Source organism: Methylomicrobium sp. Wu6, from assembly GCF_035916875.1.
Classification (GTDB): domain Bacteria; phylum Pseudomonadota; class Gammaproteobacteria; order Methylococcales; family Methylomonadaceae; genus Methylomicrobium.
Genome location: NZ_JAXUHN010000076.1, coordinates 1 through 57671 on the forward strand (window position 1 = coordinate 1; position 57671 = coordinate 57671).

The 57671-nt window shown below is 52.6% G+C and carries 53 protein-coding genes and 3 pseudogenes (1 of these 56 running past the window's edge); 30 read left to right on the forward strand and 26 right to left on the reverse strand.

Going from position 1 to position 57671, the window contains the following annotated elements:
- Window positions 1–211 precede the first annotated feature (211 nt).
- The gene (locus U2W12_RS10420) at window positions 212–361 is read right to left on the reverse strand and encodes a hypothetical protein (protein WP_326500620.1); all 150 of its coding nucleotides are present in this window, start codon (window positions 359–361) and stop codon (window positions 212–214) included.
- A 244-nt stretch (window positions 362–605) separates the two neighbouring features.
- Here U2W12_RS10420 and U2W12_RS10425 point away from each other — a divergent pair, with 244 nt between their 5' ends.
- Both U2W12_RS10425 and U2W12_RS10430 read left to right on the forward strand, forming a co-directional pair.
- Entirely contained in the window at window positions 606–1526 is a 921-nt protein-coding gene (locus tag U2W12_RS10425; protein WP_326500621.1) for a hypothetical protein, read from the forward strand.
- A gap of 353 nt (window positions 1527–1879) precedes the next feature.
- Complete coding sequence (locus tag U2W12_RS10430; protein ID WP_326500622.1) at window positions 1880–2608, forward strand: helix-turn-helix domain-containing protein; 729 nt, start codon at window positions 1880–1882, stop codon at window positions 2606–2608.
- Between the two features lie 79 nt (window positions 2609–2687).
- On the opposite strand, the gene U2W12_RS10435 is transcribed toward U2W12_RS10430, so the two are convergent.
- Both U2W12_RS10435 and U2W12_RS10440 read right to left on the reverse strand, forming a co-directional pair.
- Window positions 2688–2813 carry a hypothetical protein gene (locus tag U2W12_RS10435; RefSeq protein ID WP_326500623.1) on the reverse strand — a complete coding sequence of 42 codons (126 nt, stop codon included), beginning with the start codon at window positions 2811–2813 and terminating at the stop codon, window positions 2688–2690.
- A 503-nt stretch (window positions 2814–3316) separates the two neighbouring features.
- A complete protein-coding gene (locus U2W12_RS10440; RefSeq protein WP_326500624.1) occupies window positions 3317–3826 on the reverse strand; it encodes a hypothetical protein in 510 nt (169 codons plus the stop codon).
- Window positions 3827–4227: 401 nt separating this feature from the next.
- On the opposite strand from U2W12_RS10440, the gene U2W12_RS10445 reads away from it, so the two are divergent.
- The 4 genes from U2W12_RS10445 (at window position 4228) to U2W12_RS10460 (ending at window position 7369) form a co-directional block, all read left to right on the forward strand.
- Window positions 4228–4545 (forward strand): hypothetical protein, encoded by a 318-nt coding sequence (locus U2W12_RS10445; protein WP_326500625.1) that lies wholly within the window; start codon window positions 4228–4230, stop codon window positions 4543–4545.
- A gap of 44 nt (window positions 4546–4589) precedes the next feature.
- Entirely contained in the window at window positions 4590–5684 is a 1095-nt protein-coding gene (locus U2W12_RS10450) for a hypothetical protein (RefSeq protein ID WP_326500626.1), read from the forward strand.
- A 236-nt stretch (window positions 5685–5920) separates the two neighbouring features.
- Window positions 5921–6496 carry a DUF2780 domain-containing protein gene (locus tag U2W12_RS10455; RefSeq protein ID WP_326500627.1) on the forward strand — a complete coding sequence of 192 codons (576 nt, stop codon included), beginning with the start codon at window positions 5921–5923 and terminating at the stop codon, window positions 6494–6496.
- 441 nt (window positions 6497–6937) lie between these two features.
- Entirely contained in the window at window positions 6938–7369 is a 432-nt protein-coding gene (locus U2W12_RS10460) for a DUF4157 domain-containing protein (RefSeq protein ID WP_326500628.1), read from the forward strand.
- 14 nt (window positions 7370–7383) lie between these two features.
- On the opposite strand, the gene U2W12_RS10465 is transcribed toward U2W12_RS10460, so the two are convergent.
- Window positions 7384–8469 (reverse strand): hypothetical protein, encoded by a 1086-nt coding sequence (locus tag U2W12_RS10465; protein ID WP_326500629.1) that lies wholly within the window; start codon window positions 8467–8469, stop codon window positions 7384–7386.
- 750 nt (window positions 8470–9219) lie between these two features.
- Between U2W12_RS10465 and U2W12_RS10470 the strand changes: the two genes are divergently transcribed.
- From U2W12_RS10470 to U2W12_RS10485, 4 genes and pseudogenes are all read left to right on the forward strand, one after another.
- On the forward strand, window positions 9220–9444 hold the full coding sequence (locus U2W12_RS10470) for a hypothetical protein (RefSeq protein ID WP_326500630.1): 225 nt from the start codon (window positions 9220–9222) through the stop codon (window positions 9442–9444).
- 25 nt (window positions 9445–9469) lie between these two features.
- A complete protein-coding gene (locus U2W12_RS10475; protein WP_326500631.1) occupies window positions 9470–10522 on the forward strand; it encodes a hypothetical protein in 1053 nt (350 codons plus the stop codon).
- A gap of 184 nt (window positions 10523–10706) precedes the next feature.
- A complete protein-coding gene (locus U2W12_RS10480) occupies window positions 10707–11378 on the forward strand; it encodes a hypothetical protein (protein ID WP_326500632.1) in 672 nt (223 codons plus the stop codon).
- Between the two features lie 117 nt (window positions 11379–11495).
- Window positions 11496–11603: pseudogene (locus tag U2W12_RS10485) on the forward strand (IS5/IS1182 family transposase); the annotation flags it as partial.
- A 211-nt stretch (window positions 11604–11814) separates the two neighbouring features.
- On the opposite strand, the gene U2W12_RS10490 reads toward U2W12_RS10485, so the two are convergent.
- The 3 genes from U2W12_RS10490 to U2W12_RS10500 form a co-directional block, all read right to left on the reverse strand.
- The gene (locus U2W12_RS10490) at window positions 11815–13821 is read right to left on the reverse strand and encodes a CHAT domain-containing protein (RefSeq protein WP_326500633.1); all 2007 of its coding nucleotides are present in this window, start codon (window positions 13819–13821) and stop codon (window positions 11815–11817) included.
- 4 nt (window positions 13822–13825) lie between these two features.
- Window positions 13826–15319, reverse strand: coding sequence for a metallophosphoesterase (locus U2W12_RS10495; RefSeq protein ID WP_326500634.1), 1494 nt, complete (start codon window positions 15317–15319; stop codon window positions 13826–13828).
- Between the two features lie 320 nt (window positions 15320–15639).
- Window positions 15640–17271 (reverse strand): ABC-F family ATPase, encoded by a 1632-nt coding sequence (locus U2W12_RS10500; RefSeq protein WP_348529889.1) that lies wholly within the window; start codon window positions 17269–17271, stop codon window positions 15640–15642.
- Between the two features lie 827 nt (window positions 17272–18098).
- Here U2W12_RS10500 and U2W12_RS10505 point away from each other — a divergent pair.
- Entirely contained in the window at window positions 18099–18836 is a 738-nt protein-coding gene (locus tag U2W12_RS10505; protein ID WP_326500636.1) for a class I SAM-dependent methyltransferase, read from the forward strand.
- A 1-nt stretch (window position 18837) separates the two neighbouring features.
- On the opposite strand, the gene U2W12_RS10510 is transcribed toward U2W12_RS10505, so the two are convergent.
- A complete protein-coding gene (locus U2W12_RS10510) occupies window positions 18838–19476 on the reverse strand; it encodes a hypothetical protein (protein WP_326500637.1) in 639 nt (212 codons plus the stop codon).
- A 119-nt stretch (window positions 19477–19595) separates the two neighbouring features.
- Here U2W12_RS10510 and U2W12_RS10515 point away from each other — a divergent pair, with 119 nt between their 5' ends.
- Window positions 19596–20774, forward strand: coding sequence for a heparan-alpha-glucosaminide N-acetyltransferase domain-containing protein (locus tag U2W12_RS10515; RefSeq protein ID WP_326500638.1), 1179 nt, complete (start codon window positions 19596–19598; stop codon window positions 20772–20774).
- A 186-nt stretch (window positions 20775–20960) separates the two neighbouring features.
- On the opposite strand, the gene U2W12_RS10520 is transcribed toward U2W12_RS10515, so the two are convergent.
- Window positions 20961–21218, reverse strand: coding sequence for a hypothetical protein (locus U2W12_RS10520; RefSeq protein ID WP_326500639.1), 258 nt, complete (start codon window positions 21216–21218; stop codon window positions 20961–20963).
- Between the two features lie 913 nt (window positions 21219–22131).
- Here U2W12_RS10520 and U2W12_RS10525 point away from each other — a divergent pair.
- The 7 genes from U2W12_RS10525 to U2W12_RS10555 all read left to right on the forward strand — a co-directional run bounded on the left by U2W12_RS10525 (window position 22132) and on the right by U2W12_RS10555 (window position 30029).
- On the forward strand, window positions 22132–23478 hold the full coding sequence (locus tag U2W12_RS10525; RefSeq protein WP_326500640.1) for a cytochrome C: 1347 nt from the start codon (window positions 22132–22134) through the stop codon (window positions 23476–23478).
- A gap of 182 nt (window positions 23479–23660) precedes the next feature.
- Window positions 23661–24428, forward strand: coding sequence for a hypothetical protein (locus U2W12_RS10530; RefSeq protein ID WP_326500641.1), 768 nt, complete (start codon window positions 23661–23663; stop codon window positions 24426–24428).
- A gap of 258 nt (window positions 24429–24686) precedes the next feature.
- Window positions 24687–25664: a cytochrome c oxidase subunit II gene (coxB, locus tag U2W12_RS10535; protein WP_326500642.1), complete on the forward strand. Its 978-nt coding sequence runs from the start codon at window positions 24687–24689 to the stop codon at window positions 25662–25664.
- Between the two features lie 11 nt (window positions 25665–25675).
- Complete coding sequence (gene ctaD, locus U2W12_RS10540) at window positions 25676–27670, forward strand: cytochrome c oxidase subunit I (RefSeq protein WP_326500643.1); 1995 nt, start codon at window positions 25676–25678, stop codon at window positions 27668–27670.
- The gene (locus tag U2W12_RS10545) at window positions 27663–28259 is read left to right on the forward strand and encodes a cytochrome c oxidase subunit 3 (RefSeq protein ID WP_326500644.1); all 597 of its coding nucleotides are present in this window, start codon (window positions 27663–27665) and stop codon (window positions 28257–28259) included. Before ctaD ends, U2W12_RS10545 begins: the two co-directional genes overlap by 8 nt.
- A gap of 8 nt (window positions 28260–28267) precedes the next feature.
- Window positions 28268–28720 (forward strand): hypothetical protein, encoded by a 453-nt coding sequence (locus U2W12_RS10550; protein WP_326500645.1) that lies wholly within the window; start codon window positions 28268–28270, stop codon window positions 28718–28720.
- A 4-nt stretch (window positions 28721–28724) separates the two neighbouring features.
- The gene (locus tag U2W12_RS10555; RefSeq protein ID WP_326500646.1) at window positions 28725–30029 is read left to right on the forward strand and encodes a cytochrome c; all 1305 of its coding nucleotides are present in this window, start codon (window positions 28725–28727) and stop codon (window positions 30027–30029) included.
- Between the two features lie 15 nt (window positions 30030–30044).
- Here U2W12_RS10555 and U2W12_RS10560 read toward each other — a convergent pair whose 3' ends face one another.
- The 3 genes from U2W12_RS10560 to U2W12_RS10570 are packed head-to-tail and all read right to left on the reverse strand — an operon-like array spanning window position 30045 to window position 32413.
- A complete protein-coding gene (locus tag U2W12_RS10560) occupies window positions 30045–30875 on the reverse strand; it encodes a cytochrome c oxidase assembly protein (protein ID WP_326500647.1) in 831 nt (276 codons plus the stop codon).
- 55 nt (window positions 30876–30930) lie between these two features.
- Complete coding sequence (locus U2W12_RS10565; RefSeq protein ID WP_326500648.1) at window positions 30931–31545, reverse strand: SCO family protein; 615 nt, start codon at window positions 31543–31545, stop codon at window positions 30931–30933.
- 22 nt (window positions 31546–31567) lie between these two features.
- Window positions 31568–32413 (reverse strand): pirin family protein, encoded by an 846-nt coding sequence (locus tag U2W12_RS10570; RefSeq protein WP_326500649.1) that lies wholly within the window; start codon window positions 32411–32413, stop codon window positions 31568–31570.
- A 228-nt stretch (window positions 32414–32641) separates the two neighbouring features.
- On the opposite strand from U2W12_RS10570, the gene U2W12_RS10575 reads away from it, so the two are divergent.
- The 3 genes from U2W12_RS10575 to U2W12_RS10585 are packed head-to-tail and all read left to right on the forward strand — an operon-like array spanning window position 32642 to window position 33815.
- Window positions 32642–33004: a hypothetical protein gene (locus tag U2W12_RS10575; protein WP_326500650.1), complete on the forward strand. Its 363-nt coding sequence runs from the start codon at window positions 32642–32644 to the stop codon at window positions 33002–33004.
- Window positions 32977–33384 (forward strand): hypothetical protein, encoded by a 408-nt coding sequence (locus tag U2W12_RS10580; protein ID WP_326500651.1) that lies wholly within the window; start codon window positions 32977–32979, stop codon window positions 33382–33384. Before U2W12_RS10575 ends, U2W12_RS10580 begins: the two co-directional genes overlap by 28 nt.
- 50 nt (window positions 33385–33434) lie before the next feature.
- Entirely contained in the window at window positions 33435–33815 is a 381-nt protein-coding gene (locus tag U2W12_RS10585; RefSeq protein ID WP_326500690.1) for a hypothetical protein, read from the forward strand.
- A gap of 274 nt (window positions 33816–34089) precedes the next feature.
- Here U2W12_RS10585 and U2W12_RS10590 read toward each other — a convergent pair whose 3' ends face one another.
- Window positions 34090–34422, reverse strand: a complete 333-nt coding sequence (locus tag U2W12_RS10590; RefSeq protein WP_326500652.1) for a hypothetical protein — start codon at window positions 34420–34422, stop codon at window positions 34090–34092.
- 144 nt (window positions 34423–34566) lie between these two features.
- Here U2W12_RS10590 and U2W12_RS10595 point away from each other — a divergent pair, with 144 nt between their 5' ends.
- Window positions 34567–35505, forward strand: coding sequence for a 1-phosphofructokinase family hexose kinase (locus U2W12_RS10595; protein ID WP_326500653.1), 939 nt, complete (start codon window positions 34567–34569; stop codon window positions 35503–35505).
- 11 nt (window positions 35506–35516) lie between these two features.
- Here the strand turns inward: U2W12_RS10595 and U2W12_RS10600 are convergent, their stop codons facing one another.
- Complete coding sequence (locus U2W12_RS10600; RefSeq protein WP_326500654.1) at window positions 35517–36347, reverse strand: ion transporter; 831 nt, start codon at window positions 36345–36347, stop codon at window positions 35517–35519.
- Window positions 36348–36931: 584 nt separating this feature from the next.
- Here U2W12_RS10600 and U2W12_RS10605 point away from each other — a divergent pair.
- Window positions 36932–37108, forward strand: coding sequence for a CsbD family protein (locus tag U2W12_RS10605; protein ID WP_326500655.1), 177 nt, complete (start codon window positions 36932–36934; stop codon window positions 37106–37108).
- A 96-nt stretch (window positions 37109–37204) separates the two neighbouring features.
- Window positions 37205–37483 carry a CsbD family protein gene (locus U2W12_RS10610; protein WP_326500656.1) on the forward strand — a complete coding sequence of 93 codons (279 nt, stop codon included), beginning with the start codon at window positions 37205–37207 and terminating at the stop codon, window positions 37481–37483.
- On the opposite strand, the gene U2W12_RS10615 is transcribed toward U2W12_RS10610, so the two are convergent.
- On the reverse strand, window positions 37467–37652 hold the full coding sequence (locus tag U2W12_RS10615) for a hypothetical protein (RefSeq protein WP_326500657.1): 186 nt from the start codon (window positions 37650–37652) through the stop codon (window positions 37467–37469). The genes U2W12_RS10610 and U2W12_RS10615 overlap by 17 nt on opposite strands.
- Here U2W12_RS10615 and U2W12_RS10620 point away from each other — a divergent pair.
- Complete coding sequence (locus U2W12_RS10620; protein WP_326500691.1) at window positions 37617–37712, forward strand: hypothetical protein; 96 nt, start codon at window positions 37617–37619, stop codon at window positions 37710–37712. The two genes, U2W12_RS10615 and U2W12_RS10620, sit on opposite strands and share 36 nt — an antisense overlap.
- 173 nt (window positions 37713–37885) lie before the next feature.
- Here U2W12_RS10620 and U2W12_RS10625 read toward each other — a convergent pair whose 3' ends face one another.
- From U2W12_RS10625 to U2W12_RS10645, 5 genes are all read right to left on the reverse strand, one after another.
- Complete coding sequence (locus tag U2W12_RS10625; protein WP_326500658.1) at window positions 37886–38215, reverse strand: hypothetical protein; 330 nt, start codon at window positions 38213–38215, stop codon at window positions 37886–37888.
- Between the two features lie 301 nt (window positions 38216–38516).
- Window positions 38517–38969, reverse strand: a complete 453-nt coding sequence (locus U2W12_RS10630; RefSeq protein WP_326500659.1) for a hypothetical protein — start codon at window positions 38967–38969, stop codon at window positions 38517–38519.
- Window positions 38970–39117: 148 nt separating this feature from the next.
- Entirely contained in the window at window positions 39118–39543 is a 426-nt protein-coding gene (locus U2W12_RS10635; RefSeq protein ID WP_326500660.1) for a PRC-barrel domain-containing protein, read from the reverse strand.
- A gap of 151 nt (window positions 39544–39694) precedes the next feature.
- On the reverse strand, window positions 39695–41020 hold the full coding sequence (locus U2W12_RS10640) for a sorbosone dehydrogenase family protein (protein WP_326500692.1): 1326 nt from the start codon (window positions 41018–41020) through the stop codon (window positions 39695–39697).
- 85 nt (window positions 41021–41105) lie between these two features.
- Window positions 41106–41462 (reverse strand): four-helix bundle copper-binding protein, encoded by a 357-nt coding sequence (locus U2W12_RS10645; RefSeq protein WP_326500661.1) that lies wholly within the window; start codon window positions 41460–41462, stop codon window positions 41106–41108.
- Window positions 41463–41654: 192 nt separating this feature from the next.
- Here U2W12_RS10645 and U2W12_RS10650 point away from each other — a divergent pair.
- Window positions 41655–41978: pseudogene (locus U2W12_RS10650) on the forward strand (CheR family methyltransferase); the annotation flags it as partial.
- Between the two features lie 19 nt (window positions 41979–41997).
- On the opposite strand, the gene U2W12_RS10655 reads toward U2W12_RS10650, so the two are convergent.
- The 5 genes from U2W12_RS10655 to U2W12_RS10675 all read right to left on the reverse strand — a co-directional run bounded on the left by U2W12_RS10655 (window position 41998) and on the right by U2W12_RS10675 (window position 52482).
- Window positions 41998–42204 carry a DUF2934 domain-containing protein gene (locus tag U2W12_RS10655; RefSeq protein ID WP_326500662.1) on the reverse strand — a complete coding sequence of 69 codons (207 nt, stop codon included), beginning with the start codon at window positions 42202–42204 and terminating at the stop codon, window positions 41998–42000.
- 385 nt (window positions 42205–42589) lie between these two features.
- Window positions 42590–43126 carry a Thivi_2564 family membrane protein gene (locus U2W12_RS10660; protein ID WP_326500663.1) on the reverse strand — a complete coding sequence of 179 codons (537 nt, stop codon included), beginning with the start codon at window positions 43124–43126 and terminating at the stop codon, window positions 42590–42592.
- A gap of 114 nt (window positions 43127–43240) precedes the next feature.
- Window positions 43241–51964, reverse strand: a complete 8724-nt coding sequence (locus U2W12_RS10665; RefSeq protein WP_326500664.1) for a glucoamylase family protein — start codon at window positions 51962–51964, stop codon at window positions 43241–43243.
- A 136-nt stretch (window positions 51965–52100) separates the two neighbouring features.
- Window positions 52101–52253, reverse strand: coding sequence for a DUF3309 family protein (locus tag U2W12_RS10670; RefSeq protein WP_326500693.1), 153 nt, complete (start codon window positions 52251–52253; stop codon window positions 52101–52103).
- Between the two features lie 88 nt (window positions 52254–52341).
- Window positions 52342–52482, reverse strand: a complete 141-nt coding sequence (locus U2W12_RS10675; RefSeq protein WP_326500665.1) for a DUF3096 domain-containing protein — start codon at window positions 52480–52482, stop codon at window positions 52342–52344.
- A gap of 371 nt (window positions 52483–52853) precedes the next feature.
- Here U2W12_RS10675 and U2W12_RS10680 point away from each other — a divergent pair, with 371 nt between their 5' ends.
- The 3 genes from U2W12_RS10680 (at window position 52854) to U2W12_RS10690 (ending at window position 55539) form a co-directional block, all read left to right on the forward strand.
- Window positions 52854–53633 carry a methyltransferase domain-containing protein gene (locus U2W12_RS10680; RefSeq protein ID WP_326500666.1) on the forward strand — a complete coding sequence of 260 codons (780 nt, stop codon included), beginning with the start codon at window positions 52854–52856 and terminating at the stop codon, window positions 53631–53633.
- Window positions 53634–53996: 363 nt separating this feature from the next.
- Complete coding sequence (locus U2W12_RS10685; protein ID WP_326500667.1) at window positions 53997–54653, forward strand: hemolysin III family protein; 657 nt, start codon at window positions 53997–53999, stop codon at window positions 54651–54653.
- Window positions 54654–54927: 274 nt separating this feature from the next.
- Window positions 54928–55539 (forward strand): OmpA family protein, encoded by a 612-nt coding sequence (locus U2W12_RS10690; RefSeq protein WP_326500668.1) that lies wholly within the window; start codon window positions 54928–54930, stop codon window positions 55537–55539.
- 490 nt (window positions 55540–56029) lie between these two features.
- On the opposite strand, the pseudogene shc reads toward U2W12_RS10690, so the two are convergent.
- A pseudogene (gene shc / locus U2W12_RS10695) lies at window positions 56030–57671 on the reverse strand (squalene--hopene cyclase) (it continues 384 nt past the right edge of the window).

A 57671-nucleotide genomic window follows, 5' to 3' on the forward strand; every position in this document is an offset into this window, starting at 1 on the left:
GCAAGCCGTAGTTGCCGACTTTAAGTGAATAGCAACAAGTTCATTGGCATTTCTTGAGCTCTCTAAGTCATTGATTTGCTATTCACAGGTTGCAAACGAACTTCTCGCGAAGCACTTAATCGAGTCCAAGCCATTGGACAAATTAACTCCAAAAACCAATAATATAACCAGCATCGGGAGAATCAGGCACTATGAAAAATGCAATGATTGTTTATGTATTTTTGTGCTGCCGGCTTCTGTCGGCTTCGTTCGATGCCAATGGAAATCCTGTTGTTGCGAACAACGAGCCGGCCTCCAGCAAAGCCTCCGTGGCGGCTTTATTGCGCGTCACCGGCATCCGCAATTGGTATCTGATAGGCAATGCCCTGACGCCTGGCAATGATGCCGTGCACCTGTGCGTTGCTCCGGATGATCGTATCCGGTCAGTGGAAGTCCGCCTCGATGATCAGCCCAAAGGAAGCCTGTCCCGGACGTCCGATGGCTACACGGGCGCAATCGATATCGCGGGATTGGCGCCAGGCGAACATTCTATACAATTAATTGTCGAAGGCAGTTCAAAGTTTACCCGGAAATATTTTTTTCGGCGAAGCTACCCCTTATATGTCTTGTTGACTACCGACTGGGACACGTCCGACAGTCGGGATTCGGTGCTTAAACTGCATGAAAAACTGCACCTGCAGCATCCCTCCCTTAAAATCACGCATTTCCTTGGCCCTTACACGTTTACCGATCGAAAGCTCTCGCCGGCGCGTCAATCGTATCTGGCCGACTGGATGATCCTGCTTAGGAGATCTTTTCAAGACGAAATCGGCTTGCACATCCACCCTTACTGTAATTTCGTCAATACGGTGCGTGGCGTGCATTGCCGGTTTAAACCTTCCGACACCTTCCGAAGAGGAGATTCCTCCGGATATACCGTATTAAGCAGCGCCTACAGCGAAACCGAGTTTTTGCATTTATTAAAAGCCGCGGACGCTTTGTTTGTTGCCCATGGCCTCGGCAAACCGACTTCGTTTCGCACCGGTTCGTGGGCGGCCGGGCCACAAACATTAAAGGCGCTTGCCGCCGATGGTTTCGTCGCCGACAGCAGTGCCAACAATTGGGAGAGAATCAGGGAAGAATCAAAAAATGACGGCAACGGCGTACTTTATACGTGGAATCGTCAACATTGGAATGCCATCAACGATCGTTCGCAACCTTACTTTCCGGGTGAGCTGGAGCCGATGTCCGATGGTGTTCCCGCTATCCCCATACTTGAAGTGCCCGACAACGGCAGTTTGGTGGATTATGTAACAAGCGACGAGATGATCTCCATTTTCAGGTCCAATTGGCAGGGCCAGCCCCTGGCAAAACCGGTTACCTATGTTTTTGGCTTTCACCCCGTCAGCTACAACAAGACGTTCCATAAGCGGATCGAAAAGACATTGAACTATATTGACCGATTTCTTGCTGTAAACGGCGACGGCCCTGTCGTATACGAAACCCTAAGCAACATTGCCCATGTGTTCCAAGCGCCGTCGCATTAAATACACACGGAAAAAGAAATGCGATACGATCAGACTCATCTCGGCAAGCAATCGAAATGATGGGGTCGAGTCCTGAGGTATCACCACGAATTTACCCTGCCTCCAATCTTTAGGGGGAGCACAGCGCACCAAACAATCTGCTCAGGAATGATCCGTTTTGCACGCTTCTGATCGCGCGAATCGAATCGCGGTTGGGGGAGGGCGTAGAAATGAAAAGCTTGGCAGAGCACGCGCCGCATAGCCCGCTTGTCATCGGAAATTTAAACCAAATGACAATAAATCAGTCTGATTTTGAAACTGTAATTTTGCTACACTGAGCCACCGGGTGACAAAAACCCAACAGGAATACGGCTATGCAACCAAGCTCTCAGAGGAACTCTTGCCAGGAATGCCCGGTATTCGGATTATGTCTCCCTTATGGTCTGCAAAAGCATGAAGTCAGCAAGCTTTCCGCCATCGTTAAAAACAGGCGTCCGCTGCATATTGATGAATTCCTGTATGTTCAGGGCGATTCATGTCAAAGCCTGTATGCGGTAAAGTCGGGTTCATTTCGAAGTTTTATAGGGAATTCGGAAGGGGATGAGCAAACCATCGGGTTTTATTTACCGGGTGAATTCATGGGGTTGGATTCATTGCAGTACGGTCGCTTTACTTGCACCCTGATCGCGTTGGAAACCTGCTCGGTTTGTGAATTGCCTTTACCCCGACTCAATGAACTCTGTTCTGAGATTCCCGGCTTACAGTTTCAAATGATGAGGACTCTGGGTAAGGAAATTGCATCCGATCACGCTAAAATTTTAGCGCTCGGTCACCGCTCGGCGAAGTGCAGGATTGCCGGTTTTTTGTTGACGCTATCGCGTCGATACGGCGCCCTGGGGTTTTCCGGCACCGAATTTAATTTGAGTATGCGCCGATACGACATCGCCAACTTTTTAGGTCTGACAATAGAGACCGTCAGTCGCCAACTGGCGGATTTAAACAAATGCGGGATCATCACCGTTAAGCAGCGAGGCGTTCAGATCAACGATCTGGATTTGCTGAAATCGCTAGCGGAGCCGAATCCTCTTGCCTTGGCTGGATAAGCCATGCCGCCGGCTTTGGTTTGATATTACCGCTTCTGAGCTCATTCCGCGGTAACATCGGGCCCTCTCGGTTGTGATTTTAATTTTGCAATGCCGGGGTGGTATTCGAACTGGCCGGCTTTTCTGGGCCTTTGCCCATGTCGCCGCAAGCAACCAGGGTAACGACGGCAAAAACGACCAAAAACATTTGGCTTATAATTTTCATAATTTTTCTCCTTGTTAGAATAATGTCATTCTTCAAAAGGGCCGTGACCGCTCGGAAGAAAGCTCGATAACCCTGAACGGGCGTAGCCATTATTGCATCTCCCTATACCCGGAAATTGATCTGGATCAATAAAACCTTAAAAATACTGTTTTTTAATCTTGACCGAAATAAGCGACTGAAAAGGGAGCGGAACTGATCCCGATAATCGGGATGGGCTGATTCAACGCGTCATGTCCAAACCTTGCAGTCGTTTTGAGCCGACTATGTGCAATGCTGCGGCATCGACCCACCCGAATACAGGGACTCGGCAATCAGTCATGACGTGATAGTCGATTATGAAATTTACAGTAAGATAGATGGGCTAAGGCGCGAAGTCGATCAATCGCGAACGATGGGCTTCCTTTGTCGGCCCATCCTATAGTTTTGATGGCTCTGGGGGGGGTAACCCGCCCCCGAACCGCAGTAGTTCGTGGCAGGTAATAGGTTTCTCTGTCGGGCGAGTGTCAGGCCTGGAGTGAGCCGGCGCCCACAGCCTCGGACAATTCGGCCAGCAAGGTCCGCTCGTGTTCGCTGATCCGCTCGCCGCCGAAGCCCAGGAATGCGCCTTCTTTCGCCGCATTGGCGACCTTGTCGCCGAGCGTGATCAGGAATTTCCTATACGCAGCTATATCTTCAGTCGATCCTTTTTGCCGCAAAAGATCGAGTGCAGACCGTGATTTGTCGATGGCTTCCTTGCGTAAGGCAGCTTGGATTCCGGAAAAATCGCCGCTAGCTCTTGCCAGTCGTTTTATCGATGCGGTCGATGACTTCATTTCTTCCTTTTCACAAACCTCACGTAATAACTGATTGCTGCCTTTCAAGGCTTCATGAATAGGTCCGGCCGGCGCCATCCCCTCGGCGATAGTCCCGAAAATTCCGCTGGCGTCAGCAAGGATTACCGCAAGAATCACAAGATTAGGCGCGTCCCGCAGAACTTCCCATTCAGCAGAAGAAAAATCAGTTTTTGTTGCCATGTTGGTTCTCCATGGATTGAAGAGTAAAGACGGAAATCGGATCTTGCATTATTTCATAGAGTTTTGTATCTATGATTATTTCTGGCGACCACTTTTCTAATCATGCTATTTTGCAAGACCTGGCGTCAATTCTCCTAATATTTTATTAAACAGCATCTTTTGCAAAGAAGGAGCTGTTTTTCGCTCTTTCTGACAAGTTTTAAATAAAAGACGCTAGAGACTATCCCTTGCATTTTTGTGTTGTGGAGTGTGTAATGATATTCATATGACTTGCAGGGTATGTCTATTTGATCCGACGTTGCCGTTAATCTCATGAACAATCCGGCCGACTCGCACCGGCACCGCGGCACTTTCGGGCTGCGCCGATTCCTGGAAATTAACTCCATTCTATGGAGACAACAATGCAGATTTATTTAATTCCAAAAAGAGTGACTCGCCGCCGCATGTCAATATCGATTACCGCTGCGTTGGCGCTGATTATTGGGCTTGCGCCAATGCTGGCAAGCGGGGCCGAAATTTATGGCAACATATCTCGGGATGGAGTTGCGGTTTCTAATAAGCCAATTTATGTGGACGGCAAGGAAGTGGGGCAAACCGATGCGGCTGGGGATTACTCGCTACTTCTTCCACCAGGTCAATACAAGCTGACGATAGAAGGCAAAGAAGTTCCCTTAGTCGTTCCGCCGCAGGACTTCAAACAAGACATTCAACTGCATTAGCGCAATGCCGCCTTCTGTTTGATTCCTCTTTAGGAGTAGCTTTCATGTCCGATAATCCATCAAAATCAAAAGACAATTGGGACAAATGGGACATTGTCGCGAAGATGATCATCGGGCTAAGCATCCCGTTATTAGGCCTTTTGGTAAATTACAGGCTGGGGGTCGAGAGCCAGCACAACCGGGATGCAGAGTTCCAATTGAATCTGATTCAGGCAAGAGAAACCGCGGATACGGATATTCGGGCGAAAATGTTCGATTTTTTGCTGACCCGCTATTTTACCGTTCAGAGCGGCCCGATTCTCACAATAGAGGATTTTCAGACCAGGCGTATGGTTCTACGTTTGTTGTTGGAGAACTTTCAGGAACACTTCAGTACCAAGTCGTTATACGCGCACCTTTATCAGCAAGCCCAAAATGCCGAAGATAAGGAGCACAGCAATGCTAAAAAGCAACAGTGGCAAAGACTTGAGGAAGATCTCATTCAAGTAGGGCGCAATGCCACATCCGAGCAGATCATCTCGTTGGCACCGGTCGCACTGCAGACTGCCGATATTTTAGTGCCCTTGACCAAAGAAATACCGATTGCTCCTTCTTCGGCTCAACAACAGCCCATTGAAACAAAGGTCTTGCGTATTGCCCTCTATTCCAGAAAAGATCTCAGCGGAGGCGAGTTTGCTGGACAGACGACTTCCTTGCCGCAGGGTAATGAGCAAATGGACAGTGTAAAACTCCGCTATTCCGTCAAGTTGTCGGTAAAACAAATTAAAGAAGATGCCGCAACAGTCAACGTTTTAATATATGAGGACAAGTACCGTGACCAGAGATTCGATGCGGAAGAATCGCGGGAGTTGAGTCGTTTTCAGTTCGACGCCTCCTATTTTTCCACCCCGTATACAGACAATATGCTGTTGCCCAATGGTATCCGGTTTGCGGTAATATACAAAGGGTGCGTGGATTCTGACGCAGAGGATAAAACTTGTCGTTTTGATAAAAGCAATCACCGCCTCTCGGCGCAATTTCAGGTGGTCACTTTCACGGGCAACTTCATCCCACAAAAGGAAAGACCGGACATCGATCAAATGCTCGAGGCGATGCGGAAGAAAAACCAGGAGGGTGATTTTTTCAAATCATTGTTTTAATTGTAACTTTTCTAGTCGCGTCATTTTGCATGACCTGGCCGCATCTTCCGTAGGTACGATGATGGATTTAGATTCCCTCTTTTGAGGCTATAAAAATCGGGAGTCTGATTTATACCGGATGCTGTGATTTAATAGCTTAAATTCGACCGGTATTTGACGGCTCAGAACGTTTTTGAGCTGGCGAGTAGATAAAGATTGTCCGATTAAGTCAAATCCAACTTTAAGGAGTTATCGTCATGAAAAGTTTAAAGCGTATGAAAATCGCCCCATTGTTGATTTCGATTGTTTTCGCCGGCTGCGCCGGGTCCAGCGGCCAGAACGTTATCGGTACTGTCGATAGCGGTTTGGCTACCGTAGGGCGAACCGCGCAAACAGGAAGAGCTGTCATTGAGGCAGGTAAGGCCGCCGCGGCCGGAGTACCGGTAACCCAAACCGGTTTGACCAATGCTCTGGTTAATCAACTTGGCGTGTCTCCGCAACAAGCGCTCGGCGGCGCAGGTGCAATTTTTCAGGCCGCCAAAGTGAAAATGGCGCCGGAAGCCTTCTCCAGCTTGTCTCAAACCGTCCCCGGCGTGTCCGACATGCTGGCCGCGGCTCCGCAAGTCAGCCAACCTTTATCCGGAGCGACGTCGGTGCTGGGAGGGGTAGGGAGTACTGTCAACACGATGACGTCGCTGGCCGCTTCGTTCCAGCGGTTGAATCTGTCGCCGAGCATGGTTAACCAGTTTATTCCGGTGGTCGTCGATTACGTGAGAAATACCGGCGGACCGATGTCGGCGACTCTGTTTCAATCGGCGTTGACGGCGCCTTGAGCGTCGAGTTTGTAGTTTTTGCTAATGCATCTAAACCGAAAGTAAAAGTATAAGATCGGAGGCCGACGGGGTGGGGTGCTGCATTCTTTGCGCAGCCCAGCATAATCAGAAATAGGTAGGATCGGCGTAAACGTATATCATTATTTCCTATGCAAATGGCAGGCTTATGCCGTTAACAATCCAGTCGGCAAAGGGGCTTATGAACGCAGTCCATTTATTTTTTTCTAAGAAAATGACGCTAACAGTGGAGGGCACATGGCGTCGAAAGTAACTGATAGACTCAAACCCTCTGTGGACGGCCAGCGGAGGGCGCGGCCATCCGTGCTCTGGCGGTTCGGAGAGCGCTCGTACCAATCCCGGTCGGCCAACCGCGTTGAGGAAAATGGGCTGCGTCTGACGGCCATACCGGGATCTGCCTTGGCGCCGCCGGTTGTGGGCGCGGTGCTGAGGAATAGCGGTTCGCCTCTGCCGGATGCCATTCGCAGCGACATGGAACCTGGATTCGGTCAAAGTTTTGCGGATGTGCGCGTCCACAACGGCATAAAGGCCGGCGAGTCCGCCCGAGCCGTGCAGGCGCAAGCCTACACCGTCGGGCGCGCGATCGTGTTCGGACCAGGCCGTTTCGACTCGGGCAGTCAGGAAGGCCGCAATCTTATCGCCCACGAACTCGCCCATGTTGCCGAGCATCCGCGCGGCACGGCCCTCCCCAGCGGTGCGTTACGTATCGGCACTCCCCACGATGGTGGCGAGATCCGGGCCGAACAAGCCTCCGCCGCCGCTCTGAACGGGAGGCGTGGCACATCTGATCTGCTGTCGTCCGGATCTCCGCACTGGATGCGCCATAGGAAACTAATGATTAATTTACGCAATTAATCACTACAATCCTTTTACAAAGCGGCGATGGCGAGTAGCTTTTTCATCAGCGCACCCTGATTATGCACATCAAGTTTGTGCATGATGCTTTTGATGTGGTTCCTAACCGTTTCTGTAGACCGATGTGTACCGGAGGCGATGTCGGGTATCGAAGGCGTAGCGATAAATTGCAGCGCGCATAAAGCCTCGCCTTTGGTCAGACTGTAAATCACCATTAGCCGCACCAGCGTAGGATTGTTTTCATGGCAGCTGGTAAAAGTCAGCGCCACGCCTTTTTTATAAAACTCCCACGCATACAAATTATCCAGAGCGCGACCCGGAATCACCGTAATATCTAAGGAAGCGCACGGGTTATGCATTGTCACGGTGTCGTAATCGATCCCCGCCATTAGCGCCAAAATACGCTGTTCGGCGGTTTTATTTAAAAAGGCCAGGCACTTGTCCCGAATCTCGACGCAATCCATGTCCTCTATGATGCGGTTGAACACCGGATCGAAAAATAGCACGTTCAGCGCGCGATCGACAATGATGTAAGCGGCAACGTGCTTGCCGGTCAGCAGGGTAATCTGATGGTAAAGACTGATCCATTGCTCCTTCCGCAAGGCGTTTTGCAAAGACGGCACCAACGCTTGCAGTCGATTTACATGATCTTCCAATTCCAATTCCGATTCTGAAACGGGACGGCTGCCATTTAGATACACGAAATAGGCGAAGCGGCTATTTAACGGGAACGAGACTCCGAACCGGCAATGTGCCCCAATCGTGTTGGGCTCGGTGCCGTCGCCATCACCCTCGGTGCGAAGGGTCCCATTCATTGTGTTGGAGCTGAAAACTTTATATGGATGTTTCGCGACCTTGGCGTCGAAACTGCCGGCTTTGCGAAGGTTCCGTTCGAAATAGCATTGCTGCTTGGGTGTAGTGTTGTAATCGTACAAATGATGGACCCCGCCGCCGTGGCCAAGATCGACGATCGACAGGAAACCGCTGTCGCATTCCATGCTGCCAGTCAGTTCCGACAGAAATAAATGCCACAACACCGGATTGCCTGGTGCTTTCGACAAAATCTCCTTGATGATATGCGGTGCTTGGAGGGTATGCATGGCGTCTCGGTGTTCTTGTGCTCATTTTGACCCGTTTGGGTTATGAATTTAACACAAGAAGTCAGTATTTTATATGCCGTATTTTTTACCAGAGATTTATGCTGTGCAAGCGGGAGCACAACTTGCAGGAAAGACGGAGGCTGGTCTTGCGCCATTAAATAGCCGTTTTGGATAATCGAAATGAGTCTATGGTGAAAAGGCAAGTGTTAGACTGCAAGGGGCTTCACTAACCGAGCAATCGGTAGTGAGGCCGAGGTAAACAATAAAAGAATAAGGAAGCGTGTTATGGCAATCACAAAAATCGACGAGTATGAAGTTATGTATTCTGCAAATACATTCGCGCCGCGTATTTGGCTGAAGAGTGCCGGCAAGTTTATCGGACAGCTAATATTCAAGCCCAGCCCTTGGCGGCAAACCCGGCTCCGCGCCAGGTTTTGTGGCGCGTGATGGTGCTTGGCGTCTTGGCGCGATTGCTTTTATTTTGACCCATTTGGGTCATGACTTTAATACAAGGATTCAGTATGCTTCCTTATGTATTGCCGGAACTCGAGGAGATTTAATTGAGCTCGAAACTTGCGCAAAAAGACGATACCAAGTCAAAATCTGCATTATCACAAACCATTTTGTGTTGCGGATGATTTCCGATCAAAACTTTTTAACGATGCTGTTTTTCAAAATCTGAGCGCATGAGTTTCGAGACGGAATAGCGAATAATCCTTTGTCTGTCTCCTACCGCCAATGAGGTGAAAGGTGAAAATTCAATCAGTGTTACAAAAGCACGAAGATAAAATCATGCAGATCCCTAACGTCGTCGGAATAGGAATAGGTAAAAAAGGAGATGCTGAAGTTATCAAGGTTTTCGTGACCCATAAAGTCCCGGAATCGGCATTGAAAGCGAATCAAATTATCCCGAAAGGGCTTGAGGGGTATGAAACCGATGTCGAAGAAATCGGTCTCGTTACATCCCAAATCTGATAACAACCCGAGAAAGGAGAATATCATGGCTACGGTAAAACAATTCGAAACCAGGTTGGTGCTATCGGAAAAAGCGAGGGAGGAAACCTGTAAGGCGCATAGCGCTGTCGTTGAAAGTTTCCTGGAAAAACCTCCTGCCAATGTCATCGGTTTGGCTGAGGGAATTAAATGGAAGAATGGACAGCCCACAGGCGAGCCGGCTTTGCTGGTGCTGGTCACCCACAAGCAGGAGAAGGACCAGATTGCTCCAGCAAATATGGTGCCGGCAAAGCTCGGCGAGATGCAGACCGATGTTCTTGCCGTAGGACATGTATTTGCCGGTGGCTGCGAATCGTCCGGCGCGGGCATCCAGACCCTCGGCAAACGTATCCGTCCGGCGCAGGGCGGATACAGCGTGGGGCATAAAGATATCACGGCAGGAACAATCGCGACTTGCGTTTACGACATATTGCCCGGTGGCTCCACTAATCCGCCCAGCCACGGTGTCGGCATTCCGCCGAAATTCTATATCCTCAGCAATAACCATGTTCTTGCCAACAGCAATGCAGGCTCGATTGGCGATGCCGTTCTTCAGCCGGGCCCCTACGATGGCGGCGTCGATCCCGCAGATCGCATTGCCACCCTGAGCCGCTATGTTCCGATCACCTTTAATCCGCCCTCGCCGCTGGCAAGCCAAAATAATCTTGTGGATTGCGCCATTGCCGAAGGCCAGTTCCACGATCTGAACCGGGAAATTTATTGGAGCGGTTATGTGCGGGGTTGGCGCCGTAAGGCAAGCGTCACTGTCGGAACCGTGGTGAAAAAGACCGGGCGTACCACCAACTTTACAAGCGGAAGAATCACGGCCGTTAACGCGACGATCGATGTCGGCTACGGTGGAGGCAGATTGGCGCGCTTTAAAGACCAAATCGTCACCACTAATATGTCCGCGGGAGGCGATTCGGGTTCACTGGTTATGACGTTAGATAACGTTGCAGTGGGTCTGTTATTTGCCGGCTCTTCTACTTCTATGATTGCAAACCAAATTGAAAATGTACGCTCGCTACTTCGGGTAGAGGTTGCCGAGCTAATTCTCTAAAGCGAAGCTTTCAATCAGTCGTTACACCATAACGATTGCCGATTCACTGACGCTCAGGCTTAGCGCCTGCTGGCAGCCGAAAGAAGGAAAGGGGCAGGTCTTGCATTAATACGCGCGCCCTGTCGAACCATGTTTCCAATTGAGGTGAATTTAGTTCTTTTCAAACACAATGAAGGATACAGAAATGAAGACGATTCGACTATTTCTACTCGCAACCCTGGTTTTGGCTTCCAACCTTGCTACAGCCGACTGGACCACGCAAGACGAACAGGCCTGCGATGATAATACCGCCGGCCAGTTCAAATACTATGTGTTGAGTTTGTCGTGGTCACCGGAGTTCTGCCGTTCTCATCCCGGCGAGAAGAACGAACCACAATGCAAACAGCATCGCGAATTCATCGTACACGGCTTGTGGCCAGAATGCGGAAGCGGCGGGCCACAAAGCTGTAAAAACGGCGGCCAAGCCGATGAGATCGATAAACAGAAAATCTACGCGTTCATGCCATCGGATTTTCTGATCCAGCATGAGTGGGACAAGCATGGCACATGCAGTGGTCTTGCCCGGAGCGCCTATTTCGACTTGGCCGGAGATATTTTCGGCAAGCTGAAATTTCCGCACCTTTCCGGTGCGCCTAAGGCTGACAAGATCGAAGCACTGTTCATAGAGAACAACCCGGGGCTCGACGCTGATGAAATCTATTTATCCTGCACCGAGAGCGGACCGAAACGCAGCAGCAAAACGCTGGACGAAGTGCGGATTTGCGTAGACAAGAACACGCACGAGTTCACCCGTTGCGAAGATTCCAAGGATACTTGCCGGAACCTCAAAAAAGTCACTATTTCGCCGGCGAAATAAGAGTCGAACAGGGTTCCTCTGTTCAGGCGTCTCCCGTGGGGAGTCAATGAGGTCAACCAATTAAATCAATAGGTCTGCCCTATTTTCGAAGATGTACGGAATCATATAACTGTTAGGTGGATGAATCGGTTCAGTCGGATTCTGGTCCGCTGGGAAAAACGGGCCGAGTCTTATCTGGCTATGCTCCGCCTAGCCTGCGGCATCATCACCTGGCGAGCTACGGGCGCTGGGATAGGCTCTAAGTGGATGGATCAGCAATTGGTGAGCCCAAATGGGCTTGGACGGCTATGCCGGGTAGGTTGGTGCTATTCGTACCCAATCCATCGAACTGAGTTCATGAAGGAAGCAGAGGTCTTGAAAATCACATAACCGTGATTTTCAAGACCTGAAATACTCCGTGAGTTTGTGCTTTTTCTTCTAACGATTTAGCTGCTTTTTACTTCTCTTCCATCGAGTTATTACCCAATGCCTGTAATGCCGCCTGAGGAATTTCGTTCCACTGATCTCGTGGCCAATGCCTAATGTAGCGCCTGAATTGTCTTCGTGTCGAAAAGATTGGAAACGCATCGGGGCCCATCAGCGCGCGCATCTCTTTACAATATCGTGTTATTTCCTCTTTGGCTTGTTTCTGGCTGTATCCTGCTCCGCCGTAAGCAATCCCGAGCAATGCCAGTTCGGCGAGCGTTGCCAACGACCACGCCCTGCTTTCTCCGGTTGATTGGCGCATCTGCCACTCCGTAATTTGCCGGGCGGCGCCCCACCACAATCCGTAATTTTTTGATAACGCTTTAAATGCCGGTTCGTCGGCTAAAGCCGGCGTCGCTGTAATCGAAAGATATTGGGTTATAACCCAATAGTTGTGTGGCTCGGTTTCCAGAGCTTCACGATAGAACTCACGAGACGCTTCATAGGCTTTCTTGCTCTCCTCCCTGTTTTTATTTTTACTGGAGTCGTCGGATTGACTATCGGCAAACAGGGAGTATGCGATACCGATACGTTTTTCGCTGGCGGCGCTCATGCCGAGACGCTCGGATTTGATCTTGGAAGAGACGACGGCTTCCGGTTCTTCGCGCCATGCTTTTAGATCGGCCCGAATCGATTTGCACAGCGATTGGACTTCACCGCCGCAAGCGATCGGGGCTAGAGCAGTCGTTTCGATATCCTCATTGGCACCGACAAGTTCGTCGATGCGATCGAATTTGATTTCAAATTTTGCGCGTATCTGTTTGTCCCGGAATGCATCGACTTGTTGTTCAAAGTCGGCTGGAACGGTTGCGTAGGCGACAATACTGGCCCAGTCGTGGGTACCGAATGATTCGGTTCGCAAGCGCTGGCGCAGTTCATAGATGACCCAGCGCGGATCGGCGCCATTCAACAGGCGATGGTAAAGCACTTCGGCGGCAATGGCCGAAGCGCGCATCCACAGAGGAAATTGAGACGCAATGACCCAGGGAATTCCTGCCGCATGCAGTTCATGGGCAATGCTGCCGCCGGGTGTCAGCACCGATTCGATATTGCCTGAATCGCAGGTAGCCAGCGTTACCATCGTTGGGCAAAATTTCATCTTTCCCGAAGCGTCGCGCGCCGTTAAGGCAATAGCAAGACGTTCGCCGTCAACGATGTCTTTGCTGCCATCGAGTTCATTACATAATGCGACACCATAGCGTTTATCGCCGGAATTTTCCAAGGGAGCGCCATGCGCCAAAATGTGAACGTGCGTGTATTCGGTCGAAGCACAGGCCTCGCGAATTTGTTTCAAGCTGGCGTTCGGCAGAACGGTCAGTATTTTTTTCACGTCCTGGACGCGTTCTTTGCTCTGGCCTGGATTTCTAACTTTGACCCAGGGCTCAATGGCCATTCGCAGCGCATTCAAGTGTGCCTGGGCCGGTACATTTAGCCCCTCCGGTTCGGCGAACGCAAAAAGGATGCGCACTGGGCGGTCCCATTTGATGGGCAAAGGAGAGCCTCGGCGAACTTCACGGGTGATGGTGATGGGCATACGCGTTTGCAAAAAGAGCGGAGAGCCGGAACCCGGAAAACCATCCATGCCGACGGCAAGCTCGAACGGAATCAGGCCCAATTCAAAGGCCGATAGGGAAAGGGATAAGTGCACAAGCTTGCCGGCTTCCCCAAAGACGCTGCCCAACTCCGATAGTAGTGCCGGAACCTGGCTGAAGACCCTCCCGATCGCTTCGCCCATATCGCGGACTTCGGCCTGGCGCTGTTCGTCCTGCGCCGGGTTTTTATCGGAGTCGTAGCGTAATCTGCGCAGACGCATCAGTAATTGACGGTGTTCAAAAGGCATCTGGACCGTCACCGGCCCATCCTCGCCGCATAAGGCTATGTAAGGCGTAAGCGGCGATAGCAATTGGTTGTGCGGCGGTCCTGGCCTTAGAAATTCAAGTTTGACTTTCTGGATTGCCTTGCTGGGGTTAGCATTCATAACACTACTCCGGGAATTTTTTTATTTCAAAGGGTTCTCCAGAACCGTCTCCGACCACGTGGGTTAGCCGGCCTACCACTTTGCCGCCTTCTTCCTTGATTGAAACGGCGCTGGTCTGATCCATGACGAACGGTTTGCCCTTAAATTCGGCATTATCGATGGTTTCCATTTTGCCATTGATGAGCACATCGTAAATCGGCTTAAACGACGCCGTATCTTTAAGCATATCCTGGGTAAACTGCAACAGGCGAATCCAGGTGCCGCAGTTAAAATAGTAACGTCCGGCGCCTATTTGTACGGCGCGTTCAAGATGGGTGTGTCCGGTGATGATGAAGTCGATGGAGGGCCCGACGGCGGCGGTGACCTGCTTAAAGGTGTCATCTTGGTCGTTAATATCGAAGGTTTTATCCTTCGCCAGCCAATCCAGCATTGCGCGTCGGAGCGCTTCGTCCTTGCCGACGCCGGTAATCCAGCCGGTCAAGCGGTCCCAAATTAATTGCGGCGTCCCTAAGGTGCTGTCCGCCTCAGCGGCAAATGCCTCTTTACTGTTAAAGTGTTCTTCCGCATTCAGTAACATATCGTCGGCGCTGCGTCCGCCAGTTACATCGACGCCTAGCACGCCGTCTTTAAGATTCGTTCCCAATAAACGCTCGACGTTAAACGGTACGGCAACATTCTGTTCCGGAGGCTGAAAACCTTCTGCCGACAGGCGTTGATCAGCCTGTTTCTGGCCTTGCACCTTTTCGCCGACAATCGATAGCAGATGGCCTATTTTTTTCACTTGCGAAGGATCCAGCACCAACAAAGCGCCGATTGCGGCTGAAGTTTCCGGTTTCAGAAGATCGATCCAGGCAAATTTGCGCTTCACATCGTTCATGACTTCCTTGACCATGCGCGTCCCGGCATTCGGAAACCATTCGCTGGGTTCGAGCGAGCGGCCTGCATTTAATCGTCGTCCGACCTTCGCCAGATCTTCGTAACGGTTGTAATTCCAGGCATCCACCTCGTTGCCGTGGGTACAATAAACGCACGAGTTGCCGACGAAACAAGTAAAGCCTGCTCCGGTCGTGGAAAATTCGATACGCGCACGGGCCTTCAGATCGTTCCCTGCCAAGCGCAAAACCATCAATCGCTGGACAGTCGGAAACGAAATCTCGATATCGTGATTACCGATTACAATGACCAGCGCGCGGCCTTCCAATTTGACAAAATCCGCGAGCGATTTCCAAATGGTAGAAAACGACGGGTCGTCCATGATGCGTTGCACCGTGGCAACGGCCTCATCGACGGCGACGTAGCCGTGAATGTCTTCGGCGAGCGTGTCGAAAACATCGCCGTTCAAAACCAGCGCTATACGACCGTCCGGTCTTTGGCGGCTGACCCAGTCGATGAAGTTGGCAAGACGCTGGGTCTCCCGCAGAATCTGAAAACCCGGCTTGCCACCCATATGAATATCCGAAATGACATGAACTTCGTCGAATTCGGGAAAATTGCTCATAGACTCCCCCTTATATAAAAACAGGCCGATGTTAAACGCCGCAAAGGCACTGATAATTGTTTTTTGGAAATTATAATCCCGGATGTCGGAATTTTAGAAAATGGGGTAGGATTTCGGGATATCCAGCGAATTTACCGAGCTTCAAATGAACCAAAACAGCCTACCTACCAAAAGAGCGAGCGCCTGCTCCAGCATAGAAGCCGACAATTCAAAAGCGGCATAACGGCAGGAACGGCAGGCAGATCGGGTGGATAAAGCTGACGTTCACGGATATGCCGACATTGCTCAACTGAATGTCGGCTCCCATTCAACTCAGGATACTACGCCAGATTTTGGCTGGCTAGATAGTCTTCATAATTGCCATTGAAATCGACGATGCCAGCCGGCGTTAATTCTATGATCCTGGTCGCCAGCGATGATACGAACTCCCGATCATGGCTGACGAATATCAGGGTGCCGGGATAGTTTTCCAGTGCCGTATTCAGCGATTCGATGGATTCCATGTCAAGGTGGTTGGTCGGCTCGTCCAGCACCATGATGTTATTTTTTTGCAAAATCAATTTACCGAACAGCATGCGCCCCTGTTCGCCTCCGGAAAGCACTTTGACCGGTTTATTGATCTCGTCCTGCGAGAACAATAAGCGGCCCAGGGTGGCGCGTATCGTTTGATCGTCGTCGGTTTCCTTGCGCCATTGGCCCATCCATTCGATGAGGGATATGTTTTCGGCAAAGTCTTCGGCATGATCCTGGGCATAGTAGCCCACTTCCGAGTTTTCCGACCATTTGACGATGCCGGCCTCCGGCCTTAAATCGCCGACCAATGTGCGCAATAGGGTCGATTTACCGATACCGTTCGGGCCGATCACTGCAACCCGCTCGCCTACCGCGACCATCAGATTCAAGTCTTTGAACAGCGGTTTCTCGCTAAAACCTTTGCTCAAACCTTCGACTTCCAGCGCTAAACGATGCAATTTTTTGGTTTGATCGAAGCGGATAAACGGATTGACCCGGCTTGAAGGCTTGACTTCGTCGAGCTTGATTTTTTCGAGCTGTCTGGCGCGCGATGTCGCTTGCTTGGCTTTGGATGCATTCGCCGAAAAGCGGCTGACGAAGGTTTGCAGTTCGGCAATCTGCGCTTTTTTCTTGGCGTTGCCCGCCAGCAATTGTTCGCGGGCTTGCGTTGAAGCGGTCATGTAATCGTCGTAGTTGCCCGGATAAACGCGCAATTCGCCATAATCCATATCCGCCATGTGGGTGCAGACGCTGTTCAAAAAATGCCGGTCATGCGAGATGATGATCATCGTGCTGTTGCGTTCGTTGAGCACGCTTTCCAGCCAGCGAATGGTATTGATGTCAAGGTTGTTGGTCGGTTCGTCCAGCAACATGATATCGGGATTGGCAAACAGCGCCTGCGCCAATAATACTCGTAATTTCCAGCCTGGAGCGACGGCGCTCATCAGGCCGTAATGCTGTTCCCTCGGTATTTCCAGGCCCAACAGCAATTCGCCGGCGCGGGCTTCGGCGGTGTAGCCGTCCATTTCGGCAAACTCGATCTCCAGGTCGGCGACCTGCAAGCCGTCCATTTCGGTCATTTCCGGCAGCGCGTAGATGCGGTCGCGTTCCTTTTTGATTTGCCAGAGTTCCTTATGCCCCATGATGACAGTGTCGATGACGCTGAATTCTTCATAGGCGAATTGGTCCTGGCGTAAAATGCCCAGCCTTTCATCGGGGCCGATACTGACGTTTCCGGCCGATGGCTCAAGGTCGCCGCTCAATATTTTCATAAAAGTGGATTTGCCGCAGCCGTTGGCGCCTATCAGGCCGTAACGGTTGCCGTCGCCGAATTTGACGGAGACGTTTTCAAACAGGGGCTTGGCCCCGAATTGCATGGTGATGTTTGCGGTGGATATCAAGGTATTGTTCCGAAAGGGTAAATAAAGGTTTAGAGTCAAAGGCGCGAACGGTTTTGGATTTGCGCCTTTTTATTTTACAGTAACGGCTATTGTCCACGGCTATAAAACGAACGGCCGGGTTATAGAGAGGCGGCGCAACAAGTGCGGCGATGCCATAGACTCCGGTTTTGAGATTAAGTGCATTGGACTTTGCCCGGCAAGATCAAAATCGCCGTGAAGCATCAGCGCATCGGTCTGAGAGACAGCATGACTTCGATACCATCGAGCAGTGCCTTAAGCACCTCATCACCATTGGCGGAACCGTAAATCAAATTACACAAAGAGGTAATTGAAGAGTTTGGACTTGTCCTGAAAAATTACAGAGAGGCCTATCGTTCCGCCGTCACTCTAAAAGAATATGGGTTATTCCACCGAATAACCCACCGGCACCAGATACAGCGGGCTCTCGCTTTTTATCAGGTTGACGACATCAACAACGCGCCGGTCGTCGAATGCGCCGACCGGCACGCTAGCCAAGCCTTATTTGGCATCGCGAACAATGAAACAGACACAGCGGATTGTTAGCCCCATGACTTCGCTGCCGTGTTCGTACTGGTGGACGGCTCCGTTTTGATGAATGCGTCGACAAAATCGGCACCGCGCGGTTCGAAACGTTTAACGCCTCAACGCTCAGCAGCGTTTTCCCGAGATGGAGCCATTTGTTGATCGGCAACGCGCCGAAGCGGATGGATAGGTCTCTCATACGACCTATAGCGAACAACGGATCGTTTGGCGCCTGTTTGACAAAACAATCGGCACGCAGTAGAGTTTTTGCAAATCTTGGTTAGCCATTTTATAAATCATTCCATCCGAGCCGCTTTAAAACGATGATTTCAGAACATACCGCAGAGCTTTTATTTGAAGGAGCGATTGCCGAGGAATACGAAATGCTGATGCGGATTTGTCCGCCAGCAGCGGAGATCAGTCAGCGTGTCGGTAAATTTGTAGCGAACTGGACCCCGCCGTATCCTGCGGAGCAATTGAATCTGCTCGAAATCGGCTGCGGCACCGGTATCACCACTGCCTGCCTGTTGGCCGGTCGCGAGGATGTGCTTATCGAAAGTGTCGATAATGCAACCGCGATGTTGTCGCAGGCGCGTCAAAATTTGACTGCGGCGTTGGCGATGAAGCGGCTTCGTTTGATCGAAAACGATGCGCTGTCGTATTTGCAGGAAATTCCGGATGCTTCGGTCGACATCGTCGCCAGTGCTTACACGCTGCATAATTTTCTGCTCGGCTACCGGCAGCGGGTGCTAAAGGAAGTGTTGCGCGTGCTTAAACCGGGCGGCCTTTTCGTGAACGGCGACCGTTATGCGGTCGACGATGCGGCCGAGCATCTCAAAAACACTCAGCAAGAGGTCAAGGACTATTTCCGTGTTTTTAGCGAAATGAACCGAATCGATCTTCTGGAGCAGTGGATAGTGCACCTGTTTAGCGATGAATCCGAGGAGCACATCATGCGCCTCGGGCCTGCGCTGGAAGCAATGACAGGGATCGGTTTCCAAGACATCCGTGTGCATTTCCGGGACGGCGTCAATGCGTTGGTCAGCGCGGTAAAATCCTAGATCACTGCGGCACCGTAAGATGCAGAGGCAGCGCATAATCGATACGCTCGACATCGGTGATTGCGGGATCGTTGAGGTAGACCGGATAAGCCGTCACTTCGCCGCCAAAGCTACAGGATGCCTGGGCCTTATAGTAACTTTCTAAAATTTTCGTGTTTTTGCTGTTGAAAGGCACGTAATACAGCTCATCGCTCGCGGTCAGATTGTTACCGCCCGAACTAAACACTTCGCCGGGCACGGCGCTGTTTTCCTCTCCGTTCGCCATCATCGCCTCGGATTGCTGGGCAACGTACATTTCGCCGTCGCAGGCCGGATTCGCATAGCTGACGATTTTAGGCGTGATGTTGCCTTCATGGTCGAGCGAAAACGCATAGCCCTGCGTGCTGAGCATGTTGACTCGATCGCTTTGTTCGCGCACCACGGTGCCGATGATCTGGCCGTTTGCGTCGACCAGAATCGGCGCCTCGAAATGATATTTCGATTCCAGCGCGCCGACCTTTTCCTTCAGTTGGGTCAGCTCGGACTCCAGTTCGACAACCCGGCTTTCCAGTTCCGTGGGCGTGGCAGCCGAGAGGATTCCCCAGGCAGACAAGGCGGCTAACGCCATTAAAACAACGGCGGCGATTATTATTTTATGCATTGAACGAGACTCTAAAATAGCAAACTTTGATACCATATCAGGCCGGCTCGGCGCTGGATATTCGTATGATTACGAATCCTCGGCCGACCATCCGCACCATTGCTTGAAGGGGTAAGCGAATGAATCCTACGATGCACCGCCTGGAATCGATCGACATGATGCGCGGATTTGTGATGGTTTTGATGGCATTGGACCATACCCGCGATTATTTCACGAATGCGCAGTTTGATCCGGTCGATCTGAGCCGGACCAGCGCCGCGTATTTTCTGACGCGCTGGATCACTCACCTCTGCGCGCCGACCTTTATGTTATTGGCCGGCGCCGGCGCGTTTTTGTCCACCCACCGCAAGAACCTGACACAAGGACAGCTCTCCGTTTACCTGGCAAGCCGCGGGTTATGGTTGATCGTCTTGGAATTGACGCTGGTTCGTTTCGGCTGGACGTTCAACTGGGATTACAGTTATGCGATTGGCCAGGTGATCTGGGCGCTGGGCTGGTCGATGTTGGGACTGGCCATTCTGGTCTTGCTGCCGCGTTGGGTCGTTGCCTGGTTCGCCATGTTGTTGATCGCCGGCCATAATGCGTTCGACGGCATTCATGCCGATAACAGCCAGGTTTCGGGCTGGCTGTGGATTTTTCTACATGAGCCGGGAATGATCGAATACTTGCCCGGCCATTCCTTGAATTTGTACTATCCGCTGATTCCCTGGATCGGCGTGATGGCGGCGGGATATTGTCTGGGGCCGGTGTTTCTCGAGCCAAACCGGCAAACGATCGTATTCTGGCTGGGGCTGTTTTGCCTCGCGCTGTTTTTACTGTTGCGCCTTGGCAATCTGTACGGCGATCCGCAGCCCTGGGCGCCGCAAAAAAACGGGCTGTTTACGCTGTTTTCGATGCTGAATTTTCAAAAATACCCGCCCTCCTTGCTCTACTTGCTGACGACGCTGGGCTTAATGTTTATCGGACTGGCGTTGTTGGAGGGCCTCAAACTGCAATGCATCCGGCTGCCTTTGCTGACCGTTGGCAAAGCGCCGTTATTTTTTTATCTGCTGCATATTTATCTGATTCATGGTGCGGCTCTGGCCGTGACGCATTTCAGGGGACTGCCGGTCGCTTGGCTGTTCGCAGGTTCCGCTGCTCATCCTTTTCCGGCAGCGCCCGCGCCCGAATACGGCTACGATTTGCCGGTGGTTTACGGCGTCTGGTTAGCGGTGATTGTGTTGTTGTATCCGCTCTGCCATGCCTTTGTCCGGATCAAACAACGATACCGGCATATTGCCTGGTTGAGCTATTTGTAACCGCACATGTCTTAACGCAAAATCGGCAGAACGTTCATCGGCAAACTAGCCCGGTAAGGTTATAACGAAGTCTGCCGTATAACTTGCTTGTACCATCATCTTGCGCACTCACACCCACCCTCTCGGCTACCGGGTATTTCTAAAAAGCCCCCAGCAACGACAATGCGAAGCCGGGGGCGCTTTTATTTACTTGGCGGAATGTTCGGCGGCTTCCTTGGTTTTCACGTTTGCGGCTTCTGAAGCTTTGCTGGCATTTTCAGCATGGGTCTTCGCTTCTTCATGTTTGCCGGCCTTGTGTTGTTTAGCGGCCGCTTTATGGTGCTTTACAACTTCCTCATGAGCTTTGGCGGCTTCTTCGTGTTTTGAAGCTGCTTGCTCCGAGGCTGCAAACGAAGAAAAAGACATAACGGAAGCAATGAAGAATGTGCCTAGGATCTTTAACATAAGTCTCTCCTAAATAGTGAAAATAATGTATCGATCACATGTCCTGTTATCGATTTTATGATTGATGTCGAAAATAATTTTCCGACATCAAAGATGTACATAAATCGTGCCATAAGGATTTAGTGATATATCTGTTTGAAAGATATTATTTTTAAAAAAAACATCCGCTTAATGAGCAAGAATATTCAGGGGTAATGGTTGAAAATAACCACATCAATATGGTGGTTTTGAGCCGGATTTATAACTTTTTTTGCTGTCCATCCCGTGTAATTGACATACCGTCGCTCTTTCGGCTGCTTCCCAAACAAGGCGGAATAAAAAATGCCGGAGAGGCCGGTATTTAGCCAATGCCATTAAGTTAAGAGAAGCTTCGCTCCTTCTCCCTTCGGGAGAAGGCTGGGATGAGGGGGTCAAAATAAAGTATTTTTCCTTATTTTTGATCCTCCTCACCCCAACCCTCTCCAGCAGGAGAGGGAGCTTTCTTCTTAACTTAACGGCATTGGGTATTTAGCTATGTGTATTCCTTCGATGAATGCAAAGTCTAAGGGTGCATTTAAACCGACAAGGTTTATTTGAACCGCTGAATTTTCTACGGCGCTGTTCGCATTCCCATTTTAAAAATAAGGTTATTCTAGTTTTAACAGTATCTTATATTTTTATTTTACTTTTTAGTAAAGTTGGCATGAATAATGGATTGGTTAGCCAAGCTGATTTGGCTCTGCCCATCAGGTAGGTTGTTAATTCTGCATAACGCCGTGAGTGCTATTTTTCAGCTTGCGGGGCGATTGGCAAGCATTTGCATCTGGCTGATTTGGAGCTTTAAGCGTCTTTTTTATTTGGATATTACTTTGTTGAAGGGGGGTTAATGGCAGGACTATCCGTGTCGCCTGTGAAAAGAACTGAGTTTTTTAAGGTGAAAACTTCATTTTTGATGGGATTATTGCTGTTGTCGACAGCATCGATATTTACCATTCATGACGCTCTGGCGGTAGCCAGTTTTGCGCGTCAAACCGGAATATCGTGTTCCGGTTGTCATACCCAATCGTTCGGCCCGAATCTGACCCCGATGGGACGCGATTTCAAGCTGAACGGCTATACGATGAGCACCGGCTCGGATTTCAACTCGAAGTTGCCGCCGATCAGCGCGATGGTGGTCGGTTCTTTCACGCACCTGGATAACAAGTTGCCGGAAGCGCCCGCGCCCGGCTACAACACCAACAATAATGGCTCTTTCGATGAAGCCAGCCTATTTTATGCGGGCAAGGTTTATTCCAAACTGGGCGCTTTCGTTCAATTAACGTATAACAATATTGAAAGTATTCTGGAGCTTGATAATACCGATATCCGTTTGGCGGACCGGACGCAACTGGTCGGTCAGGATTTTGTTTACGGCCTGTCCTTCAACAACGGTCCTACCGTTCAAGATTTGTGGAACACCACCCCGACTTGGAGCTATCCTTATACGTCATCCGCGCTCACTAACACACCCGGAGCATCAACGTTGATAGAGGGTGCGTTGGCCCAAAATTCAGGCGGCGCGACAGCCTACATGATGTGGAATAATCTGCTCTATCTCGAAGCCGGCGCCTATGCTTCCTTTTCTACGCAGTTTCAGCGCAATGTCGGCATCGCAGAATCGGCGACCGCGGACAAAATCGACGGCGGTGCGCCTTATTGGCGGCTCGCATTGCAGCATCAGATCGGCGGTCATTATTTTCAGGTGGGAACCTTTGGTTTGCGCGCCAATATTGTACCGGGGCGTGATCATATGTTCGGCATGAACGAATATTCGGACTTGGGCGTCGATGCGAATTATCAATTTTTGGGTTCCGGCAAGCATATCTTCGAATACAAGGCCTCTTACATCCGGGAAGATCAAAAGCTCGGGGCCGGCTATCAATTCGGCAATAACGCGAATATAAACAATCGGCTGTTTTCATTGCACTCGAATGCTTCCTATACCTACGATCAAACCTACACCGTAAATCTGGGTTATTTCAGAACCACGGGTTCGTACGACCCGCTGCTTTACGGGGGCAACACCGCCAATAAACCGAACAGCGAAGGTTTTATCGCCGAACTTGATTATGTGCCTTTCGGTAAATCCAACTCGACCCTCGCGCCGTGGTTAAATTTGCGTTTCGCCTTGCAATACGCCGCCTACACCAAATTTGACGGCGCGGAGTATAACTATGATGGTTCGGGCAGAAACGCAAGCAGCAATAACACGCTATTTTTAAACGGCTGGCTGATGTTCTAAACCTTCATTTCGTCCATCGTTCCGGCATCAAAAGTGTTTTTGCCGCCGGGGCGATCTGCTGATTTGTTTACGCGCTCATTTTTCATTTATAAATCCATGCGGCAAATTTTGTTCGTTCAGCGAATGGCTTTGTTCGTATAAAATCGTAATTTACCTGCACATTCGTCAATCCGGAGATCATCATGGGAGAGTCTTATCGTAGTCGTTCCGAAAGCGATCGGCGCTCAGGGACTTATCGGCGTTTCAGAGATATTTCGGTCAGCGAAAGAATTCTGAATACCGCTTTTTTATTGACAATAGGAATCGGATACATTGTCGCTCTCGCGAACATGTATTACACGCACCAAGGCCGCGACACCAAGGCCGGCCTATCAATTGACGACGTGATGATCGCATATCACGGCTCACATAACCAAACCCGCCTGGGTTCCGCGATCAAGGGTATCATGGAGCCGAACTTGAAATATAAAAGCGATAAGGATGTTATTCTGAGATGGATACAGAATGGCGCCGAGGAAGCGGAATATAAAGAACGGATCGCGCCGATCCTGAACCGCGATTGCATAACTTGTCATACGCCGGCCATCAATCCATCCTTACCTGATCTGACAAACTTCGCGGGCGTGTCGCAAGTTGCCCATGCCGGCGGCGCGACGGTGCCTTTTCTGATCCGGGTTTCCCATATCCATCTGTTCGGTATCGCATTCATTCTGTACTTTATCGGCAAGATATTTCTTTTATGCGATATGAACGTGATTGTAAAAAGAATCGCGGTCGTGATTCCTTTTGCCGCGATGCTGTTGGATGTGATGTCGTGGTTCATTACCAAATCCTTTCCCGCTTTTGCCTACGTGGTCGTGGCCAGCGGCGCGTTGATGGGCATCTCGATGGGCATGCAAATCGTGGTCAGCATTTACCAGATGTGGTTCTATTCGAAGGAAAAAATCTGATCGGCATCCGCAAAACCCCCAAAGCGTTCTTTGAAGGTGTTGCTTCACGCAACGACTCGGAGAGTCCGCAACGATATAAAATTTTTGAAGCCGAAGGATAAATTTGTATTAATTTAGGTCACACCCACACAAGAGGCAGTTGTCTGCCGAATAGCAAAATCTCCCATCATTCCATTGGCGCCAATGAACGATTCCGGTTTGAGATGTCGACACTGCGCCGCGGTCGGGAGCGCTTTTTTTTCAATGGTCTCTGCGGCCATGTTAAGCTCGGCCGCAGAGGCGGAAACAGAAGCTGCTCCGCTTAACTATTTTCTTCATAGTTACGGCCCGGCCTCCACGCCCACGATGTATTTGGGATGGGTCTTCGCGGCTATTGCGGTTGCGGTTTTCCTAATCATCGCGCTGCTGTTGGCAGGCGCGCTCTTCCGAAAACGAGCCGTTGATGAGCCCGCTTCAATCGGCCGCGACAATCAGGGAATGCGATGGATTTATATCGGAACCGGAGTTTCCACTTGCATCTTGTTCGCGCTCGCCGTCTATGTGCTGATTACGCTGAATACGATCTCCAGGCCTGCTCGCACTCCGGCGTTGACGGTGACGGTGACGGGTTATGACTGGTGGTGGAAAGTCGAATACGAGGATAACGATCCTGCCCGCCGTTTTGTGACCGCCAACGAAATTCATATCCCGATCGGCTTGCCTGTTCTGGTCAAGCTGAAAAGCGCGGATGTGATTCACGCTTTTTGGGTCCCGATGCTGGCGGGGAAAACACAAATGATACCCGGCCAGGCCAATGAGCAATGGCTCGAGGCCGAAGTGGAAGGCATCTATCGCGGGCAATGCACGCAATATTGCGGCCTGCAGCATGCGCATATGGGGTTTGAGGTTGTGGCGCAAAGCCCGGCCGATTTCCGGGCGTGGCAAGACGAGCAGCGCAGAGCCGTAATTCCGGCTTCCGCTGCCGACGCCGTTGCGGGACAACACTTTTTTATCGAGCGCTGCGCCGGCTGCCATTCGGTTAGGGGGATCGGCGCGGCAGGCGCACATGCCCCCGATTTGACGCATTTGAATTCCCGCCGCCTGATCGCGGCCGGTTTATTGACCAATACGCCCGAACATCAGGTCGAATGGATTATGCATGTTCAGAAGCTCAAACCGGGAGATCGAATGCCCGGTTTTGAGTTATCATCCAGCGAAATCGCCGCGCTGTCGGCATTTTTATCGACACTCAATTAGGAGCGCCGCCCATGAAAGACGCAGTGGAAAGCACGCCCGAACCGAGGCTCTCCCGCGTGCCCGAAGTGGGCTCCGCGCCTATCGGCTCGGCCGCCGAAATGCGGCTCGCCGAGATTTGGGAATCGGCGCCCGGTTGGCGCGGCTGGCTGTCGACGGTTGACCATAAAGAAATCGGTCTGCGCTACCTTGTCACCGCCTTCATTTTTTTGCTGATGGGCGGTATCGAAGCCTTGATCATGCGCCTGCAACTTGCGCGCCCGGAGCAGACTCTCTTGACGCCCGAGCAGTACAATCAGCTCTTCACGATGCACGGCGTGACGATGATTTTCCTGTACTCGCTGCCGGTGCTGTCCGGGTTTTCGAACTACCTATGGCCACTCATGCTGGGTTCTCGAGACATGGCGTTTCCGCGGCTGAATGCGCTTTCTTACTGGCTATTCCTGTTTGCCGGCATCTTTCTCTACGCCAGCTTTCCCCTGGGGGAAGGACCGAATGCTGGCTGGTTCAACTATGTGCCGTTCACCGGACTGGAATTCAACACCGGGCCCAATATCGACGTCTATGCGCTCGGGATGGTGCTGCTCGGCATTTCGACCACCGTCGGCGCGATCAATTTTATCGTCACGCTATTCCGCATGCGCGCGCCCGGCATGTCGATCGACAAGGTGCCTATCCTGGTATGGGGGACGCTGACGGCTTCGGTCGCCAACGTGTTCGCGGTTCCCTCGGCCAGTCTCGCTTTTTTTCTCTTGTGGCTGGACCGGAACGCGAGTACGCATTTCTTCGATGCGATCAACGGCGGCAAACCCATGCTGTGGCAGCACTTATTCTGGATGTTCGGCCATCCGTGGGTTTATGCGGTCGTGCTTCCCGCCATGGGAATTGTCTCCGACGCACTGCCGACTTTTTGCCGCCGTCCGCTCGTGGGTTATTCGGCCGTAGCGCTGTCGACGATGGCAACGATGCTGCTCGGTTTCGGCGTCTGGATCCACCATATGTTCGCGACCGGCCTGCCGACGCTCGCACTGTCGTTTTTCGGGGCGACCAGCATGGTGATTTCGATTCCGAGTGCGGTGGCGGTATTTGCTTGGATCGCGACGATCTGGCTCGGACGCCCGGTATTCAGCACGCCGTTTCTGTTTTTTGCGGGTTTTGTCCTCCTGTTTGTGGTCGGGGGGCTTTCCGGCGTGATGACGGCGGCGGTTCCTTTTGATTTTCAACTGAACGAAACGTACTTCGTCGTTGCTCATTTGCACTACGTTTTGCTCGGTATCAATGTATTTCCGGTGGTGGGCGGAATCTATTACTGGTTTCCGAAATTTTTCGGCCGCATGATGAATGAAACCTGGGGAAAATGGAGCTTCTGGGTCATGTTTATCGGTTTCAATCTGGGCTTTTTTCCGATGCATCTGGCAGGCCTCTTGGGCATGCCGCGGCGGATTTATACCTATGCGCCGAACATGGGCTGGAATACCGTCAATCTGATCACATCGATCGGATCATTCATTTTTGCGTCGGGCATTCTGATCTTTTTGGTCAATTTGGTTATCAGCCTGAGGCGCGGCGCCTTGGCGGCGCAGAATCCCTGGGATGCATCCACATTGGAATGGGCAATCCCTTCTCCGCCGCCGCCCTACAACTTCGCGGTGATCCCGTTAATCGCCAGTCGGCATCCGTTATGGGAAGACCGGCTCGATGAAGGCGAACGACGTTCCAGTCTTCTGGAAGGCTATTTATTGATGCAAGGACGGGAAACGCTTGGTACGACGCCGCTCGATGCCAAACCGGACGTTATACTGAAGATGCCGGATGACTCCTATACGCCGTTTTTTCTGGGACTGGCTAGCACACTGGCTTTTGCCGGCTTACTGCTGGATTGGCGACAGTTTACCTTGCTAATGACGCTCGCTGCCGGTTTGGCGTTGACGGTCTGGATGTGGCCGAGAACGAGTCTGGCTCAGCGTGTGCCGAGGCGCGAGCCCATGAGGGAGAAAAATCATGATTGAGACGACTTCGGCGGACAAACCCTTGCCGGTGGGAAGCGCAGGCAAGCGTTCGGGCGGCTGGTGGGGCATGGTGGCGCTGATCGTGACCGAAGCGTCGCTGTTCGGCTACTTGCTGTTTACCTATTTCTATCTGGCCTCTCAAACCGAACAACATTGGCCGCCCGAAGGCTTGCCCAGTTTGCTGATTCCCGGTGTCAATACGCTGATATTGCTGACCAGCAGCCTGTTCGTTTGGGCGAGCGAATGTTATCTGCGCTTCAGACAGCCGCGCTGGAGCCTTGCGTTTATGACAATGGCGACCGTGCTGGGCGCGTGCTTCGTGCTGATACAGCTTAGCGAATGGCACAAAAAACCTTACGATATGACATCTCATCTCTATGGTTCGCTGTATTTCACGATTACTGGCTTTCACCTGCTGCACGTGCTGGTCGGGCTCGTCATTTTGATGCTGCTGCTGATCTGGATCGCGCTCGGTTATTTCGATCACAGACAGTATGCCGCGGTGACGGTCGGAGGATTGTACTGGCATTTTGTCGATATGGTCTGGCTGTTCGTATTTTCAACCCTGTATCTGTTGCCTTATCTGTAGTAGAAGCTATGAGTCCAGTGCCAGAATTCGATCCGTCAATCGCCCCAACAGATGTCCGCCGCGGCCGGTTCGGCGCGATGCGCACCCTGCTGGGGTTGTTCGGCGCTCCGTCCGCGTGGCTGGCGCAACTGATGTTGAGCGAGCCGCTTGTCGCGCATGCCTGTTATCCCTATCAGGCGCCGTTATCCAAGCCGATCTGGGAAGGATTGCCTGGCGTATTGGCAGCAGTCAGTCTCATTTGCCTCGTCGTCGCGCTGCTGTCGGGGTTCGTTGCCTGGGACTCGTGGCGGCTGATAGCGCGCCGGCCGTCCGAGGCCGTGGGCTTTTCCGTCGAGTCGAACAAGAACCGGAGCCGCTTTTTAGTTAAGCTTAGCCTGATGTCGAGCTTTATTTTCCTCATTGCGGTTGTCTTTAACGCGTGCGCCCTGCTCTTCGTACCGCTTTGCAGTTCATGGTACTAGCGTCATGCCATTCAAATCACGTCTCATCACTTCGTTAAAATGGGCGGCAACCGTTGCCGGAACGACGCTGTTCTACGGCGTTGCCATGGCGTCGCCGGCCGATTCCTCGAACATCAGCCGAGGCGCCTATTTGGCCAGGGCAGGAGACTGTATCGCCTGTCATACGGCCGGACCGAAAGAGGCGCCGTTTGCCGGAGGACTGCCGATCAATTCGCCTTTCGGCATCATTTATTCGACGAATATTACGCCGAACCCTATTCATGGCATCGGCAAGTATACTTTGGACGATTTCATGCGCGCCGTCCGCAACGGCATTGCCAAGGATGGCAGGCGCCTCTATCCCGCGATGCCTTATCCGTCGTTCACGGCGATTACCGACGAGGACATGCGGGCCCTTTACGACTATTTCATGCATGAAGTGGCGCCGGTCAATCACAATCCGCCGGAAACCCGGCTGCCCTTCCCGTTCAACATACGTTTCAGTCTGTTTTTCTGGGATTTGGCTTTCGTTAAGCACGAGCGCTTCAAACCGCTGGATGATCGCGATGCAGAGTGGAATCGCGGCGCCTATCTGGTGCAATCGCTCGGCCATTGCGGCGCCTGCCATACTCCGCGCGGACTTGCCTTCCAGGAAACTGCCTATTCGGAAGCATCGCCCAAGTATTTAAGCGGGGCTTTGGTGGACAACTGGTTCGCGGCGAACCTGAGAGGGGATCCTGCTTCCGGCTTGGAACGATGGCAGGAAGCCGACATAGCACGCTTCCTGAAAACCGGACACGGCGCGGGGATTGCCGCATTTGGCAGCATGACCGATGTGATCGAAAACAGCATGCAATATTTGCGTGATGACGATTTGCAAGCGATCGCTCATTACCTAAAGTGGCTGTCCGCGCACGGCGAAAAAGCGTCCTATCAGCCCGATAAACCGGATGTTGCCGTCAAGCAGTCGGCCTTGGTGAGCGGAGCCGTCGAGCGTCCCGGAGCGGGGCTCTATGAATCACACTGTGCGAAATGCCACCGGATAACCGGCGATGGCGAACCCGACAAGTTTCCGAAACTCGCCGGCAATTCTATCGTTCTTGCCGAAAACGCGACGTCGCTGATCAGGCTGCTACTCGAGGGCGGCAAGACTGCGGAGAAGGGCGCCGGCCTAAAGCCGCATAAAATGCCGAGTTTCGCAAAAAAATTCACCGACCGGCAGATCGCCGAGGTGCTGAGTTTTATTCGTAACACCTGGGGCAATACCGCCTCTCCGGTCACGGAACGTCAGGTGGCTTCGTTGCGAAGCGCGCTACGGAAGAGCCCCTGAAACGGTCTCGCGGGTTTATAAGCCGGGTCTTTTTTCTACCGGTAGGCGGGTGTCCACAGCCGATGGCGATTGCCGCAGCTCCTGTTGAATCACGATCAATATGCCGGCGATACCCATCATCGCTCCTTGTGTCCAGAGAATCAAACCGCCGATCTGTTGGTCGGCGATCGAGCTGATGCCGGCGAAAGCCCGTCCGCATAAGGTATAAATCGGATACAGCTCCCGCACCGTAAAAAAGATGATGGCGCCGATCAGAATTTGCGGCGGAATGACGGCCAGCATCATTGCGATACGGCAGCCGGCAGATCTCCCGGCCTTTGAATTCAGTACGGCTCCCCAAAACATCAGGCCGTTCAGCGCCATGCTCCAGTTCATCAGCCGATATAAGCGCCAGTCGAGCATCGCGATGAAGTGTACGGACGGCAGTAGCCAAAAAACGATCAAACCCGCAAACATCAACACGGCCGCGACAGGATGAAACAGCAGCTTAACAAGGGCTTGAGCCGGTAGCCAGTGAGAAAGCCCGACAATCAACCGTTTCCCGGTGATGGGTAAACCGGCGAACAGGGTGTCTTTCGGTCCGGCCAGTACGATTAAAAACGGCCCGATATGGTGAAGCACGGCATTTTGCAGTTGATGGACGAAAAATTCATGCTCGGCGAAATAGTCCGCTTGGGTCTGGGTAACGGCGTACATCGATAACAGGCCAACCCCAAAGGCTATTTTTTGCGGCAAAGACTGCTTAATTTTTCGGCATCCCCTGACAAATAGACTTGCCGTCAGGATAGTGACGAACAGGATGCTCGCCGATGCTTCCCAAGGGATGAGCCACTGTAGCCACATCATGGGTTTTCCCCATTTCTAACGCAGGTTTGACACAGGCTGTGGGCCGGCATGAAAGTCATCCTGCCGAATTCAGCAGAGGCAGCACAGCGTTTGCCACCGCTTCGTTTGAATCTTCCGGCCTTATCAGCAGGCGGGCGCGCCCCTCAGGATCAAAAACATAGACGGCGACACTGTGGACGATATCGTCGGAATCCGATTTGCCGGGGCGATAAGCGATCCGGTAGCGTTTCACGAGACCTTCGATTTCGTCTTCGTTGCCGGTCAGGCCGATCGCATGGACAGGATCGAATGTTGTCGCATAGCGGTGCAAAATCTCAGGCGTATCGCGATCGGGATTCAACGTCACGAATAGAATACGGACGTCTTTCGCCTTATCGCCGAGATGCGGCAACAGTGCCGCCAAGCGGGACATGGCCGTTGGGCATTCGTCATGACAATGAGTGAAGCCGAAGAATAAGAAAACAACGTAGCCTCGGTAGGTAAAATTTGTGACCGCTTGGCCGGTGTCGGACTTCAGCGAGAATTGCAGATTCGGCAGATGGCCGCTGATATCGTGCAACCGTCCCTGCTTTGGTAAATCGCATCCGGCCGCCATCAACCCGGCCAAGGCCGCGAAAAGCAGGGCGCGTACAAGGACCGGCCCTGGATTGCCGAACTGCCTTGTAAACATGTTATCGGGTCATTTTCGGATGCTAGCGGTAGTTGAAATCGGCCATGGCCTGCCTGATTTCCGCCTGCGTATTCATCACGAATGGGCCGTAGCCGGCAATCGGCTCGTTGATCGGTTCCCCGCTCATGATCAGCAAAGTCGAATCCTTGCGGGCAGTCAGCGCAATCGTTTCGCCTTTTCGATCGAACAGCGCCACTTCCGTATCGTTCAAGGTAGCGGTGCGATTGATTTCCACGCAGCCCTTCAACGCGAACACTATCGTTGTATGCGTTTCGGGCAGATCGAATGCGAGCGTTTGTTCGACGGCCAGACGCAAATCCCATAAATCGATCGGCGTGTAGGTACGCGCCGGCCCTTTCACGTCATGATAAGCGCCCGCGATCACCCGGATAAGGCTGCCGTGTTGATCCGGCTTTATCGACGGAATATCCGCCTTCAGAATCGACTGATAGCGGGGGTTCTCCATCTTGAATTTCGCGGGTAAATTCACCCAAAGCTGTACCGCTTCAAAGACTCCGCCTTGTCGGGTAAAGGCGGCCGAGTGCATTTCTTCATGCAAGAGGCCTTTCGCGGCGGTCATCCACTGCACGTCGCCGGGACCGATAAAGCCGCCATTGCCTGCCGTATCGTGGTGTTCTACTTCGCCCTGATAGAGAATCGTGACGGTTTCAAAACCCCGATGCGGATGGAAGCCTACGCCTCTTGGCTTCGATGCGGGCGTAAACTCGGCGGGGCCGGCATAATCCAGCAACAGGAAGGGACTGACTTCGGCGTCGGGCGTATTATAGGAAAACAGCGTACGGACCGGAAAACCGTCACCGACCCAATGAGATTGCCCTTTGCGAACAATTCGATGTAATTGTTTCATGAGAGTGATCCTGCTTTAAAAAAACGGGACTTATAAAAGACGTTGCAAGCATCTTCAATAAAATTTATCAAGTTTTATCTCGGATTAGCCGACGATTGGGTAAGTTCCAATGAGCTGATTGACGCTATATCGGTATTTATACGAATTGAATGTCAAAGATAAAGTAGTATAGCGGCTCGTCCGGATGTTCCAAAAATTAATAATAAATATGCTGTTGGGAGAAATCGGATGAGATCGTTATATCGATGCTTTACAAACGTCTTTTTGACCTTGCTCGCATTTTCGGCCTGGGCAGACGACAAGATTAACGTAATGACGCTGAACCAGTATTTAGGAGCCGATTTAGCCCCTATCATATCAACGACGAATCCCGTCGCTTTCAATCAGGGTTTGGTTGCGGTCCTGAAGCAGGCCGCAAAAAGCGATTTTCGCTCGCGAGCCCGAGCCACGGCGATTGTGAAGCGGTCGCCCGATGTTCTCGCTTTACAGGAAGTATGGGAATTGCGTTGTCAGGATTTTAATCCGAATGATAATGATGGATGCGAGCTATCCGCAGATAGCCGATGCTTTCACCAGATCATCTGGATTTGACGTTGACGGCTTTGAAAAAGAATGGCGTCAAATACAAAAAGGCCGCTTCGGTCAAAAATCTTGATCTGGAAAAAATCAAATTTTCAGAAAATTTGCCTCCAGGTATCCCTTTTGTTGTTGATAAAGCGACTGTATTCTTGGTTGCAGTCGACCGGGATGCCATCCTGGTCCGTGAAGGCATCGATGCCATGCCTGTTGATTTCCAATGTCAACTTCCTTCGGTTGACGGCTGTAACTATCAAACCGCTGCCGAAGCGCAATTGCCGGAGCCGATCAGGTCGTTACGGATTGAAAGAGGTTTTATCGCAATCGATGCAAAGATTGCGGGCAAGGCTTACCGTATATTCAATACGCATCTGGAAGTGAAGGGGAAGATTTGAAGCCGCCATTCCCACCATTTGCTTACTATCGAGCAGCCCAGGCTGACGAATTGACACAGGTGATTGGTTTTTCAGCAATGGCGGACAGAAAAACCCTATTGCTTGGCGATATGAATTCCTCGCCGGCGCAGGGAGACCCGACCCCAGAGATCATCACCCCTTACAAACAATTTACCGCAGCCCAATACGTCGATATTTGGGATTTGCGGCCTGGGAATGTGCCGGGCTACACTTGCTGCCAGGACGAGAATTTACAAAACCGCAAACCTTCCCTCGAAGAGCGTATCGATATGATTTTTGCGGTCGACGATCCTGAAAATACCAAAAAAATCCGGGTTATCGGCGATAATGCGTCAACGAAGACCGATCCCGGCCATGGATTCTTGTGGTTTTCCGATCATGCCTCTGTCTCCGCTACATTACAGTTCTGAAGCGAAATGTTTTCATGAACGGCATTTAGGCGGTCGCAATACGGCCAGATAGAATGAAGGGGTTGCGGAAGGATTGCGCCTTCCGCAACCTGTCGCGGAAGGTTCGGCGGTCCGTATTGCCTACGTTGCGCCCGATTACTGATTCAATGTAACTTCCAGAAAAAATTCACGAGAAGAAAATGGATATTTTAGCCAATATTCCAACGGCTACCCATGTCATTTACATCTTTGCCGTTTATCATGATTTCCGCTTTCGCGGGCATTTGATTTTTCTTCATTGCCCGTAATAACCGCCGTACGGATAGCCTTGCCGCTGGCGATTTTGCTCATATCGTCTTTCCCTGTAATTATCATCGTCGCCGTCATCATCGTCATGATGGCCGCGGTAGCCTTGTCCATAGTTATCCTGCCCGTAGTAACCTTGCTGTCCGGACCTGTTTGGATAATTCTGTCCATAAGGCAGGTTGGCATAGCCGCGGTTGTATGGCCTGTTTTCACCGTAAACTGTATCGTAGGGATAATAGGCGGGCGCATAGCAGCCGGTTAAGGCCGGGAGCAAAAATAAGATCGAGACAAGTCTCCGGTATTTTGGAATTTTGCGTTTCATATAGGCTCTCCGCTATGATTTACGAGTATCCTATGCTGCGTCCCCTTAATTTTTGCTGAACGGCTTTTCTTAAATCAAGGAGCCGGTTTTTATGGGCGGCTGGGCTTTGTTCAGTGGTTGAGGGCTTTTATACTCGGACATACCATGTCGAAAATAATAACGGTTACCGCCAACACCGCGGTCGACTGGCTGATCGAAGCGAACGGATTGGGCTATCAGGATAATCTACAGGCGACAAAGAGCTGCGAGTATGCCTGCGGCAAGGGCATCAATGTCGCGAAGGCGGTCGAGTCTTTGGGGTATCCGGTAACATGCTTGGGATTCGCCGGGCGTCAATCGATCGGCTTGTTCGAGGCGTTGAACTCCGCTTTGCTACATGCCGATTTGATCGCGGTCGAAGGCAAGACCCGAACCAACATCACCTTGACCGATCAGGCGGCGGGTCGGGAAACGCATATTCGAACCTCGGGTTATCGGGTAACGCCTGATGATTGTGCGAAGCTGATCGAAAAAGTCGAGCGTTCCGTCAATGCCGGAGATATTGTGATTTTTTCCGGCAGTCTGCCGCCCGGCGCGCCAAATGACTTTTATCGGATGTTGATCGCAACTTGCCGCCGAAAGGCGGCCATCACCTTATTGGACAGCAGCGGCCAAGGTTTGGCGGAAGGCGCCAAGGCCGAACCCTATCTGATCAAGCCCAATATGCAGGAACTGGAAGAGTTGACTGGCCGCGCCTTAACGAACGACCGAGAGGTGCTGGAGACGGCGCGCGCGTTGCTCGGCCAGGGCATTGCGAAAATCTGCATTTCTCTGGGAAACAAAGGCGTTATTGCGGTTGACGAAGACAGCGCATTTGCGGCTTGTCTCAGACATTGCCCGGAGCCAATCATGACTCAAATCGGCTGTGGCGATGCGCTGGTTGCGGGGCTGGCGATCGGAACGCATCGCGGCTTGCGATGGGAAGACTGCATTAAATGGGCCATCGCCTGCGCTACGGCCAATCTCTACTCTCCCGAGCCCGGTAGGCTCGATAAGGATAAGGTGCCGGAAATCAGCACGCAGATCGAGACGTTCCCGCGCTGATCTTGACCGGGTTAAGGCGAGGGCGGCAACTCCGTGCCGCAGATACGGCAATAATTGGCATCCGGTTCATGGCCGGGATGCCGACAGCGCGGGCAGATTCGCTGATCGGCCTTGTGCTGTTTTTTCATTTCCTTCGATAATTCTGCGGTGAATATGCCGGTCGGTACCGCGATGATCGCGTAGCCGCTGATCATCACGATAGCCGAGACGGCGCGGCCGAGATCGGTCTTGGGGGTGATGTCGCCGAAGCCGACCGTGGTCAGCGTCACAACCGACCAGTAGATGCTGACCGGGATGTTCGTGAAGCCGTTTTCCGGACCTTCGATCAGATACATTGCCGAGCCGAATACGATCAACAGCGTGCAGATGGTAAACATGAAAATGGCGATCTTGAGCCGGCTGGCCAACAATGCATTGACGAGCATATTGGCCTGGTTGATGAAGCGGACCAGTTTGAGCACCCGAAACACACGCAGCACTCTCAGGACGCGAATGACCTGCAGATAATGAGCGCCGGGAAGCAAGAGGCTCAGGTAGGATGGGATGATCGACAACAGGTCTATGATGCCGTAGAAACTGCCGATATATTTGATCGGCTTGTGGATGCAGAAGATGCGCAGACCGTATTCGAGCGTAAACAAGATCGTGAATAGCCATTCCGCAGCGTAAAGTTCGTCTCTATATTGCTGATGGATTTCGGCAACGCTGTCCAGCATGATCGTCAACACGCTGGCCAGGATCAAAATGATCAGCATGATATCGAAGCCTTTTCCGGCCGGCGTGTTGGCCTGATAGATGATCTGATACAACGTATGCCGCCAGTTTTCTAGGCGCTTTCTCATATTTTTTGACCTCTTCCTGAATGTTTGATCGGTTATGGTGTCCTAATGGCATCGTATGGGTAATTTTATTCGCGATGCTGTCCGCTTGTAATCCGCATTCTTGAACGATTATGTTTCATGTTTTTATAATGAAACAAATTTCGTATCAATTGAAACGGTTTGTGATACAGAAATGACCGGGAAGAGGCTACCAGGGGGTGGGGCAATACCGTTAAGTTAAGAAGAAAGCTCCCTCTCCTGCTGGAGAGGGTTGGGGTGAGGAGGATCAAAAATAAGGAAAAATACTTTATTTTGATCCCCTCATCCCAGCCTTCTCCCGAAGGGAGAAGGCGCGAAGCTTCTCTTAACTTAATGGCATTGCGCCCCCCCCTCGCTTACGTATTGATGCGATGAATCCAGCCTGCATAGAAAAGACTCCCTAATCTGGAAAGTTTTTCACATTTTTTAACAGTCTAAGTACGCTAAAGCACAGACCGAGTTTAGTTTTGGGCGTAATGTTTGAACAAGTGATGGGTAATGTCATCCCACGCTCAGACACCATGGCTATCGGGTCATGGAGAAAAATTTATTATCAGGAGACACTCATGAATAAAGATCAAGTAAAAGGCCGAGTCGAAGAGACCAAAGGTAAAGTCAAGGAAGTCACCGGTAAACTACTGGATGACGAGACAATGGAAATAGAAGGAAAAGTCCAAAAGAACGTGGGTAAAGCGCGGGCGGGTTTTGGCGACCTAAAGGATGATATTAAGAAAGACAAATAAAACAAGCACTGTTTAGTCGTGCAGCCGAGTCCAGTCAGACTGACCCGCTGCACGGCTACAATGTAATGCTCCCAAAAAGTTATACAGGAAATGCACATGAAATTTACCGGAATAAAACTCGCCGAATTATGGATGGGCTTCGTTATGGCTTTCTGCTGGTTTAGTGTTTATGCTGAAGAAAGCCTAGTCCCGATCCCTCCGAACAATGATCAAGTAAAGGGCCGAATCGAAGAAACCAAAGGTAAAATGAAGGAAGCCACCGGCGTGATACTGGACGACAAAGGTATGCAGATAGAAGGAAATGTCCAAAAGAATCTCGGCAAGGCTCAGAAGGGCTATGGTGATCTCAAGCAGGAAATTAAGAAAGACCAATAAAACCAGCAATACTGAGCGGTGCAGGCAAAGCCGGATCGGTTGGCCTGCCGCCCATCAGTAACGAGATGTTCTCAAAAATTTTTAGACGCACGCGAAGGCTGCCGATCAGCACCTGGATGCCGGTATCACGAGCCTGAATAATGTTGTTGATCACAGTACCATGCAGCATGCCGACTTAGCGAAGAAATCCGCCGAAGAAGCTGTAACACATCTGAAAGCCGCGCAATAACAGACTATATGTTGCGGCATCACAAAGGGGCGGCGGGTTATTAATAGCCCGCTACACCTATCCCAAAATTGCAGCAGTGCCGGCCAAACACAGTATCTATCGACAGGGCAGCGTTGCAGTCAGAAGCCTCTCAGTTTACGGCGTTAGGCGCGCGCCATTGAGTTCACGTCTGATTACTCGCCATGCTGAGATTTCACGGCTTCTTTGCTTTTTTCACAAGCCTCTCTAGAAGCTTTCTCCGCGGCCCTGGCATGTGCCTTTGCTTGTTCCGGCTGCCGAGCGTTAGCGGCGGCCTTATGATGCATTGCGGCTTGTTCATGAGCCGCAGCCGCCGACAAATGTTTAGCGGAGGCATTTTCAGAAGCAGACAGAGTGGATCCCGGATGAGATTGGTCAATGTTAGTTCCGGTTGCAGAACCCGTTGCTTGATCCGTGGCAGCCATGCCGGCGGCAACCGGCAAGAAAGCCATCATCAAAATGGAAGTAATGGCGAATTTTTTCATGGTTGAACTCCTCAAATGGTTAATATCAATATGTTTTGGCCGCTATACCGGCATTCTGCCCGAGACGATGGTCCAAGGTGAACGTCAGTCATTGTATGATCCGGATGCGACAAAGCCGGATTTGGGTTGAGGCGAGGCGTTGCGGGTTTTTCGTTCTTATGCACGGCGATTCTGATAATCCAGATAGGCCGCATGCTCCCCTACGTCAATAACAAGCAGCAGTCTTATCTCTCCGATGAGGAAATGCGGTCGAGGCTTTCCCATGTTGCTGCAACTATCACTAATATCCGGATAAGCCTAGTTATTGCGCGGTCATTTTTCCGGTTTTCCGGTATTCGGCGGACGGGTGGTAATCCCGATTTATACAGTTTTTAGCTGCAAACGGTTTACCTAACTTTTGCGGATTTACCAGCCGCAGCTTTTGCGAACCGGCTTTCTTCACTTTGAGCCGGTTAGCATTCGGAGCCGCAAAAGACGATACCTCGGCTGATCTTGTCAAAAAGTGCTCCCTCTCGTTATGCATCCACTCGAGGGCCGCTTGCGCCTCCCTGCGTAATTTGAACGGTCCATGAAAAGCGGCGTGATCGGTAAATCGCCTTGCCCGAATATGTTCCGGCCAGTTGACGACATAATAGCCTGGCGTCAAGGCCTGTCCGTGGTTGGTGCGATACCTTCGCTGATAAGACTCCGAATCTACGAGCCAGAAATCACGTATGACTGCGACAATTTCGAAAATATCATAATCCGCATCCATTGATTATTTCCCCTTGTTATAAAATAAACCAAAACCTGATGAAGTCGATACAAGACAATCCGCTTCACCGGAAAAGAAAAGCGAGAGCCGGACCACGGCCTCTCTCCGCACCATCGGCTTCATAGCCCTATTTTTTACAAGTCTTGAGTCACATGCTCGGCTGGTCTAAGTAAGGTCTAGTTTTATAATAAGAATGAATTTTATCAACCCAAGATTGATCTGCCATGTCGGGCCAATCGTTCTTATCGAAACCTGGTGCATTTTTGAGGCGATCCTTCTCCACATTTAGCACAAAGCGCTTGTTCGCCGTATCCAGCTTCAACGCACTCCAAGGTACCGCAAAAAGCTTTTCCCCCATACCGAGGAAACCGCCAAAGGTCAACACCGCATAGCTCACTCTGCCTGTGGCCGTGTCCAGCATGATTTCCTTGATTTCACCCAAATCTTCTTCTTTCTGGTTGAAGACCTCATTTCCAATCAGGGTGTCGGCGCCCATCAACTGGGGACCGGGGCCCTTTGCGTGGCCGGGTTTGTGTTTGTAGATACCATAGGTATCGCGATCTTCGTAGTTCATGATCATCTTCCGTCATAAAATTAGGAGTAATGACACTTTTGTTCGTTTTTTACGATCACCAGCGCCCGATTATTCGAGCGTATCTATGTTTTTTATCGCTCTGGGATAACAATACAGGCGAAGCTGGATAAAGTCGGTGCGGCAACGTACATTAATTAAGGTTTGCTGCCAACAAAGTTTGCTGCTTACCGGTCAGTGGGTTGCGTCCGGATTTAGGCCCAGAGGTCTTGACAGACGATGTTACGCGCCAGACCACATTGCCTACATCATCGGCGACCAGCAGCCCCCCTTGCGTGTCGAGCACGACACCCACCGGACGCCCGAACGCCTCGCCATCGGTACTCAAAAAGCCCGTCAGCACGTCGATCGGATCGCCGAGGGGCTTGCCAGCACTGAAAGGGACAAAGATAACCCGATAGCCGCTGCGTGGTTTACGATTCCAGGAACCGTGCTGGCCGATGAAAACGCCGTTGTCGAATGGTGTCGGCCATGCGCGACTCTTGGAAAAAACCAGGCCGAGCGAAGCGGTGTGTGCTCCAAGTGCATAATCCGGCACCCTGGCCTTGGCGACCAGGTCGGGCCGTTGTGGCTGCACCCGTTCATCCGGATGCTGGCCATAGTAGCTATAAGGCCAGCCGAAGAAGCTGCCGTCGGGTACCGAAGTCAGATAATCCGGAACCAGGTCGCTGCCGAGTTCATCGCGCTCGTTGACCACGGTCCAAAGTGCTCCGCCATCCGGCTCCCAAGCGAGACCGTTGGGATTGCGCAGACCGGATGCGTAGACGCGGTAGCTTCCAAGCTTGGGGTCCACTTCCCAAATGGCCGCGCGGCCGACCTCTTGATCGATACCGTTCTCGGCAACATTACTGTTCGATCCCACCGTCACATAGAGTCGTGTCCCGTCACGGCTGGCGATTAGGTTCTTGGTCCAGTGATGATTGATGGGGCCTGCCGGCAGGTCCAGCACCTTGGTTCCTGGCTGGGCGATCCGGATTTCGCCTTCGGTATAAGGGAATCTGACCACCGCATCGGTGTTGGCCACGTAGAAATCGCTGCCTACCAACGCCATGCCGAAGGGCGAGTTGAGTCCTTCTATGAGCACCGAACGCGTTTCGGCCACGCCGTCACCATCGGCATCACGGAGCAAAGTGATGCGATTGGCGCTGGGTACACCTGCGCCAGTCTCGTTCATGACTCGACTCATGATCCAACCTTTGATACCCTGCCCGTCCTTGGGTCTGGATGGCGCATTGGTCTCGGCGACCAATACGTCGCCGTTGGGTAGCACAGTCAACCAGCGCGGGTGATCGAGTCCGTCGGCAAAGGCATTTACAGTCATCCCCGGCGCCGCCAACGGCTTTTCATTTTTCGGCCAGCCTACAGCCTTTGCGATGTTCATCGTGGGAATCAACGTCGGATTGGGTGGCGGCAATTGAGGGTGAGTGCCGACGCCTGCCGGAATCGGCAATTGCGCCACCTCGCCACAAGCGGTTAGCGCTATCGATGCCGCAGTGAACAACACGTGTCTTGACAGATACATAACTGAAGAACCCGATTTGCGCTTAGTACTTGTCGCTTCCCATTTGCCGGCAACTCTCGGCGCATTCCCTACAGGCATCGACGCATTCTTCCATGCCGCCGACCTTCTCGCAATCCGACGCGCATGCCTCGCAAACTTCGGCACAGACAGCGCAGAGATGGTGCGAAAATTGAGAGCTACTGAGCTGAAAATTGGCCGATGTCTGGCAAATCTCGGCGCAGTTCATCAGCAGGCGAAAGTGTTTGGGTTTTACGTGCTTGCCGCCGGCCTCCAGGCAGTGGTTCATGGCGGTTTGCAGGCAGACCTGATGGCAATGACTACAAGCGTCGATACAGGCTTGCATGGCGTGTTCAGAGGGAGTGTGGGCTAAATGAGTCATGGGATTTCTCCTGAGGGAAACGAGTGTGAACAAAGACGAACAAGGCATCTCGACCTAGAGCTAAGAATCAGGGCCAGGTGGGATTTCGTAAAGACTTTCGAGGAAATGCTATCGGCAAAATTAGCCGTAGTCGGTACGTTGGCGCACATATCTGGTTAAATTTGACTGTGTGTCCGTCTGCTGAAAGAACTGATGGAGCAGAATCACCATCAATTCAAGGTGAAAATCTACAGCACCGATCTGGATGCCGAGGCCGTCACCATCGCCCGCGCCGGTTGTTATCCAGCCAATATCGCTCAGGATGTCACCCCGGAACGGCTACAGCGATTTTTTACCAAAGAAGATGCCGGCTATCGGATAAAGAAGGAAATCCGTGAAATGGTAGTGTTCGCTATCCAAAATGTGACTAAAGACCCGCCTTTCACCAAACTCGATCTGCTCAGTTGCCGCAACTTGATGATTTATCTGGGGCCGGAATTGCAGAACCGATTGATTCCAGCCTTTCATTACGCACTGAAGCGGCATTCAACCGAACCTATTCCTCTTTCGACGCCAATTCCTGTTCAGCGTCAAGCCAATCTTCCAGTTCATGGCCCGGTTCAAACCCTCTTCTTTCCGCCTTGTAATAAGCAAGTTCGGAAATCCTGGCTGTCTGATCCAGCGGATCGAGCAGGATGCCGGATTCATCAGAAGTCAGATTTTCAGTGTTTTGATGCACATTGGAGGGGGGGGTAGGTTTCATGATGTTCTCCTGTAAATATTCGTTCGCTAAAATTCAAGACAAATCCCGCACGCGCTTCTCGATCATCGATACGATCTGTCGGGTCGCCGCCTCTGTCGGAGGGATTTCCTCGTGACCGGCTGCCTAAACCGGAGAGGCTGACAACAGAACCAGCCACAAAGGAAGGGCTTGGCTCCCTATTTCCATGGGTTTACTACCTCTTCTGGAAAGGCGTTTCTGTGTTGAATTTATGGTTAGATAAACGCCCAATGGTAAAACTTTCCATTACTTATTTTTAATCAGTTTCGAAAGTTTTGCTCGCTATTTAGCCCCAAAACAAGCTTTCGCAAAAATAGCGGCACTATCATAATAATACTTTAGGGAAGCACCTCGTTAAGATCATAACCTAATGATTTCCAAAGTAAATCCGCGGAACGCCGCTGAAAACACCGAATATGCTCAATAACCACAGCACCACCACAATCAATACGACGATATTCAAGATCTGCTTCAGTCGCGCCTCCATCGGAATGAAGCTGTTGACCAGCCACAGCAGAATACCGACGACGATCAGACCCACCACCACCGAAAGTATTAACGGCGGAATTGCGCTCATCACACCAAATACGTTCAGCAGCCATAGTACCACCATGATAATCACCACGATGTTCAGGATCTGCTTGATGCGTGACTCCATCGGGATGTAGGTATTGACAAGCCATAGCAGCAGACCCACGACGATCAGGCTCACCATCACTGAAATCAGCCCCATCGGGAGCATGCCCAAAACGCCGATCGCGCTGAGCAACCACAGCACTACCGCGATGATCACCACGATGTTCAGGATCTGCTTGATGCGGCCATCCATTGGGATGTAGTTGTTGACCAGCCACAACAGCAAGCCGACGACGATAAGAACTACCACTAGCGAAATTAAGTCCATGACCTTCTCCTCACATTAAAAATGTTGATTGTCAAATAAATTCAAATAACTCACCGAATATTACCCGCTCCACATCGTTATCGTCCCTATTCATAAGTGACCGTGCTAAGGCGTTTAACCCAGCACCACCCGCACCCGATGCAGTCCTCCATCGTCCTGTAAGATAATGCCATTGCCGTTTGCCAGGGCTTCTCCATCGAGTTCTATCAAGGCGATGCCACGCTCCACCCCGTTCGGATTTTCAACCGTGATGGCATAACGGGTATTACCGTACTGATAAGAAATGTTGTAACTGCGCCATCCCCTGGGAATGCAAGGATCGAAGACCAATTGGCCGGCAAGGACCTGAAAGCCTAGGATCCATTCCATTCCGGCACGGTAGTACCACCCCGCTGCCCCCGTGTACCAGGTCCAGCCGCCGCGTCGCACATGGGGTGGCTCGGCATAGATGTCCGCCGCCAGCACATACGGCTCGACCTTGTAGGCATAAACGCCGGCGCGAGTGGCCGTCCGGTTGATCGGATTGAGCATGCGCAGCAGTTCCGCTGCCTGATCGCCTTCACCAAGCAGGGCATAGGCGATGACGGCCCAGATCGCCGCGTGGGTATACTGGCCCCCGTTCTCGCGTACGCCTGGGGGATAGCTCTTGATATAACCCGGATCGCGCTCAGTCTTATCGAAAGGCGGAGTGAACAGCAACACCAGATCGTCGCCGTAGCGAACGAGGTATTCCCGTACCGAATTCATCGCCCGCCGCGCGCGTTCGTTCTCGGCAGCGCCGGAAATGACTCCCCAGCTCTGCGCAATCGAATCGATGCGGCATTCGGCGTTGGCGGCGGAGCCCAAGGGGCTGCCGTCATCGAAAAAGGCGCGCCGGTACCATGCTCCATCCCAGCCTTCCGCTTCCACAGCTGTCTTCAGTTGGCCGGCGTGCTCGCGCCAGCGGCTGGCCCGATCATGCTCTCCCCTACCCTCCGCCACACTGGCGAATTCGGAGAGCGTAGCGAACAGAAACCAGGCCATCCAGACACTCTCGCCCTTGCCCTGGTTGCCGACCCGATTCATACCGTCATTCCAGTCGCCGCTCCCCATCAGGGGTAGCCCATGCACGCCCGTTTTCAGGCTGAGATCGAGCGTACGCGCGCAGTGCTCGAAAAGGGTCGCGTGCTGCGGCGACTGAGTTGGTTCGTAATAGGCGTCATCCTGTCCCGGCTCAAGTTGAGCCCCCTCCAGAAACGTTATCATTTCATCGAGCACTGCGGCATCGCCGCTGACCTTGATATAGTGGGATGCGGCATAGGGCAGCCAGACAAGGTCGTCGGAGAAATGGGTACGCACGCCACGTCCAGTGGGAGGATGCCACCAATGCTGCACATCGCCCTCTACAAACTGGCGCGACGCGGCGCGAAGCAGATGCGCGCGGACTAGATCGGGACGGGCAAGCGCCAGAGCCATGCTGTCCTGCAGTTGGTCGCGAAAGCCGAATGCCCCGCCCACCTGATAGAACGCGGCCCGAGCCCACATTCGGCAACTCAGGGCTTGATAAAGCAGCCAACGGTTCAACAGCAGGTCGAGTTCCCGGTCAGGGGTCTTCACCTGAACCTTGTCGAGAACCTGCTCCCACGACTGCTTCACTTGGGTAAATAAGGTTGCGACATCGGTTGTTCGATAGCGCCGGACCAACTCGCTGGCATGGACGCGGTCATTGCCTTGTCCCAGCAGGAAGACAATCTCGGCGCGTCCATTGGGCTCGAGTTCGATCACCGTTGCCAGCGCCGCGCAAGGGTCCAGCCCCGCACCGACGCGCTTTTTCAGCGCCTTGGGACTCAACATGCCTGCCGGCGCATCCAGACTGCCGTTGCGGCCGATGAATTCGGGCCGATTCGTCGTCCACCCCGTTTGCAGACCAGCGAGATCGGCAAAGGCAATGCGCTGGCCGAATTCGATGTCCCAAGGATTGACAGCAAACAGGGCGCCGGTTTCCGGGTCCAACTCGGTGATCACGTGAGGTGCAGCCACGGACCGCGAGGCGCCGAGCACCCATTCCACGTAGGACGCGATGGTCAGACGCCGGATTCTCCCCGAAACATTCGTCAACGTCAAAGACGAAATCTTGACCGGATCGTCCGGGCTGACGAATTGCAACAGGTCGCTATGAATCCCATGGGAGGCATGCTCGAAACGGCTATACCCTTGTCCGTGGCGTATCACATAGCTCGCATTTTCGACCCGGATCGGCAGCGCGGTTGGGCTCCACAAGTCGTTCGTTTCATCGTCACGTAAATAGAAAACTTCCCCGGGCGGATCGCCGACCGGGTCGTTCGACCAAGGTGTCAACTGGTTTTCGCGGCTGTTACCACACCAGGTGCAGCCGCTGCCCAACTCCGAGACCATAAAGCCAAATTCGGGATTGGCGATCACATTGATCCAGGGGGCCGGTGTCCACTGGCCTTTGTCGAGCACGATTACGTATTCGCGCCCGTCTTCGGCAAAACCACCGAGTCCGTTAAAAAATTCGAGTGGGGGGACAGACAACGGTAGCGAATCCATTCCGGAAGTGGTCAAGGCTTTCGGCGCAACGAAATCCGCCGCCGGCCTCGGGTGCCTCAACAGTTGTTCGGCCAATGTGCCACGATTGCTGACCAGCACCGCGCGCGCGACTGATTGCAGCATTCGCCGTTCCTCGGCTGAGAGCTGATCACCACGTAGAACAAAAATGGCACCCTGGATTTTATGCTCTTGATGAAACCAAAGCGCCTGTTTTTCACGCACCATGCCTTCCAGCAAAGTCTGTAAGTCTCCAGCGTAAGAAAACTCTTTTTCATTTAAAATCACGACGTCGGCTGCAAGGCCTTTCATACGCCAGTACTCGTGGGCACGCAGTAATTGTTCGACAAGGATTAGGTCTTCCGGCTCCGATACGCGCAATAACACGATCGGGCGATCGCCGGAAATACCATATTGCCACAGCGAGGTGACATTCAAGGTATTCATCTGCATCAACCTGCCGGCAGACCGCAACGAGGGATCGGCATAGACCAAGCGGTTAGCCAGATCCTGAAAAAGATGAGCCTCGTCCGGCTGGGTACGCAGATAATGCAGCTGCACATGGGCGTGAGTCCACGCCAGGGACGACACGCGGTCAAACGCCGCCGTATTGTGGTATTTGTCGGCCAACTCCTCCAGCACTTGGCGCGAAGCGGCGACCAGGGTCGTGAAGGTCACGTGTTCGGTTGCGCCTGCGGCGATGCGAATCCGTGTACGCAAACTGAATATCGGATCGAGAACACTGCCAACCGTGTTGGTCAAAGGCCGCCCATCCCTCACCGCGATCGGTTCCCGCAGCGTTTGTCCACGCCCGACAAAACGGGCCCGATCGGTTTCGTATTGGAGGCCGTCTCCGGCTCCGGAACAGGCCAGCACATGCGCCGCCCAGAGGGCCGGATCACTGTCCGCACGCTGGCGCCGCTGTGCGATCAGCGCACACGCCTGGGGAAAATACTCGGTCCGGACGAACAAGTTGGAAAAAGCCGGATGCGCGATGTCGGCCGGCAACGGTGCGAGTACGATCTCCGCGTAGGACGTGATCTCGATTTCCCGTGCCTGTATTCCATTGTTGGTCAGACTCAGGCGGCGAATTTCCGCATCATCCTCGGGCGATACGACGATCTCCAGAGTGCTGGTGATGCTGCCGTCCGTTCGGGTGATTCGGGCGCGATCTTCGGCAAAAAGTACCTCGTAGAGATCGGGCTCCAGCGTCGTCGGCTGGTAGCCGGCGGACCATACCTGCCCGCTTTCAATATCGCGCAAATAAATATAACTGCCCCACGCATCCCTCGTCACGTCTTCGCGCCAGCGTGTCACCGCCAGATTCTGGCAAAGGCTGTAACCCGATCCGGCGGCCGTAATCATCACCGCATAACGGCCGTTGGAGAGCAGATGCGAGGAAGGCACCGAAGACGTAGGCGAAGGCGCGCGCCGGCTGGGCGGCTGCACCGATTCCTTGACTTCGGAAAGGTCCTGGAAGAGCGGTAAACTGCTGGTGTCCGCGCCGCGCGGAATGCGCTCCTGCAGCAACAGGTCGGCAGCCTGGATCAGCGGTGCACGATGGAAACGATGGCGCATTCTACCGTCATGGACGGCATCGGAAATGGCTACCAGAGACATGCCCTGATGGTGGGCCATGTAACAACGCACCATCGCCACCTGCTGGCCTTCAGCAAGCCGGATCGGGGTGTAATCAAGTGCTTCGTAAAAGCCGAAAGGGCCTAGAGCCCCCTCTTTTTCCAGGCGCTGGAAGTTTTCCACGGCGGCATGCGGAAAGTACATCGCGGCCAAAGCGGTCGCGTAGGGGGCGATCACCAGATTTTCACCGAGCCCTCGCTTCATTCCCAAACCAGGCACGCCAAAAGCAGAATATTGATAAGTGAAGAAAAGGTCGCGAACATTGAAGGCCGACTCGGAAACCCCCCACGGCACGCCGCGTTCTTTGCCATATTCGATCTGCCGCTTCACCACCAATCGGCAAGTCTGATCGAGCAAACTGTAACGTGGAGTATAGGTCACCAGAGAAGGCATCAGATATTCGAACATCGATCCCGACCACGACAGTAGCACGGTGCCATGCGCGGCGCGAGTCACCCGTCTTCCCAGGTGGAACCAGTGCATGCTCGGCACATCGCGCTTGGCGATCGCAATGAAACTGGAGAGGCGTGCTTCGGAGGCCAGCAGATCGTAATAGCTGTCATCGAGCGCCCCTTCCGTTACCCGATAACCCAGCGCAAACATATGCCGCGTCTTGTCATAGAGAAAGCGAAAATCCATTTCATGGAATAACGCATACAACTGTGCGGACAGGGATTCCAGACGTTTTGTGAGCGCTTCGGCCTGGTCTCCGGCGCGTTGCAGCGTCATCGACAATGTTTCCAGACTCGCGGATGATGCCAAGAGCCCATGTGACGATGCCTCAAGATGAGCCAAAGCCAATGCGTAGTTGTCGCCTAAGTCATGCAGGTGAGTATCTAGGCTCAACTGATTCCGGAACGCCTCAAGTTGAAGATACTGCGTATCCGTTCCAGTCGAAGCATCCAGGTGTCCCATAAAATGGATCCAGGGAACCAGACTTTCCACATCGCGTACGTGAGAACGGATGTCCTCGCGCAGCAACGTCACCCACGCAAACACTTCGCTGTCTCTTGAATCGCCGCGTTCCGCAGAATAGGTGCGAGCCAGATCCTGCAGCGTGTCAACGCAGCCCGTCAACTGCCGCCACAGGCGGCTCCATCCATCATAATCAACGGGATGACTTCCCAAAAGTGTCCCGAGGAAGACACCTTGTTGTCGCAGTTCTTTCAGACTCACGGTGAGCGTACGCCGGTCATCGCTAATATTGGCGAGCGCGGCCATCAGCAATCGATGCGTATCCGTAAGCCCCAGCAATGCCGTGGAAAATGAAAGCGGCCGATTCAATGTTTCCCGGCAGGTCTGAGCCAGCGCCAGTAAATGCCCTGCCAGGTTGCCGCTGTCCACGGTCGAGACATAGCGGGGTTCCAGCATGTGCAGATCGTGAGTATCGTACCAATTGTAAAAATGGCCGTGCAGTCGCGGCAGCGCGATCAGTGTCGTCAGCGTGGCTTCGAGTCGGTCAACGGTATCACTTAATCCCAGCCAGCCGAAATCCCGGGCGGTTACCACGGACAACAGATACAGACCGAAATTGGTCGGCGAACTGCGATGAGCGATAACCGGTTGCGGGTCTTCCTGAAAATTATCGGGCGGCAAATAGTTTTCTTCCCGGGTCACGAAGGTCGTGAAAAAGCGCCAGATACGCCTTCCGACCAAGCGAAGCTGCACACTATCCTCGGGTTGTAGCGACTCATCCAGATCCAGTTTTGGCGGAAGGCTCAACGCGCGGGCGATGACCGGCGCCAGCCACCATAAGAGTAAAAACGGCGCCGCAAACTGGATTCCGGCCGGATTGAAAATCAGCACAATAGCGCCGGCGCCGACAGCGACCGTAGACGAGATGCCCAAGGGGCGGATCAGATTCTTCATCGCATGACCTGCCGCGGTCTTTGCCTGCAGGGCAGTGGTCCATGTCAGTAATCGACGACGGGTAATGAATAGCCGTACCAAGGTGCTGACGATGGCGTCGGTCATCTGCCAGGCGTGCTGGGCAAGCAAGGTCAGCTCCACCAGAGCGTTGCCTAATCCCCATAACACATTCTCACCCGTTGTGCGAAGATGGGTCATTAACGAAGTGCCACGACGCGGAAACGCGAATCCACTTGTGATGGCCAGGATGGCGGGAAATGCCAACGCCGCCAGGACGAAACCCATCAGCATCACCTGCGGTGCATTCGGGATAGCCCAGGCGGCGACCAGTGCGGCGAAGGCTCCCGGAGCCGATAGGGATCGGCGCAAATTGTCGAGCATCTTCCAGCGCCCGATCATCGGCATATCCTTGCCGCGAGGTCCAAATATCCAGGGTAACAGCTGCCAATCGCCACGCGCCCAACGGTGCTGCCGCGATGCCGCAACCTCCGTGTGGGAAGGAAATTCCTCGAACAACTCGATATCGCTGACCAGCGCGCAACGCGCGAATACGCTCTCGAACAAGTCATGACTGAGCTGGGTGTTTTCCGGTACGCGTCCGGCCAGCGCGGCTTCAAACGCGTCCACATCATATAAACCCTTGCCGCTGTAGGTTCCCAGCCCGAATAAATCCTGATAAAGTTCGGATACTGTGCTGGAGTAAGGGTCGGTGCCGGAAGCACCGGCAAAAATCCGGTGAAACATCGAGCGTTCCTGCCGATGCGGCAAGGTCGGCGTCACGCGTGGCTGGATAATGCCGTAGCCATCCACGACACACCGGGTACTCGGATCGACCACCGGTTGGTTCAGCGGATGGGCGGCCACTCCCACCAAGTTTGATACGAGCCCCATGGGCATCTTGGTGTCGGCATCAAGGGTAATGACATAACGAACACCGGAAGGAACGGCTGCCGGCTTGCCATCGATCGGCAAAAAAGACGTATCAACCGCGCCACGCAGCAAGCGGTTAAACTCGTGCAGCTTGCCGCGCTTGCGTTCCCAGCCCATCCATTTGCCTTCGCCTGGGTTCCATAAGCGCTTGCGGTGAAATACAAAAAAGCGTTGCTCTCCGTATTTGGCGTTAAGCGCGGCCACCGCGGCAACCGCACTGTTCAGCAGCCGCGCATCGTTCGGCATCGTTTCCTGCTCCGCATCGCTCCAATCCGACAACAAGGCAAAGCGCACCTCGCCGTCCGGATTGGACAGATAGCGGATCCCCATCTGCTCGATTTGCTCCTTTACCCCGGTCTCGCTCACGAACATTGTCGGTACAACCACGAACGTGCTCAGAGCCTGCGGTACGCCGTCCTTCAGGTCGAGTCGCGGCAGGTGACACGGAGGAAGACCCGCAATGATGAGCCGATTAACAAGGCCGACGGCGATATCCGCCGCGGGGAAGACATTGAACAAAGCAAGTAGGAACAGCTGAAATCCGCCGAGACTTGCCGCTAAGCTTGCGCCCAAAGGCAGTGCGAGCAGCAACCCTGTCAACAGGACGACACTGCCGGCGTAAGTGAACCCCGCATTGGCGACATAGGCACGCAGCAAGCATTGTTTGAACGAAGGTCGAAAATCGACTTCCCGTTCGAACGCGTAACGGCCGGCGCCGATCAAATAGTAACCCGGCTCGGACTGCCGTATGCCGATTGCAGATTGTTCAGTGGCGCGCTGAACTTTAGCGATGACCCGGCGAGCAATCTCCACCTCGGAATACGGCGAACGCTTGGCGAGATCCTCGATCGCGTGGCGATAACGGTCGCGAGTCAGAAAATCCATCGCCATGTAGCCGTCGTGAGCGCGCAGGCACTCGTCCACCAGGCTCACGTCCTCGACGAACTGAGGCCATTCGAACGCAGAAATAGCGCGCATGCTGAGGATGATGTTGCGGACCGTCAGGTTATCGGCGATCTGCTCGGCGTGTTCCCGATGCACGATTTCATCCAGACTGACGCCTTGCTCGCTGAGCCATTCATTCAGGAAATCGAAGGTAAGTTCGGCGCCCGGATGCGGATCATGCAACCGTTGCAGGATTTGCACCGCGTACGCCTGACGCAGCGGAGCGGCGGGTAATATCGCCGCTGGGAATGAAGGGTCCGGTTTATCGGTTTGGGCGATGATTTGTTCAATCTGATCGACGAATTCGTCCGCCAGTCGGCGACCGGTTTGCGAGCGCATGGTGCGAACCGCCAGACGGCGCAGATTTTCGACCAGCAAGACGCGTAACGTACTCGGTATCGCCCAGAGTTCACCGAGGGTGAGAGGATCGACGCTTTGATACGCCCGCACGAAAAGCGTCAGCAACTCCGGGGCAAAGCGGCTGTCGGTATGGGCCACCAGGGCCCAGGCGATGCCGTAGACGCGAGGAAAGCCTGCGAGAAAGCCATCGGCCAACTTGGGCAACTCCCGGTAATAGTTCTCGGGAAAATCGATGTGGATGTCGCTGATCTGCTCTTCGATGACATGGAAATTATCCAGCAGCCATTCCGCCGCCGGCGTGATCGCATGCTGCTCGGCGACCGCCTTGGCGACAGCTTCATAGGCATCGAGCAGCACCCGGTTATTCTCGCGCACCCGCGGAATCAGTTTTCGCCCCTGTTTACTGCTACTGACTTTTTGCGCTTGCGCCAAACTGACCGCATGCTGCTCGAGCCGTTCGGTACTGAACAGCTCGAAGCGGATGGGCGCCTCATCATTTCCCGGATGATCAACTCTAGCGTGCCGTCTTTGTTCTCGTTGCTTTGCCATGGTTTTTATTCTCCGAGCCTAAATAAAATTTAGCTTCCTGACAAACAACGCGGATAGAGTCTTTCACTCATTCGAATGAGACCACTCGTATCGGCTTTGGCTGAAAAAGTGAAAACGGGTCGATATTGTTTTACGGCTAGATGATTCCCAATATAACCAAGACCAGTATAATGATCAAAACGGTGCCCAGCCCGCCAGTGGGTCCATACCCCCACTCCCGGCTATGTGGCCAGATGGGAATGACGCCAAGCAGCATCAGGACAAGAATGACGAGTAAAATTGTGCCAATTGACATGGTAGCCCTCCTATTAGACAAAGAAAGTTAAACTGAAAACTTCGCCAAAATTGCGTGGCCTTGGCTCCTGCGGCCTATCTCCTTATGTTGGGCTTTGATGTATGAGACCCAAGATACCCACAACAATCAAATACACGGCAACGAAATAATTTAAAAACCTCGGCACCAGCAAAATTAATATCCCTATCACAAGCGCCAATAGGGGTTCGATTGCGATATTCATGACAGCCCTCCTCTAGTGAATGCAAAAAAGTTTATCCGGAAGATCGAATGTAGTCTGTACGGTATCGTACATAAGACCACTGGCGATCCCTGGAACCCGTCCCTCGCACAAGACCGCCTTTGGCTCACTTGAATGGGTAAGCCAGGAAATTTCTTCTGACCCAGGCGAGGGGAAGCAAATCGACTGTACCTTAAAACCCAGGAAGACCCATCCGGTGGTATTATGTCGTTATGACTTGAATCCAAGGATTAATTCCAATTGAATCGTTTTATACGGCTTCATGTCGGACTTTGCATAGGTCCTTACCCTCATCCGGAACATAAAAAATGAAACGGATTCAGAGATTCCATGCCATCCTCTAGGCAACTACTTTGAACAAGCTTAATGACCGCGACCTTCTGGAAGCGAACCGGAATTTCTATGAACCCCTCTGGCGTGATGCCCGACTGGTTGAACCGGAGCGTTACAACACCTGGCCATTGATCAGCCCACTGGTAGCCAGGGCGACTCGTCGCCTGGAAGTGGCGCCTGGGTTACGGCCACGGTTGCCCGTTGACGGCACCGCTTTTGTCGACATCAGTATGAATGCGTTGACAAAACTGGCCGCCTGCGGAGGGAGGCCGGTGCTGGCCCCGATTGGCAGATTGCCCTTTGCCGACAGAACCTTTGATTTGTTGTGTGCCCTCGATATTATCGAACACGTGGATGATGATCGGAGGGCCATGGCGGAGTTGGCTCGTGTCGCCACCATGGGCGCGACCTTGTTGCTGTCAACGCCGCTGCATCCCGAGATGTGGACGCCTTTTGACGATTTCGTCGGCCATCGACGGCGCTATGAACCGAAGCAGATCCAGACGCTGTTGCAGCACCATGGCTTTACCATAGAACGGAGTGCCGTCTTCGGCATGCAGCCCAGTTCCTCATGGCTGCTGGATCTCGGTATGTGGTTTTTGACGCATCGCAGAGAGAAAGCCATGAAGTGGTATAACCGGGTCATGCCGTATACAATGCGTTTGCAGAAACCCCTCCAGCTTCATGAAGGCCTGATCAATACGGATGGGGTAGGCGAGATCCTACTCGTCTGCAGCAAGCGTGTGGCCTCCGGTGATACTCGCCCAAAGTGCGGTCAAATGAGCTTCCGCGCTGGGTAGTCTCGCACACGGGGCGAACCTTAACGTCATGAAGGAAACCAAAGTAACGTCTTAGGATTTTATCAACAATAACTTCCCGATATAATGCTGGTTCCCAACGTCAACATTGGGACGAAATCCTTAATCCATGTGAGCCAGGAAAGTCTGTTAAGCCTTCAGCAAACCATCGGTACCGTGCCAAAACATTTCCCCATATCCAAAGTCCACCGGAAAAAGCTGGAATTACGCTAGTTCCAACCCAGCCCATAAGCTTCTGAACTTTAATGGCTGCGATGACATCATATTTTCCAGTTAGCGAAACCTCCAACATGGCTGTTCAGGGCGGTTGGCTGTGTTTAACGTTAGACGGGAGGAGGACTCTGTATGCGTAGATTATTTTCAGCGCCGGTGCGTGATCAATCGCAACAGGAAGAAATCGCGAACAGCGTCAGCCATGGTCTTGGACTGGTCGCGGCCCTGTTGGGAGCACCGTTTCTGATCAGGCATGCGGCACGCCACGGCAATTCAGAATTCATGATCGGCGCGAGCCTCTTCGCATCGACCATGGTGCTGCTTTATCTTCTCTCGACCTTCTATCATGCTTTACCGATAGGGAGAGCCAAGCGCGTATTTCGCGCATTCGAGCAAGGTGTGATCTTCATCTTCATCGCCAGCACCTATACACCGTTCACACTTGGGGTTCTTCACGGCACTTGGGGCTGGACGCTTCTCAGCCTTATTTGGGGGCTTGCAACGATCGGGGTTGCACTGGTGGTATTCGATAAAATGTCCCATCCAATGGTCCCTACCGGTATTTATCTGCTCATGGGATGGCTGATCGTAATCGCATTCGATCCCTTGTTTGCGTTTGTGCCACAAACCGGCGTGCTCTTGCTGATTGCGGGAGGCGTGGCTTACACCGTAGGCGTAGCTTTTCTGGCAATCGATTCTCACCTGCGGTATGGGCATTTAATATGGCACTTGTGCGTTATCGCGGGTAGTACATGCCATTACTTCGCGGTGCTTTGGTACGCAGCCTAACACTGACTCTGGCGCTGCGGTGTCATGCCGGATTCAACTGTTATGACACATCCGCCGGCGTGCGACTGGGGAGCTTTATGAAGATAAGCCTTAAATGATAATCTTTATCCACTGAATTTATTGGATGATAGGATTGTCGTAGCCAGGTAACAATTTGTTAAGTTCCACATTCTTGCCGTAAACACGGACGGCAGCGAGGTCAGCATCACGGCCGTTCTGGTATGCCGGGCATATCAAAACCCGCTCATTCTCTGAAATTCGAGGAATTAGAATTATGAAGCCATCACAATTTCGTCCGTCTACCGGATTATCCATCTGCACATCGCTCCTGGCGTGGGCATGCTTAGCTCCAGTGCATGCGCAGGAAACCGAAATCCCTCTCGAGACTCAAAAGAAGCAGATCGAACTCGATAGAAAACAGCTCGATCTGGATAAGAAGCAGTTGGAGTTGCAACGCAAGCAATTGCAGATCGAGGAATCCGCTCGCAAGGAGCTTCAGCTGAAGGAAACAGAAAAAGCCGTCACCATGAAACTCGAAGGCGACGTGGTTTTTGATTTCGGTAAAGCCGAGATCAAGTCCAAGGCGGAGCAGACTCTCGACAAGGTCGGAACAGTGATCGCACAGTTCCCCGAGGGCAAGGTGCTCATCGAAGGATACACCGATTCCAAAGGCTCGCAGAGAGTAAACCTCGATCTTTCAAAACGGCGCGCCGAGGCGGTGAAAGACTGGCTGGTTAAAAAGAAAGGCGTTGCCGAATCGATCATCACGACCGCCGGCTTCGGTGAGACGAAGCCCGTTGCGCCGAACACCAACCCCGACGGTAGCGACAACCCGCAAGGTCGACAGCAGAATCGGCGCGTCGAAATCACGGTCGAAAAGAATTGAGCGAAATTTATGTAGGTGTCGAGCCACACGAGGCGCCAAACGCGTCATGGCGGAAGCAGTTGACGTGCGGGCGGTAAGCAAGGAAGAGCGTTGCTCACCCTAACTGACTTACGCCACTTTGTTAATTACGGTTTTTGTTTTTTGAAGATTTGGGGCAAATCCAACAAGGGTTTGCTTGAATAAACTTGATCTATCAAATTTTTAAACCAGTAGGGACGAAATAGCAAAATATATAGGGCAGTTAAAGTCGTAATGGGTACCGGTTGAATTTCGATTAAAGCGAGAAGCAGCAAGCCAACTAGGCACAAAAAGCGGATAACGTAATATTTTTTTAGAGGGGGCATTTCGAGTTTTCTTAAAGTTGGTAGGGGTACGTTTTATCGGTCCCACCCTCTTTACACATTGGACCGTATAACAAGTCGTATAGGGTTTCCGTCTATCATCCCTGATTGCCACTTTCTCGGCAATAAATTCTGGAATTCTTTCCGTGTCAGAAGAGAAACAGGCGCTTGCGCTCGTTACGGTAGCGGCCAAGCGCCCAGAGCGGAAAAAATTTATCGTAACCGTGGTATCTCAGATAAAAAACCTTGGGAAAGCCCGGAGCATTGGAGCCATCGTCTTTCCAGAACCCATCGGCCTGCTGGTTTGTGAGCAGATAGTTCACTCCGCTCTCGACTTCATGGCAGTCAGCCTCACCTGCCGAGAGTAACGCCAGGAGGGCAAGAGCGGTATGGAATGCCGTACTGGTATGGAATTGGCTGCGGAATTTTGGATAGCCGTAACTGTAATTATCCTCGCCAGCCACCGTCAGGACGTTGTTTGGCTTTTAACCAGGCGACGGCTTTGCGAATGCCGGGGTCGTTCTTGGGCACGCCTGCGCTTTCAAAACCGGTCAGAACCGACCAGGTGCCGTAAATATAATTTGTGCCCCAGCGACCGAACCAGGAGCCATCCGTTTCCTGCTCGCTGCGCAAGTAAGCTATGCATTTGTCGATGGTCGCCCGGTATTCCGGATGCCGGTTTAAAAGCTTGCCCAGCAGCATGATAGAGCGACCGCTGACATCGGCGGTGGGCGGGTCGATCAGGGCTTCGTGGTCGGCAAACGGTATCTGGTTGAGATAGGCATGAATGTTGTCGGCGTCATAAGCACCATAGCCGCCATTGCTGGATTGCATACCGGCGATCCAGGCGCCGGCGCGCTCGATATTTCCGGCAAACTTCCGGTCGCCGGCCTGAACCATGGCAAAGGCAACCACCGCCGTATCATCGGCGTCGGGGTAATAGCTGTTGCCAAACTGGAAAGCCCAGCCACCGCCCGGCAGGCTGGGACGCTGGATTTGCCAGTCGCCCGCTTCATCCTTTAACTGCTTGCCTGCCAGCCAGCGCAGTGCCGATTTAAGCGCTTGTTGGGTGCGTGGATCACGTTCGTTGCGGTCGACTTCCTGCAAGGCCAAAGCAGCGAGGCCGGTATCCCAGACGGGAGAAACACAGGGCTGGCAATAGGCAATATCCTTCTTGATAATCAGCAACCGGTCGATGGCCGCTCTGGCGATCCGCCGCCGTTCATTGTCGGGAGTGAGCCCCAAGTAATCCATGGCCTCGTACGCGTTGACCATGGCCGTGAAAATCCCCCCCAGACCATAGTAACCATTCAATCTGGCCATGAACCAGTCACGCGCCTTGACGGTAGCCTTGCGGCGGACGAAAGCGGGTATCAAAGGCTCCAGTAAGCGCCCCATGCGCTCGCCGGCCAGAATAGCCTTGCCTAGCGGCGTTTTGACGTGGAAAAAATAATACTTTTCCTTATCCGGCGGGGTAATGAACAATTCACCGATTCCTATTTTGTGGGGATTACGGGCCTTGACCTTATAGGTACAGAGGATGGACAACGGAACGATCACGGTGCGCGACCAGTACGATACTTTGTCGATATGAAACGGAAACCACTTGGGCAGCAGCATGATTTCCACCGGAATGAAGGGGACCCCGCGCCAAGGGATTTGCTCGAACATAGCCAGCATGATGCGAGTGAACACATTGGCCTTGGCCGCGCCGCCCCGGGCGAGTATCCACTCGCGTGCCTTGACCATATGCACGGCTTGCACGGAGTCGCCGGCCATTTTCATCGCGTA

What these genes read in the sequence shown, in the direction of transcription:
- U2W12_RS10430 (WP_326500622.1), top strand. Translation starts at nt 1,880, where the DNA reads ATGCAACCAAGCTCTCAGAGGAACTCTTGCCAGGAATGCCCGGTATTC.
- U2W12_RS10435 (WP_326500623.1), bottom strand. Translation starts at nt 2,813, where the DNA reads ATGAAAATTATAAGCCAAATGTTTTTGGTCGTTTTTGCCGTCGTTACC.
- U2W12_RS10440 (WP_326500624.1), bottom strand. Translation starts at nt 3,826, where the DNA reads ATGGCAACAAAAACTGATTTTTCTTCTGCTGAATGGGAAGTTCTGCGG.
- U2W12_RS10445 (WP_326500625.1), top strand. Translation starts at nt 4,228, where the DNA reads ATGCAGATTTATTTAATTCCAAAAAGAGTGACTCGCCGCCGCATGTCA.
- U2W12_RS10450 (WP_326500626.1), top strand. Translation starts at nt 4,590, where the DNA reads ATGTCCGATAATCCATCAAAATCAAAAGACAATTGGGACAAATGGGAC.
- U2W12_RS10455 (WP_326500627.1), top strand. Translation starts at nt 5,921, where the DNA reads ATGAAAAGTTTAAAGCGTATGAAAATCGCCCCATTGTTGATTTCGATT.
- U2W12_RS10465 (WP_326500629.1), bottom strand. Translation starts at nt 8,469, where the DNA reads ATGCATACCCTCCAAGCACCGCATATCATCAAGGAGATTTTGTCGAAA.
- U2W12_RS10475 (WP_326500631.1), top strand. Translation starts at nt 9,470, where the DNA reads ATGGCTACGGTAAAACAATTCGAAACCAGGTTGGTGCTATCGGAAAAA.
- U2W12_RS10480 (WP_326500632.1), top strand. Translation starts at nt 10,707, where the DNA reads ATGAAGACGATTCGACTATTTCTACTCGCAACCCTGGTTTTGGCTTCC.
- U2W12_RS10490 (WP_326500633.1), bottom strand. Translation starts at nt 13,821, where the DNA reads ATGAATGCTAACCCCAGCAAGGCAATCCAGAAAGTCAAACTTGAATTT.
- U2W12_RS10495 (WP_326500634.1), bottom strand. Translation starts at nt 15,319, where the DNA reads ATGAGCAATTTTCCCGAATTCGACGAAGTTCATGTCATTTCGGATATT.
- U2W12_RS10505 (WP_326500636.1), top strand. Translation starts at nt 18,099, where the DNA reads ATGATTTCAGAACATACCGCAGAGCTTTTATTTGAAGGAGCGATTGCC.
- U2W12_RS10510 (WP_326500637.1), bottom strand. Translation starts at nt 19,476, where the DNA reads ATGCATAAAATAATAATCGCCGCCGTTGTTTTAATGGCGTTAGCCGCC.
- U2W12_RS10515 (WP_326500638.1), top strand. Translation starts at nt 19,596, where the DNA reads ATGAATCCTACGATGCACCGCCTGGAATCGATCGACATGATGCGCGGA.
- U2W12_RS10520 (WP_326500639.1), bottom strand. Translation starts at nt 21,218, where the DNA reads ATGTTAAAGATCCTAGGCACATTCTTCATTGCTTCCGTTATGTCTTTT.
- U2W12_RS10530 (WP_326500641.1), top strand. Translation starts at nt 23,661, where the DNA reads ATGGGAGAGTCTTATCGTAGTCGTTCCGAAAGCGATCGGCGCTCAGGG.
- coxB (WP_326500642.1), top strand. Translation starts at nt 24,687, where the DNA reads ATGTTAAGCTCGGCCGCAGAGGCGGAAACAGAAGCTGCTCCGCTTAAC.
- ctaD (WP_326500643.1), top strand. Translation starts at nt 25,676, where the DNA reads ATGAAAGACGCAGTGGAAAGCACGCCCGAACCGAGGCTCTCCCGCGTG.
- U2W12_RS10545 (WP_326500644.1), top strand. Translation starts at nt 27,663, where the DNA reads ATGATTGAGACGACTTCGGCGGACAAACCCTTGCCGGTGGGAAGCGCA.
- U2W12_RS10550 (WP_326500645.1), top strand. Translation starts at nt 28,268, where the DNA reads ATGAGTCCAGTGCCAGAATTCGATCCGTCAATCGCCCCAACAGATGTC.
- U2W12_RS10555 (WP_326500646.1), top strand. Translation starts at nt 28,725, where the DNA reads ATGCCATTCAAATCACGTCTCATCACTTCGTTAAAATGGGCGGCAACC.
- U2W12_RS10560 (WP_326500647.1), bottom strand. Translation starts at nt 30,875, where the DNA reads ATGATGTGGCTACAGTGGCTCATCCCTTGGGAAGCATCGGCGAGCATC.
- U2W12_RS10565 (WP_326500648.1), bottom strand. Translation starts at nt 31,545, where the DNA reads ATGTTTACAAGGCAGTTCGGCAATCCAGGGCCGGTCCTTGTACGCGCC.
- U2W12_RS10570 (WP_326500649.1), bottom strand. Translation starts at nt 32,413, where the DNA reads ATGAAACAATTACATCGAATTGTTCGCAAAGGGCAATCTCATTGGGTC.
- U2W12_RS10575 (WP_326500650.1), top strand. Translation starts at nt 32,642, where the DNA reads ATGAGATCGTTATATCGATGCTTTACAAACGTCTTTTTGACCTTGCTC.
- U2W12_RS10580 (WP_326500651.1), top strand. Translation starts at nt 32,977, where the DNA reads ATGCTTTCACCAGATCATCTGGATTTGACGTTGACGGCTTTGAAAAAG.
- U2W12_RS10590 (WP_326500652.1), bottom strand. Translation starts at nt 34,422, where the DNA reads ATGAAACGCAAAATTCCAAAATACCGGAGACTTGTCTCGATCTTATTT.
- U2W12_RS10595 (WP_326500653.1), top strand. Translation starts at nt 34,567, where the DNA reads ATGTCGAAAATAATAACGGTTACCGCCAACACCGCGGTCGACTGGCTG.
- U2W12_RS10600 (WP_326500654.1), bottom strand. Translation starts at nt 36,347, where the DNA reads ATGAGAAAGCGCCTAGAAAACTGGCGGCATACGTTGTATCAGATCATC.
- U2W12_RS10605 (WP_326500655.1), top strand. Translation starts at nt 36,932, where the DNA reads ATGAATAAAGATCAAGTAAAAGGCCGAGTCGAAGAGACCAAAGGTAAA.
- U2W12_RS10610 (WP_326500656.1), top strand. Translation starts at nt 37,205, where the DNA reads ATGAAATTTACCGGAATAAAACTCGCCGAATTATGGATGGGCTTCGTT.
- U2W12_RS10615 (WP_326500657.1), bottom strand. Translation starts at nt 37,652, where the DNA reads ATGCTGCATGGTACTGTGATCAACAACATTATTCAGGCTCGTGATACC.
- U2W12_RS10625 (WP_326500658.1), bottom strand. Translation starts at nt 38,215, where the DNA reads ATGAAAAAATTCGCCATTACTTCCATTTTGATGATGGCTTTCTTGCCG.
- U2W12_RS10630 (WP_326500659.1), bottom strand. Translation starts at nt 38,969, where the DNA reads ATGGATGCGGATTATGATATTTTCGAAATTGTCGCAGTCATACGTGAT.
- U2W12_RS10635 (WP_326500660.1), bottom strand. Translation starts at nt 39,543, where the DNA reads ATGAACTACGAAGATCGCGATACCTATGGTATCTACAAACACAAACCC.
- U2W12_RS10645 (WP_326500661.1), bottom strand. Translation starts at nt 41,462, where the DNA reads ATGACTCATTTAGCCCACACTCCCTCTGAACACGCCATGCAAGCCTGT.
- U2W12_RS10655 (WP_326500662.1), bottom strand. Translation starts at nt 42,204, where the DNA reads ATGAAACCTACCCCCCCCTCCAATGTGCATCAAAACACTGAAAATCTG.
- U2W12_RS10660 (WP_326500663.1), bottom strand. Translation starts at nt 43,126, where the DNA reads ATGGACTTAATTTCGCTAGTGGTAGTTCTTATCGTCGTCGGCTTGCTG.
- U2W12_RS10665 (WP_326500664.1), bottom strand. Translation starts at nt 51,964, where the DNA reads ATGGCAAAGCAACGAGAACAAAGACGGCACGCTAGAGTTGATCATCCG.
- U2W12_RS10675 (WP_326500665.1), bottom strand. Translation starts at nt 52,482, where the DNA reads ATGAATATCGCAATCGAACCCCTATTGGCGCTTGTGATAGGGATATTA.
- U2W12_RS10685 (WP_326500667.1), top strand. Translation starts at nt 53,997, where the DNA reads ATGCGTAGATTATTTTCAGCGCCGGTGCGTGATCAATCGCAACAGGAA.
- U2W12_RS10690 (WP_326500668.1), top strand. Translation starts at nt 54,928, where the DNA reads ATGAAGCCATCACAATTTCGTCCGTCTACCGGATTATCCATCTGCACA.